We start from the raw sequence: 57,671 nt of genomic DNA on the forward strand, positions 1-57,671 counted from the left end.
ATCCATCGATTCAAGCAGGTGGACTCTTGCAGCTCATGCTGCAGCTTGTCGATGAAAAGGGCATTCCCGTGGTTCTATCGGAAGATGAAATCACCTGCGAAATTGCCGGGAATGCGCGTTTATTGGGTATGGAGGCCGGAAATAATGCGGATATGGGCGACTATACGGACAATAAACAGCGGGTCCATCAAGGCAAAATGATCGTGTATGTACAATCAACGGGCAAAGCGGGTGACCAGATTACCATTCGGCTGACATCACCCTGGCTAAAAACCGCCACGGTATCCTATAGCGTTAAATAACGCACTTATTCATCCGGACGCAGCGTCCGGATTTCCAAAATTTTATGACTGGGGGACTTTGATGTCCCCTTGATTTTTACTTCTATTGCCGGCAATGCGCTAATCCCCTCAGGAAGCTTGATGCGCAAGGTTTTAACAGCAGCAGGACTATCGCTGCGCTTTAGGGTCTCAACCAGGCTGCCATTGATCCAGATTTCGCTGGTCCGCAGGGTTGTATCGGTCATATATTTTAGATAGAGTGTGCTGGCAGCGGTATTTTTTAGCTGGTAACTGAACCAGCCGCTGGTTTCACGCCAGCGCGTATCGTCAACGCTTCCCGCATGGCTATTTTCTTCGCGAAAGAAATGGTCCGATTCAGGCTGCTGTTCCCCGGCAATCACTTTATCCACCGTGATGGCATTGAGGGCAAGGCTTTCGCGCTCATCCCGTTCGATCTTATCCTGCAGCTCTTGAAGCTGGACGGCCGTGGTCTGTGGCCAATAGAGGATATACCTGCTATCGTGAATCCCGTAGAAGGGTTCAAGTTCCATGCTGAGGCTGTCTTTCCCCTGACGAAGTCCCCTTAGCGTAAAATGCAGGGGTTTACCGGGGATAGGGTCGACCAGCGTCGGAATGGCTTCAGGATCGGCTGTTAGCAGCGGGATCTCGCGCAAGGGGACCTGCTTTCCGGACGCGATATGGCCCATCCGGCTATCGTCGGCCTTTAATCCGGTCAGATCATTTGTTCCCGAACGTGCGGCGAGCACAACAGGGCCATAGGATATGCTGTAATAGTTGCTTTGATCAGGCAGCTGTTCAACCTGAATGTCCATCGGCAACTCCATGCGCAGGCGATCGCCGGGCTTCCATACCCGTTTGATAATAACATGTGTCGACGAGGAATCCACGATGGGATAGGCTTTCCCGTTTATTGAAATTTCAGGCCTACCTTTCAGCCACTTAGGCTTACGTAGGTAAAGTGTAAATTCATGTTTTATTTTGGAACGAACAGTAAGCGAAGTAAAGGCTTCTTTTGGAAAGTTATTCTCCTGGATAATCTCGACACCCTTTTGTTTCCAGTGCACGCTGGATGGAACAAAGAGATTGACGTACAGCTCATCATCTGTATGGGCATATATCATTTCGCCATACTTGGCGTGGTTCTCCATGCCCGATCCAACACAGCACCACATGCTCGTCTGTGCTTGCGAATAGACGCGATAATGTCCCGGACGGATCTGCGTAAAGTAAACAAGGCCCCCATGTTCGGGATGCTGGCTGGACAAAATATGATTGTATAATGCCCTTTCGTAAAAATCGATGTATTTGGCCTGTGGATCCGTGCGGTACAGCATCTTGGTGAGCCGCAGCATATTGTAGGTGTTACAGGTCTCTGGGCCTTCGATGCTCTGAACCATCTTTGAGAAGTCGTCTGTTGGGTTAAAATGTTCACTGACACTGTTTCCGCCAATGGCAATGGACCGATGTATTACAACATTATCCCAAAAGTAGCGTGCTGCCCCGGTCCAATCCGCATCTTTGGACAGCTCCCCAATCCGGGCGAAACCAAGAACTTTCGGGATCTGTGTATTGGCATGTAAACCCGTTAATTTATCCTGATGTTGGGTTAGGGGAGCCAGGATAGCCTGATGGGAGAACCTGCGCGCAAGCTCCAGGTATTTGGGATTTTGGGTTATGGCCGCAACGTCCGCAAAAGTTTCATTGAGTCCGCCGTGTTCACTGCGCAGCATATCCTGTATCTGCGTGTCGGAGAGCTGTGAAACCAGCTTGCAGGCCCAATCGCTCATCGCAATAAGCATATTTTTGGCGCTTTGGTTGCCGGTAAGCAAGTAGACATCACGTAGGCCAGCATAGGTCTTATGAATATTATAAAGCGGTACCCACTTGCCATTTAAATTAAACGTGCTAGACTGGATATTTCCGGCTTGAATCTCTTCCCAGATCGCTTTGCCGCCCGGGACGCCACCGATATAACCATTTCCATTTGCATCCTGACAGCGCTTCAGGTTTACAATCATATAATCCAGCCGTTCCTTGATACGCGGATCAGCGGTGGAGGCGTACATATACGCGAGGGCAGAAAGGTAATGACCACCGATATGGCCATCCAAGCCTGTGTTTTCCCAGTTGGTATAGGAAGGTTTGACAACTGCTAATCCAGCTTCCCTTAAAAATGGAGCCAGCAGACGGTCCGGTTCCATCTCCAATACATACTGCAGATCAAGCTGTTGGGCATGATAAAAGGGGCTTGGTAATAATCGGACATCCCGTAGATCGAAATAATTTAGCGTTTTGGCTGCCTGCGCAAATAAAGAGGAACAAAAGAGCAAAGCAAGGAGCGTGTGGAAAAGACGGCTGTTTAATTTCATTTTAAATGTATGCTATATAATCCGCTGAATAATAAAAATATACAACGATTTGGTTATTGGTTCTGATGAGCTAATCTACTGGTATTCCAAAGATATACATTAAGGAATTATTTTTAAGTGTTTTTTTTACATTTATTATTTTCTTATTTTTCAGCCCAGATACAGCGCTTGAATTTGGGGCAAATTTATCGCTGAATATGCCCCGGCCTATTGATGGGATATTAACGGGTCTCCTGCGGATTAAATCTGGCGAAGGATCTGACTTGCATTGAAAAAAAACGGAATTAATCTGTTGTTGATGGGTTTTAGACATTTTTACCCTTCTTTTAATTATTTGTTGCAAGGTCATTTTTGTGAAACCTCTAGCTTTGTTTTATAACCAATTGGCGAATAGCTAGCGCATTCTTAGGAATGATCCGAGAAAGGGGATAATGAATCTTTAGCGATGCATCTTGTATTTTTTTGCCGCAGTCAGCAGGCTAGTAATAACCAATTCGTTTAAATAAATAACCAAGTACGCGCCTCCAGGGGCAAAAGACATTTATCTCAGATAAGATTATGAACAGAAATTATGTGTCTTCTTTCTTTTGTTTTCCTAAAGAAAGGAACAGGAAAGTGAAGTGGTTGTTAATGGCTTCCATGTTAATGTCCATTGGACGACTGTCTGCCCAAGAAAAAGTCGTTCATGGAAAGATCGTAAGTGATCAGGGAAAACCGATTATCGGGGCATCGATCAAAGTAAAGGACAAAACCCTCAGTACCTCCACCAACGAGAAAGGCGAATTTGTACTCAAGCTCAATCCGGGCGAGACCATTATTGTATCCAATGTAGGGTATAATCATGTCGAATACGTAGTCGGTAATTCTTCAGAAATCAGCATCCCGCTTGTAGCCTCCGAAATTGCGGTTGAGGAGGTTGTGGTGGTGGGCTATGGTAAGCAGAAGAAGGTGGATCTGACCTCTTCTATTGCCGTAGTGGATACCAAGGATCTCGTCAAAGTTCCCGGCGGAACAATTGCCACGCTTCAGAGTACTGTACCCGGGGTGCAGGTAACCAATGGCGCCGTCCGCATCCGTGGTGTTGGATCCATCAACGGCACGGATCCGCTCTATGTGGTGGATGGGATGATCGGTGGCGCTATGCCGGACGAAAATAATATTGCCAGCATTCAGGTATTGAAAGATGCTGCATCCAGCGCCATCTATGGTGCCCGCGGAGCCAATGGCGTTATTTTGGTCACCACAAAACGGGGTAAAGCGGGGGATGTAAAGCTCGACTACAATGCTTTCGGCGGCATCAAAAATATTTCCCATAATGTCCCCCTGCTGAACGGACAGCAACTGGCCGAATTGATCAATGAGGAAATGTACAATAAAGATCCTTCGCGCAAAGACTATCTGCCTGCGCTGTCCAAACCCTCGGCGATTGGGCAGGGCTATAATATGATGGATGAACTGCTGCAGACGGGCAATTATCAACGGCATAATCTCTCGGTCTCCGGTGGATCTCAAAATGCCAATTTTAGGCTGAGCGGCATTTATGCTACAGATAAATCCATTATTATTCAGGACAAAAACAAGTATTATGGCGCGCAGTTTATCTCTGATTTTACCAAAGGAAAACTCAAGATCGGCGAAACACTTTCCCTGGGTTATACGCGACGCAACTGGAGCGACAAAAATATCATCGATGCGCAAAAGTGGTCTTCGACATTGCCCTTATATGATGCCAACAGCAGCACTGGTTTTGCCGGGGCGGGCAACGGAACGGATGTGCAGAGTGCCTTGGCGAATGCCTACCTCAACAAAAACGTCAATGACAACTTTTCGGTCAATGGCAATGCCTGGGCTACCTATGAGATCATCAAAGGACTGGTCTATAAATTTAATATGGGGGTAGACCTTAGCCGCATACGCAATGAAGGCTATATCGGTAACTACTCCGTCGGTCAGTATCAGAATCATAATCCGGATGAACTCAATATTTCCAGCAGCCAGAATAACCGCTGGCTATTTGAAAATACGCTGACTTATGAAAATAATTTCGGCAAGCATGCGATTTCGGCTTTGGCGGGGATCACCTCGGAAGAATCCCGGTACAATGCCGTCAATGCGGGTGCCCGCGGTTTGCCCAGTCCGGATGTCTTGATCCTCAATTCGGCTTCCCTGGCAAGTTCCCGCCTGGTGGGGTCGGGTGTAGGCCAGTCGGCTATGTATTCCATGCTAGGGCGTGTCAACTATAATTATGACAACCGTTACCTGTTGACCTTTAACATGCGGCGCGATGGATCGGCCAACTTCAGTAATCAATACCGCTATGGAAATTTTCCTTCGGTATCGGCAGGCTGGCGCATCAGTCAGGAATCCTTTATGAAAGCATTTCCGGCGATCAGCGAATTGAAGCTCCGTGGTAGCTATGGGCTGCTGGGTAATTCGGATATTGCGCAATATCAGTACCAACGGACGGTGAGTTTCGACCATGTGTGGTATTACCTGAACAATGTGATGGTGACGGGTGCCCTGCCACAGACGCCTTCCAACCCGAATGTAAAATGGGAAAGTCAGTATTCAACTGACCTTGGTCTCGATCTGGAGCTCTTTGATCACAAATTGGCTTTGACGGTGGATTACTACAATAAGAAGACGGAGGACATGCTGATCAATGTTCCCATTTCGTTCACTGCGGGCTACGGCAACAACTTCCCCGTGCTGAATGCCGGCAGCATACGAAACCGGGGCTGGGATATCCTGGCATCCTACAAAGATCAGGTCGGTAATTTCGGCTACCATATCGGCGCCAATATTTCCTTCGTGAAAAACCGGGTGCTGAGCCTGGGCAACAACAATGAGATTCTGTGGGGAACGATCTCGCCTGGCGGGGAAAATGTCACAAGGACCGCCGTCGGCCGTTCGATAGGGGAATTTTGGGGCTATACCACCGACGGCTTATATACCAGTCAGGCACAATTGGATGCCGATAAGGCTTTTGCACCAAATGCAGCACTGGGGGATGTGCGCTTCAATGACCGAAATGGGGACAAGGTCTTAAATGATCAGGATAAGGACTTTCTGGGAAGTCCAATACCTGATTTTAGCTACGGTTTCAATGCGGATGTCAACTACAAAAGTGCCATTGGTACCTTTGACCTGTCGATGATCTGGCAGGGAAGCCAAGGAAACGATATCTACAACAATAGCCGTTATTGGGGCGAGGGGATGTACCATTACTACAATAATTTTGCATCAACGCTGGACCGCTACCGCGCGGAAGAACTTGTCTTCAAAAATCCGGTATCCGGTGAAACGACCGTCTACCCGAAAAATACAGACACCAATATCCCACGTGCTGTACTCGGCGATCCGAATCAAAATTTAAGGGCATCCAATAGGTTTGTGGAAGATGGTTCTTATCTGCGGCTCAAAGTCCTCAACATTGGTTACAGTTTTTCTGGGCAGAGGCTCCAACGCTGGAAGATCGACCGTTTGCGGTTTTATGTCGGCGCAAAAAACCTGCTGACCTTTACCAAGTACTCGGGTTATGATCCCGAAGTGGGGTCGGGCGATACCCGCTCCAACCTGAGCCGGGGCATCGATGGACAAACGCCATGGGGACTCAGCTTCCCAAATTCAAGAGAGTATTTTATGGGTATTCAACTTACATTCTAATCCTTTAATCGACATCATGAATAGACACTATATAAAACTAGCAGCTGCTGCCTTGTTGATCCAGTTTTCGGGCTGCAAACCGAATCTGGATCTCTCCAACCCGCAGGAATTGTCGACGGACACGTATTATAAAACAGCAGATCAATTGGAAAATGCGGTCATACCGGCCTATCAGGCCCTGATCGGCCGTACGCAGGGGGGATATGCACGTAGTTTGTATTATGAACTTTTGGCGCCCGGTGATGATTACAATCATACCTTCAAATGGGAACCCATGTATCAGGATACCTATAATACGCCTGCAAGTGACGGGATGGCCGCCCAGACCTGGAGAGATTTTTGGAACGGGGTATTTGCGGCAAATTTAGCCATCGACCGTATTCAGAAGTTTGAGGGTGAAATAGATCAGAATAGAAAGAATAGACTGTTGGGAGAAGCGCACTTTCTGCGGGCGCTAAACTATTTGCACCTGGGCATGCTGTTTGGGGAAACCATTCCACTGATCAGTAAACCTGTTGAAACCAATGAAGATTATTATCCGGGCAACGCAGCGGCGGGTGCCGTCTATACGCTGATCGTGGATGATTTTAAGAAAGCATCGGAATTGTTGCCAACACGGGCAGCACTTTATGCCGACAGCAAAATGATCGGTAGGGCCACCAAAGGTGCTGCACAGGCTTACCTGGCCAAAACTTACTTGTATAAACCCATCCTCGCAAAAGGACAGGCAGCCGATTTCGCCAATGCCGAGATCCAGTTGAAAAGCGTGATTGATAGCAAGGAGTATCAGTTGATGTCCTCTTACAGGGATAATTTTCTGGAAACAAAAGAGAATAATCAGGAGTCAGTTTTTGAGGTGCAACTCTACAATGGGCCGGGCTGGCTGGGGGACGATATATCGAGTTCATGGCGCTGGCAGGAAATTGGCATGTTTGACGGAACGGGTGGTGCCTGGTGGAATCTGGCACCCAATAAAATGGCCCATGATGAATTTGAAGAAGGAGATCCCCGGAAATATATGACCTTATGGTGCGAAAATGGTGCAAAGTTTACGCAACTGGATGGTAAGGTCACCACCTATACGGACTGGATGAAAAACCTGGCGACCAATAAAGATTACTTTGGTACAAGGAAATATTGTCCGGATGTGCAGATCGCGGATTTTGATAATGGCAACAACGATCGTATTTTTCGCTATAGCGATGTGCTGCTGCTCTATGCCGAATGTCTCAACGAACGTGGCGATATCGCCGGAGCAAAGCAATACATCAACCTGGTGCGAAAGCGAGCCAATAATATCGTTCCCGATGAGCAGCCACACCTCTGGTATCAAAAATCCAATGGGACAATTCCCGACGTAGACGGATTGATCGCGCAGGGTTTGGTCAAAAATGGTATCCCTTTAAATACGGTCAAAAATATTATCGTGCATGAGCGATTTGTTGAATTTTTGGGTGAATATCAACGGTATTTTGACCTCTTACGATGGGGGATGGCCAATCCAAGCTGGCTGGAACCCTTGAAAAAAGGCGGTTGGTCTGCCAAAGCGATGTATTATCCTTTTCCACAGTCCGAATTGGACAATAATAAAAATCTGAAAGGCAATGACATGAACAATTGATCCAGGAAATGTATGTTTTTAGTTATACGTAGGTAGTGTTAGGTGGGAGGTGTCCTTTTTAAGGGCACCTTTTTGAAGAACAATCGAATGAACATACAGGGCGAATCAATATTGGATCAGTTTTTATCGATTATGAACTTTCTTTCCTGTTTGAATACTTTACTTTTGGTATTCAAGAAAATAACAAATTATAAACCGAATCTCTTTGTCGGGCAGGTTTGGAGCCTGGCATCTTGATCGAAAAATCATCATACAATGAACAGAAGAACAGCTATTAAGTTTCTCGGGGCAACTATTCCGACCCTTTTTCTTGGTAAATTTAGCGCAGCCTATGCGTATCTTGGGAAAGCTCCTTTTCATCCCGACTGGCGCTCACTTGAAAACTATCAGGTACCTGATTGGTTCAGGGATGCCAAATTTGGTATATGGGCACATTGGGGCCCGCAGTGCCAGCCTGAAAGGGGCGACTGGTATGCACGCGGCATGTATCAAGAGGGATCAGATCAATACCGGTATCATCTCGAAAAATATGGCCATCCCTCCGTTTTTGGTTTCAAGGATGTGATCCATCAATGGAAAGCCGAAAATTGGAATCCGGAAGAGCTGATGGAGCTCTATAAAAATGCCGGTGCCCAATATTTTATGGCCCTGGCCAATCATCACGATAATCTGGATCTTTATCGCAGCAGCCACCATCCATGGAATAGTGTCAACCTTGGCCCTCGGAAAGATATTGTTGGCGGCTGGGAGCGTGCTGCTAAAAAACGGGGGCTCAAATTTGGCGTGAGCGTTCATGCAGCGCATGCCTGGACCTGGTACGAAACGGCGCAACGAAGTGATAAAGCTGGAAAGTTTGCCGGAGTTCCTTACGATGGGAAGTTGACAAAGAAAGATGGCGCCGGAAAATGGTGGGCAGACTACGATCCGCAGCAGCTCTACGCTCAGGATCATGAACCTAGTTTAAATAGCAAAGACGACAACACGGTTCATCGGCAATGGCATTGGGATGTCGCCTCCGGCGTGAGTATCCCGACCAAAGCGTACTGTGAAAATTTTAAAGCGCGTACCCTGGAACTGATTAACAACTACAAGCCTGACATGGTTTACTTTGACGATACGGTACTACCGCTTTATCCAATCAGCAATGTTGGACTGGAGATTGCGGCCGATTTTTATAATAAGAGCATGCAGGCGAATAAGGGCAAAGTCGATGTGGTCATCAACGGTAAAATCCTGAATGAACAGCAACGGAAATGTCTGGTATGGGATATCGAACGTGGACAGAGCAATACGATTGAACCTCAGCCCTGGCAGACCTGCACTTGCATAGGTTCCTGGCATTATGATCGCCGGATTTACGATAATAATCAGTATAAATCGGCCAAAACCGTTATTCATATGTTGATTGATGTGGTTAGTAAAAATGGTAATTTACTCTTGAGCGTGCCCTTACGCGGCGATGGTTCTATCGACGATAAAGCGAAGGAAGTGGTACAGGGCATTGGAAATTGGATGGCGGTACATAAAGAAGCCCTTATCGGGACACGGCCATGGCATATTTTTGGCGAGGGACCAGCGCAAGAGGACGCTCCTTCACTGAGTGTGCAGGGCTTCAATGAAGGAAAAGGTAAAGCTTTTACCAGCGAGGATGTCCGTTTTACGACAAGAGGAAATATCCTGTATGCCTTTATTATGGGAACAACGACCGAAAAGCAAATTACAATTAAGTCCCTGGGCCGTTCGGCTGCCCAAACGCGAAAGGTCAATCAGGTTCAGTTAGTCGGAACTGATGATCGGATTTCCTTTCGACAACTCGACAATGGCCTGCAAGTATCCCTACCTGACAGTTTTGTTCAAAACAATATCGCGACGGTATTAAAAATTACCTGATAACTTTATCTTTTTGAGTTGTTAATTAGATATTGCGCTTCGGATAAAACGTTCAGGATGATATCTCGAGGGATAGCAAGGCAGGTTGTATGACTAAAGCGAGCAATATTAAGTCCTATAAAATTGCCTTCGCTATCGATGATCGGACTTCCGCATTCGTCGGCATGAATGCGGGAATCATGGAGAAATACACGCGGAAAATTATCCCTTCGCGTCGATTTTCCTTTGGGAATGTGGTTTGCAGGATGTGGATTTGGCTGGGCTGCCCATTTGGAAAGAATGACCTGGGCATGTAGCGCCGTCACCCCGCGCCGGAATTGGACCGCTAGTGTATCGCCAGCAGAAAATTGCTGCATGGCAGCATTGATTTTGACGGCACTTGCGACATCCTGACCGTTTAATGCCACTATTTGGTCACCAACACGAAGTCCTGCCCGGCTTGCAGCACCCATGCTGTCCACTTTTGTTAAGGTTGGAAGACCTGCAATCTCCTGCATGTGCGCATCGAAAGTTCCCGGAATCGGTATACGCGGAAAGGTTTGGGGCGACATGCCCAGGATACCGCTTTTAAGCTTATTGCCGGGTAGCAGCGACCACAATTTTATACCGAGTAAAGAATCAGGAATACCTAGTCTGCTGGTCTCCGATGCAGTAATTGCTGGAAATTTATGATCACTTACAAGTGCGATCAGGTCATTTTTTTTATCCCTGAACAGGATCTTCAAGGCATAGGTGCTGTTGTGAAATTTGGCCTTTGGCGCCTCACCAACCTGGCTGCTTTTGGATAAAATTACCTGCTTATTGTTTGCCAGGTTAAATGCGGTACCTAATATATACACGCTATCTCCATGTAATGTACTACGGATGGGGATGGACTGAACGTTTGTTTTGGGAAACGGTGCCGGTTTTTTGAGTACCAATTCCATGAGTTTCTTCGCTAAGGGATCGCTACCGACTGAATCGGTTGGCGTGGGGTAAATATTGATCGCTGCCGGATGAGTCAGCGAACGCCAATAGATGCGATAGCTGTTTACAGGCACCTCAAAATTGATGCCTTCAGCAGCATCGATACGGCTATGTAGACCAATTACGCGGCCTAGGGCATCAAATAAAGGGCCGCCGGAATCTCCGGGCTCCATGATACTGCTGCTCTGAATAAAACCATAGTCGTCCATTTTTTTCAAAATGCGTCCAGCGCGGAGAAAGGGAATGTTAAAGGGCAAGGTTTCGGGATAGGATATTCCAAAGCAGGGCTGCTTTTCAGCGATGGATGACGACCAGCCCATTTCAGCAAAAGGCCAGGGGCCTTCGCCCTGCATCTTCATCATCGCAATATCGGGCAAGTTGCTCTGTTGGTCGACGACCAGTCGTCCGAGCGCTTTGGCAACAGCCTGCTTGCCATCGGGAAAAATTACGCGATAGAAATTGCCCGGCTTGGTGGAATGTGCCACTGTGAGGATTGTTCCATCCGAACGTACGATGACTCCACTAAAAGGAGCACTGTTTTGCTGACCGCTCACACTGTCTATACCGAACATTTTTATGGAAGCCGCTAGCGCCCGGTCAATAATTGACTTTGGTATCTCGCGGTCAGCGGTCTGCATGCGCTGCGCTAAGCAGTAATTGAGGTTTGTGACCAAGCACAAGATTGCCCAAATAATGAGGTATCGGAGGAAAGTGCTTTCAGAATTTTTTTTGGAGCAAGGTGTCATACTTCAAATAGGTTGATTTATCGGATTAGGTTTTGCTTTAAAAAGCAATTGCTCAAAGGTAGGGGATTTGTCATCGAAAAAACAAGGGCAGGAAACAGTTCTGAATAAATTACTGACATGAGCTTGTTTTTAATGCGGTTTGCTGAAAAAATTATGGCTTAAGGAAGTAGATGCTGAAAAATTAATAGGAAAAACGAGGAATAAATTGGTCTTAGGAAGTATCCATTCTTTTTAGTTATCTTTATCCACGAAAAGCTAAACCGATCTACCAATGAACTATACGAGCGAAAAAGAGCTGCTTGAAGACTTCCTCAACGGGGAGGAGCAGGCTTGTGCGCATGTATACAACCGTTATTTTAGTCGTATATGTTTATATGCATCGAGCTTTGTGGACGAAAGCAAAGAAGCTGAAGATATTGCAGAGGAGGGATTTATACGCTTGTGGCAGGGCAGGCGGCGCTTTGAAAGTTTATCACATCTGAGGGCGGCGCTTTATCAGGCTACGCGTCATGTAGGAATCAATTATCAGACCGCCAGGAAGCGAAGATTAAATCGGGTCGATAGTTATGTGGCGCAGCAGGAGCAGGATCAAAAATCCTATCTGCATGAAATTGTCTATACCGAAGCCATGGCCGAACTCTACGAAGCCATTCAGAAGCTGCCACCCAAAGCACGCGAAATTATACAGCTGAGCTACCTCGAAGGCAACAGCAATCAAGAAATTGCGGATTTATTGCAGCTAAATATCCAAACGGTAAAAAATCAAAAATTACGTGCTCTAGGTCTGCTACGCCAACATTTGAAACGAGATTCCTTCAATTATCTACTGTCGTTGATTGTTCTTTTTGGAAAAATTTAATTTTTTTTAATTGTCTTTGGTACTTTTTCTAATCGGTGTGGTATCTATAGATGAAATAGCTCAAAATGGGTCCTAAAGAAGAAGAAAAATTTATCTATATCAGTTCGCTTGTCCTCCAAGAAATGCGGGGTACGCTCAGCGACGAAAACCGCCTATTTTTGGAGCGCTGGCTACAAGAATCCGTGATGAACAAACAGATTTATAGACGCTGCCTGGATGAGGCGCAACAGCGTGAGGCCTATGCCAGCCTGCAGCATTTTGAAAATCAACGTAATTTTGAGTCGATAAAAGCCAAGGTTTCCTTTCATCCTTCAACGAATGGATCTGGGCTGTTGCAGCGTTTATGGCCTTACTTTGCTGCCGCCAGTGTGCTGTTGGCGCTTTCGGTTGTATGGTATTGGAATTCGGATAATAACCAGCCGGTTCAAACCGAGCTGAGGACTGTAAATGACCGCCTTCCGGCTTCCCATCAGGCGATTATAACGCTCTCGGATGGAAGACAGTATGCTTTGAATAATGGAGAAAAACAAGTTGTGATCGATGGCTCTGGCATACGTTATAACGACGGCCATGAAGTGGCGACGATCAATGCATCGGTGTCTGCACGGATAGAAACTCCGCGTGGTGGTACTTACGAAGTCACATTGCCGGATGGTACCTTGGTCAAACTAAATGCAGGGACTATACTTTCTTACCCGACGGAATTCGCGAAAGACAGACGTGAGGTCAGTCTTCAGGGCGAAGCCTATTTTGAAGTTGCAAAACGGAAAGATCAATCTTTTATTGTGCACACCAAAAATCAGCAGGTGCGGGTGCTTGGAACGCACTTTAATATCAATGCCTATCCGACAGCAACACAGACAAAAACAACCTTGCTGGAGGGTAAAGTACAGGTAAAAGAATTGATTAAAGGCCAAAACGTGACCTTACTGCCCGGCGATCAGTCGGTCAACACCGGAAGCCAGCTGTCCAAGCATCCGGTCAACATACAGCAGGAAATGGCTTGGGTATACGGCAAATTCAACTTTGACGGAAAATCACTTCGGCAGGTCATGGATGAACTGTCGCAATGGTATGCGGTTGATGTGGTTTATAAAGGTGATATACCCGATGTTTCCTTCTTTGGCGGAACATTCAGAACCAGCAAATTATCTACCATCCTGAAAATATTAAAAGATCAGGATCTGTCGTATCATTTGACGGACGACGGGAAACTCATTATTGAAAAAAAATAATCCTAAAGAACAGAAAGGAGGGCAATAAAGAACGTAAAATTATACTTGACCAAACGATATGAATTAACAAATTGGGCAGTGGATCCTACCATCTAAACAATGGATCCTGCAATCTAACCTAACTAAACTAACTAGAATTAATGAAATTAAGTTGTTTTTTACAAGCGACCAGACCCCTTTTATGGCTCGTTTTTGCTGTCTTATTCCAGCTAGGCCATAAAGTAAACGCGCAAACCGTAACCTATGCCGGACGTAATGTCCCACTGATGGATGTGCTTAAAGCGGTCAAAATTCAGACGAACTATGAGGTCCTCGGAGCCAAAAAGATGTTGGAGTCGGCAAAGCCAATTTCAATTAAAGCGGACAAAATGCCCCTTAAATTATTTCTTGATAAAATTCTAAGTCCGCAGCAAATCGGCTACACGATTGAATCGAAGACGATTTTTCTGGAAAGGAAATCAAGTTCACGGAAATCCGAGCCCACAAGCCACCCCAAAATAGAAAAATCATCCCAGAAGCAGATCCGCGGACAAGTCCTTGGGAAAGACCGTACGCCGCTTTCCGACGTGAATATTTCACAGCTGGGCAATACCATCGCTGTGGCCGATAAAGAAGGACGTTTTTCTTTTACCAGCACTATGCAACCGCTTACATTAAGTCGGGTTGGCTATAAAAACTATACCCTCGCTTTGGTGGAAAACAAAGAAGAGTACAGTGTAGTGATGGAAGAAGAAGCGAATGCATTGGAGCAGGTCGTTGTCACCGGTTATCAGGTGCTAAAAAAAGATTCCTACACCGGAACAGCAATTACCAAAAGTGGCGACGAGCTAAGGCAGGTAAATCCGCAAAACGTCTTACAAGCAATGCAGGTGTTCGACCCATCGTTTAAATTGCTCGACAACAATCTGGCTGGATCCAATCCCAATGCTCTGCCAAATATCAATGTGCGTGGATCTTCTGCATTACCAACCGGAGGGAATGAAGTGCTGCGAAGGGATAATATCACGACCACAATCAATATGCCGGCCTTTATATTAAATGGTTTTGAAGTAAGTGTACAAAAGGTGCTCGACCTGGACATGACCCGTATTGAAAGTGTCACGATCTTGAAAGATGCTGCTGCAACCGCCATATACGGTTCGAGAGCGGCCAACGGTGTGATGGTCATTACAACAAAAATGCCCAAGGACGGCAAATTACAATTGACTTATACACATGAGAGCAATGTAAATATGCCCGACCTGACCGGATACGATGTTTTGCATGCTGCTGATAAATTGGCCTATGAGAAGCTGGCCGGGCTGTATGACGCCACGATTCAGCGGCAACCACAGGATGCCTTGGATGAACTGTATTATCAAAAGCTGGCCAATGTGCTTGGCGGTGTAGATACCTATTGGCTGTCGCAGCCTGTACGGACTGCGGTGGGACAAAAGCATGGCCTTTATCTGGAAGGCGGTTCGGAAACGTTCCGCTATGGCGTAGACATGCGTTATCAGACCAGACCTGGTGTGATGAAAGGCTCGGGAAGAAATCAATATTCGGGCGGACTAAACTTTAGCTATAACCTCAGAGGTAAATTTAGATTTCAGAACGAGCTTGCCATAACAGTGGTCGACGGGCGTGAATCTCCCTATGGAAATTTTGCGGATTATGTCCGGATGAATCCTTACTACCGCATGACAGATGATCAAGGTAATATAATACAGGAGGCCGATGTATGGACAAGGGTGGCAAATTCGGGAAGTGCACAACGGGAATATGTCTTGAATCCACTTTACAATGCGACGTTGAATAGTTTCAATAAACTGGGATATACCGAATTGCTGAACAATTTCTCCGGTGATTTTGACCTCAGCAATGGACTTCGCCTGCGCGGACAGGTAAGTTTGTTGAAACGCTTGAATACGAATGATAATTTCCGCTCGCCCTTAGCCAATGATTTTTATTTCTATCCTACAGCACAAACAGACGAAAAGGGTAGTTATACCAGCTATACAAACAATGAATTGTATTGGGATGCAAACCTACGGCTCAATTGGATGCGTACGATTGATCTACATAGCTTCAATGTGGTTGGGGGAACAAATATCCGGACAGAAAGCTATGATGAGCGTTCTTTCAAAGCGATTGGCTTTCCGAATGATCGATTTACCAGTGTGGGATTTGCCAAGGGATATGCGGAGAATGCGAGTCCTTCGAGCAGCTTGGGTGCCTCCAGGCTATTTGGTGCCTTTCTCAGTGCCAATTATTCATATGATAACCGTTATCTGATGGATGCAACTGTCCGAATTGATGGCTCTTCCAAATTTGGATCCAACAAGCGTACTGCCCCTTTTTGGTCGACAGGAATCGGCTGGAATATGCATAAGGAAAAATGGTTTGCCAACAATGTAGTCAGCCAGTTGCGACTCCGCGCTACGATAGGACTGACGGGCTCTGTACAGTTCGATCCTTACATGTCGCGGACAACTTATAGTTACGATAAGAGCAATTGGTATTCCTCGGGTCTGGGAAGTACGGTCCGTAACTATGGCAATGAAAACCTGACCTGGCAGAAGACCCAGAGTACCGATGTCGGTCTTGATCTTGGACTTTGGCTTGATCGTTTGACGCTTTCGCCACGCTATTACCATAAGATTACCCGTGATATCCTGGCCGATATCAACCTGGCACCTTCTACAGGATTCAGCTCTTATAAAGAGAATCTGGGCGATCTTGAAAACAAAGGATTTGAACTCAATGCCAATTGGATTGCCCTTAAAAAAGAAAAATGGACCCTGAGTCTATTGGCAAATTTGGTACGGAACAGAAATAAAATCGTACGTATTTCTAATGCGCTGAAGAGCTACAACGAACGCGTCGATGAAGCACAGCAGGGGAGTGATTTAATGGCCGTACCCTTGCTCCGTTATAAAGAAGGCCAGTCGTTGGATGCTATATATGCCGTCCCTTCTTTGGGGATAGATCCAGAAAACGGCAAGGAAGTGTATATCAAAAAAAATGGCACATTATCGTATGACTGGGATGCACGGGATATTGATGTCGTCGGGGTGGCCACACCAAAAATGGAAGGATTTTTTGGAGGGACACTGCGCTACAAGCAGTTTATGATGGTCGCCTATTTCCAGACGCGGATAGGAGGTAAAACCTATAACCAAACCTTGGTAGACCGTGTCGAAAATGCTGACCCGCGCTATAATGTGGACAGTAGAGTCCTGGAGGAAAAGTGGAAAAATCCTGGCGATGTGACCTTTTACAAAAGCATACAGGATCTGGGGCAGACGCGGGTATCCTCGCGTTTTATCATGCCCGACAATTTATTTGCCCTGCAGTCACTCAATCTTTCTTACGATGCTGGAAAAGCACTGTCGAAAAAACTGGCGCTGTCAAGCCTGCGTGTCGGACTTGTCGCAAATGATATTTTTCGTTGGTCTTCGGTGAAAGTAGAACGCGGAATTACGTACCCATTTGCCCGCAGTGTGACTTTTACCCTACAGGCAGGATTATAAAAGATGATAAGTCCCATCCAACGGATGGAAAAAATATGTACAGATGAAGAAGTTAACTATAGTTTTAATACTGTTCACAGCCCTGAGTACGCTTTCTTGCTCCAAGTGGCTGGATATACAACCTGAAAGCGAAATCGACAAGTCGGTCCTCTTTTCTACCGAGGATGGTTTCAAGGAAGCCCTGATCGGCGTATATACACGATGTGCTAAAGATGACCTCTATGGCAAGGAGCTGACCATCGGAACGCCGGAGGTGCTGGCGCAGAACTATGCGCTATCAAGTAATGATCCCTTGCGGTACCAGCAGACCAAGTTGTTTAAATACAATGACGGTAACTTTATTGGTCGAAAGGACAATATCTGGAAAGGTTTATACAATGGTATTGTCAACGCCAATCTGATACTTGGTGAAATAGACCGTAAAAAGCAGTTATTTACGGGAAGCAATTACCAATTGATCAAAGGCGAGTCGCTGGCTTTGAGAGCCTACCTCCATTTTGATGCTTTGCGCCTATTCGGTCCAGCTCCTGCTGTAAATGACAAGATTGAAGCCATTCCCTATGTAACGACCTATTCCAATAAATCTACTAAACTGTCCACGGTCTCACAACTTCTGGATTCGGTGATCCGGGATCTGGAAGAAGCCAAAGAATTGCTCAAGGTTGATCCCATCCGCCTGAAATCCTACGTGGTTGGCTATCCTACTGTCGGAGACACCTTGAAAAATTCAGAGCTGCAGGACAAGAGCCTCTTTTTACAGAACAGAAGGCACCGGCTCAACTATTATGCCGTGTGTGGATTACTGGCACGTACCTATCTCTATAAGGGAGATAAAATAAAAGCACTGCTGAGCGCACGTGAAGTGATCGATGCCAAAAAATTTCCGTGGACCAACGCCACGGATTTCCTTGCCGTAGATGCGGACAAAAAAGATCGGGTTTTCTATAAAGAGCTGTTGTTTGCCTGGTACATCCCGGCCATGAACAGCAGCTATAACAATGACTGGTTTCAGGACAACAACAGCGCCATTTACCTGGATCAGGATGAAGCAAAAACCATTTATGAGGTTGCAGGAGCCGGTGGCGGTGACATGCGCTATACGCAATGGTTTGGAACGGTAAGCGTTGGGAATTCTTTTATATCATCTATTCATAAATATAGAAGGAATACACTGGGCGACAGTTTTGCGGCCAATCTGCATTATCTGGTAGCGCCGGGGATCCGATTGTCCGAAATCTACTATATCGCCGCTGAATGTAGTTACGAGACTTCTCCCGCTCAGGCTGCAGCATGGCTTGATGAGGTACGTGAACATCGGGGCATTGGTCAGAAAGTGGATATATCGACCCATGCCAAACTCCGAAGCGAACTCCTGAAGGAGTACCGTAAAGAAATGTTTGCCGAAGGGCAATTGTTTTTCGCCTATAAGCGGCTGAATCTACCGATTATTGGACAGCAAGGCACCACAATTCCGGCCAGTCAACAAATTTATGTATGGCCGCTGCCTGATGATGAAATAATTTATGGACAACGGTAAATAGTAACCAAAATGAAAAAAACTATTTTATTACTTCTGCTTCTGCCGCTACTGTGTTCTTGCAAAAAGGCGGTTTTAACGACCTACGATAGGGCCGCAAATGTTTATTTTGATTTGAGCGACGCTGATCGGGATAGCATTGTATACACTTTTGCTTATGATATGACCAAGGCAGAGGATACCATTTTTGTTCCCGTCAAAGTGATGGGATACCGTGATCAGCAAGCGCGGCAATACGAGGCTTTCGTGGAAAAGGATTCATCAACGGCACGTACCGATCTGCATTATGATCAGCTTAAACCGGCCTATACCATAGAAAGTAATGCTGGCCGGGCGCTGTTGCCCATTATAGTGCACAATATCAGCGAACTTGAAAATCAATCTGTGTCACTGCTCGTAAAACTTAAGGCAAGTAATGACTTTGGGGTTGAAAACCCAGCACTGATACGGGCGCGTATTATTATTTCGGCCCAATTGGAGCAGCCTGCCTGGTGGACAATGTGGCTTGATAATTATTCGCGGGTAAAACATCAGCTCTTCTTAATTGTGACCGAACAGCGTTCGCTTTCTACGGTTGGACTTGATGCACCCAAGAATCTCTACTTTGTCAATCTCCTTTTTATGATGCTCAATGATCCCTTTAAGTGGGTCAAAGATCACCCGGAAAAGAATTATGTGCTGAGCAGTAAAGATAATGGACAGACCTATCAGTTCTATCACGTGGACAATCCAAACCGAAGCATTCTATTGAGAAAAAATAGCGCTTCGGGTAAGTATTATTTTATAGATGAATCAGGAAAGGAAGTCAGATAAGATGAAAAGAAATGTAAACAGGTTAAGAGCAATATTATTTTTTGCCATTGTGTCTTTAACCTTATTGGTTTTCGGTGGCTGTTATAAAGATAAGGGGAATTATGCGATCGATATGCCTGAGGGACCGCAGATTACAGGATTGGACACTTTGTATGAAGCTTCGGTTGGCGATAGTCTTATTATAGCACCCAAAATTACGGGTATCGATGCGGCTTCATTGAAATGTAACTGGCGCATCGATGTACCAGAGGCAGTTATCCCCGAAGCCAACCACTATGAAGGTCCTGCACTGCGCATCGTTTTTGGACTTCAGGCCAAGAGATACACAGCGCGTCTTACGGTGACCAATACGGCCAATGGAATGAAATATTTCTATAATTTCAAAATCCAGGGAGCAACGGCTTTTTCGCGGGGATCACTCGTGTTATCCGTCCAGAATGGGATCAGTAAGCTGTCCTTTATAAAACCTGACAATAGCGTACAAGCCAATATTTATGAGGCGATCAATCGCGAACCATTACCACCGGATCCGATGTATATCCACTACCTAAAAAACCAGTTCACGGGAAATACCCCATTAGGATACTGGATTATTTCCAAACGGGCAGGTGTGCGTCTCGATGTCAACAACTTAGTTAAAGAAGCGGTAAAACCCGGTACACTGCACGATAACTTTTTTCTGGCTCCAGCGACGATTGCTGTCGGAAATCTGCTCGCCCATCCGCAAGGAGTAATGATGGGCGTCATCAATGGCAAATTTTATGGCGGAACAACGAATACCTGGGATCAATCGAATACCTATGGCATGTTTGGGACTTATGCGGATGGGGACTACGAATTAGCTCCGGAAATTATATTGACAACGGTAGACAACAACTATAGTGTAATTGCTTTCGAAAAAAATAAAAAGCAGTTTATCCGAATCAATATATATGGTAGTCCAATGTATTTTGGCACACAGTATAGTCCCGTCAATACTGAAATTTTTGATCCAACAAAGGTGGGCATGGATCTGATTAAAATGGTACAGATCAATAACACGGATACCTACGCTTATGTGAAGGATGGTGGCGGCCAACTCTATGAACTGAAGTTCAATGCAAATTTTAATGGTCCGTTTATGGTCACGGCAATACACAAAAGACTATTTGCACACCAAGAATGGATCAATGAGCGAACTAAAATGGTGGCCACCCGCAATGGGTACATCTATATGGCCTACAAAAATCAGGTGTTTCGCTATAATCCGCTCAATCAACAGGTGGAACTATTGAAGGCAGCCATCAAATCGGATGTAGGCCTGCTCAAATTGGATGATGATGAGAATACATTGATTGCGGGGGCAGAAGGTGCCCTGTATTATATGGACATCCGGGTAGGGAAAAACGGCGATCTGCTCAAAACAATTGACGGTCTTCCCGGAAATCCTGTGGATATGACCTGGCGTAAGTAAAAAAAGAACAATATAACATCTAATCATATAAACATGAAAAATTTAAAAATAGCTGCCTTAGCGCTGGCATTTTTGCCCTTGACATCTTTTGCGCAGCAAGCGGGCTTTCTGATCAAGGGAACTGCACCAAAAGCTTTCAATGGCAAAAAAGTATATCTCGATTATACAAAAGATGGATTTCCAGCCTCGGATTCATCGGCTATCGTGGATGGCAAGTTTAGTTTCAAAGGAACCGTAGAGGAGCCCGCTTACTCCCGAATGGTGTTTGATCAGGACGGTAAGGGGAAATTGATCGCACAAAATATTGGCGATCGGTTATATTTTTATTTGGGCAATGAAACCTACAACATGACTATCAAAGATTCGCTGCGTACCGCTGCGATAATAGGATCGCCATTGCATAATGCCTACGTCGCTTACTTAAATGAAATTGGCGGTGGTTTTATGGATATCATTGATGCGGGGAATAAGGCCTTTTCGGCCGTAAAGCAGGATGCTCCTGATGCCAACAACCAGTATAAAGCTATCCATGAAAAGTTTGAGGCGCGGTTTGAAGCCCGGCGGGTAAAAGAGCTGGCATTCGCTGCCAAAAATCCCAATTCCATCTTTGCGGTGGATGCGCTTATTGATGCAGCCAATAAACGCAAGCTCAGTGAGATTGAACCTTTGTTTTTGAAGCTGTCCAAGGAGGTGCGTCAAATGACAAATGCGCGGCAGCTGGAAGCACGTTTTCTAGCGGAGAGAAGTGTGAAAATCGGTAATAAGGCACCTAATTTTTCCCAACCGGATACGGAAGGAAAATTGGTCAGGGTATCCGATTTTAAAGGTCAGTATGTGCTGATCGACTTTTGGGCAAGCTGGTGTAGTCCCTGCCGTGCTGAAAATCCCAACTTATTGAAGGCATACAACAAATATAAAAGTAAAGGTCTGGAGGTGCTTGCGGTTTCGCTGGATGATACGAAAGGAAAAAATGCCTGGTTAAAAGCGATTAAGGACGATGGATTGCCATGGATCCATGTCGCAGATCTAAAGGGCTGGAGCAATGAAGCAGCGGTATTGTATGGCGTGCGTGCCGTACCGCAAAATTATCTGGTGGATCCTCAAGGAAACATTGTCGCCATCAATATCAAAGGTGAACTGTTACACCAGGAATTAGCCAAAATTTTTGGAAACTAATGGACAAATGCATGCACTGTTATTGCCTTTAAACCATAAAAGGATATTATTCGAACGAATGGCAATATTGCCGATAATCTGGTAAGGCTAGGGATTGATTCCCTAGCTTTCTTTATTTTTTTGTTTTCTGCAGCAATCTAAGCATGCTTGCTGCATAATTCTTGCCCAGCTGTCGGTATCCCGCAGGACTGAAATGTAGTCCGTCGCCAATACCTGCACAGCCTTTAGAGGAGATGATATGGGCAGTAGGGATCGTTGCCGGCAGGGTCTGGATAATGCTGTTCATGCTAGCGCATTTCCCTCCAGCTTCGGCCGATAGGAGTTCGCCGGCAAGCAGCGGGACATCTTGGGCTTTCAGCTGTAAATCATGTAAGAGGTTTTCATAGACTTTTTTCACTTTATCGGGCCATTGGCGATCGCCGGTGTTGGACTCACCCTGATGAAGCAAAATCCCTTTGATAACACCTTTCTGCTGTGCCATCCGGGCTAGCGCCACCAGTCTCTGATAAGGATTGTTGTCATAGGCAGCAAGCATGGATTTCATCCACTCCGGTGCCCTTGCGACATAGCTCGCGCTGCTGTCCTGATCAAACAATTGAATGTGGCAGCCGCCTACCGAAACATTGATGACACCGACCTCAATATTCTTGGGAAGATTTTCAACAAGCGTTCGGCCAAAATAATCTGCAGGTGTAAGTCCGGTATGGCAGCGTGTAAGCGGTGCCCGGGCGGGAGACCATTGGCCATATTGCCGCCCTAAGTCGGGACAGTCTACTGCCGACAGTAGCTGGAAACGTTCGAGGGCAATGGTATCCTGGGGTTCGAATTGGCCGTGTCCCTCCATATTGGATTGCCCAAAACAAAGGTAAATATGAAAGTTTTTGTCCTGGGCAAACGCTGCTGTACTCGAAAAATTGCATGCCATGATGAGCAATAGCAGGACTTTAAAATGTATTTGTCGCATGGTGAAGGTTTTCATGTTTTTAAAATTAAGCTATTTCGCGGTAAGCAAGCTTACCGCGAAAAGATAACCTTTAATTCATCGCTATAAATTTGAATTTAAACAATTGACAGGATGTACCGTAGTAATCCCAAAGATGCAGATTGGAGTTGCCATCCATGGTACAGTTGGGTACATCCCAACCGCGTGTAGCATCGACCTTTGAGGTAATTTTGTAATAGCCATTGGCTACAGCGGTGACCTTCCAGGCCTGCGCATCATTGCCATAGTTTTGCCAGAGCCGGATCGCAGTTCCGAGCGCGTTGCTGTTACTCGCCAGGTCAATACAGCGATTGCTGGCGCTTGCTTTGGAAACAAAGCGCCAGTACCCATTGCCCGCATCGATGGCTACCCAGCGCTGTGCATTTGCGCTATTTCGGGTCCAGGGTCGGAGTACTGCGCCGTTGGCATCTTCCCCTGATTTTAAATCAAGTACTTTGTTGGCATCAGTCTGAAATTCGATTTCGTAAACCCCATTATTCACTAGGCTAGTGATAGTGCAGTTAGACATGGGATAATTGGAGGTGGCATATTGCTGAAACCACTGTTTTGCAGGAGCTGCGCAGGCCTCCCAATCGTTGTTATAGGCCGTACCGGCATTGGGATCTCCTTTGTGAAGCAGATTGTCCGGAGCGAGCAGGTTCCAGCTTACATTGCCGGACTGATCGACGATATATTTTAGATTGGCGCCAAAACCATTGCCGCCCGCTGTACCCGTGGTTCCGGTACCGAAGGTGCCGTATCCCTGTGGCGCCCAGTCGGTCTCGGTAATGGCGATCGGAGCGATGTCAGCAATAGGTTTGACATTGGTATTCCAGGCATTCTGAAAAGCTTGATAGGTATTGACACCACCCCAGTATCCCGGATAGATATGCACGGCGTAGCCGATGTTGCCACCGGAAATCTGATTGTTGACGTAGCCTTGGTAATGGGACTGCCAACCGGTGCCTGGTATCCAGCAGACATTATTGGCCCCGTTGTTACGGATGATATTGACCAGGGGCTGAAAGAAATTTTTCAATGCAGCAAAATGTTCGTTGCCCGTCATTCCCCAGGTTCCGTTTGTCCCCAGGATCTCAACCGGTTCATTGGCCAGCTCAAACATCACATTGTCTGCATTTTTCAGGGCAGCGTGCTGCGATAGGAAAGTCCAGACGGTCTTGAGATAAGTATGATAGGCATCATTGACCGCGATACGGTGCGGACATACACCCGGAGGGCGCAAGATGACATACATACCCCGGCTGCGGGCATGGTTGATCAAGGGGATAATGACCTGGTCGGTGTAGGTAACCAGGCGGTTGTAGTTGAACCTGGAGATATCGTCTTCGGGAATGGGCGCTCCCGGATCATTGGTCCAGTAAGGATCAATGTGCAGACGGATATAATTGAGGTACCAGCCGTCGGCGGCGCTGCTGAGCTTGTCCATGACCGCCTTGTTATAATTGAGCGCACCCTGTACATTGTAGTTGTCCCAGGTGCAGTAGCCTGAGTTGGCGCCATACTGGCAACCATTGAACCAGGGGCTGGGCGTAATGGCTACCCCATGCAGGACAATGTTATTGTCACAGGGGTCTTTGAGGTACTTTCCGCCTACATGTAGGGTCGGCGTCGGCCTTGGCCAGTTTGTCACCGCTTGGGCGGAAACATTGGCCTTAAGACTTCTTTCGGATTCACTGATCAGTGTTTTTTCTTCCAGCCGCGAACAGCTGGAAAGAAGGGCCAATAAAAAGATCAGCAGTAACCACTTGTTGTTTGTTCTCATAATTTAACTATTTAAAGGGTGATTAATGATCTTATTTTTTTGCGGACAAGGCCTCAGCAACAGCCTGATAGGCGGGCTTTCGGACAAATCCTTCGGTCCATAATCCGATCGGTTCTCCGCGCCGCCAGAATGAACTTTCCTGATCTGGACTATCCAAGGGGCTCCATAGGGTGATACCGTACTGTTTGTCCTTGGGAATGATCTCGCGGTATTTCTCGACGACAAATTTGTACAGGTCAGCCTGTTTCTGATACATTTCAGCGGTGGCATTGCTGGTTTTGATGCCATCTCCCAGGCCAATATCAAGCTCAGATACTTTGATCAGCTTGCCGGTGGCGGCCAATAGATTGAACATACTCACGATGTTATCTTTGCTGGTATTGATATCGATGTGCATCTGGGTGCCGATCCCATCCACTTTAGCGCCTTTGCTTTCGATGTAGCTGACATAGGCGATGAGTCCTTTGCATTTGTTGCCACTGCCTTCTAAGCCATAGTCATTGATGAATAGGAGATCATTGGCGTTGCCATATTTGCGGGCAAACTGGAAGGCTTTCACGGCATAATCCTTACCCAAGTAATCCTGCCAGTAGAATTCATCATCCGCCAGATCGCTTTTGCCGACTCCCGTTTTTAGGGCATATTGGTCCGGCCAGTCGGACATGGGTTCGTTGACCACATCCCAGGCTTTGATATAACCTTTCGTTTTCTCAAGCATACCGGCAATAAATGTTTCCAGCGCTTTACTGAGTATGGCTTCTTTCTCGGCAGCTGTTTTCTCGATCGTGCTACCCCCGGGGCTGCCATAACCTTCGCCATTGGCGGACTGCGCCCTGGTGGAATTGTTTCCCCAGCCAAACCAGCCGTCAATATTGTTTTCAAAATCACTGTTGACAATGAGGCTTGCCGAACTGCCTGTTTTTGTCAGCACAACCTTGTCAATGAAAATGGTGCCATCGTATTGGCCAAAATTGATGATAAAACGGTTACGTGCTGCGGTTGCGGTTACTTTAAGTTCGTACGCTTTGTAGCTTGTCGTTAAAGCCAATGACCCCATATTGTCGCCGGAATAATTGGAGGTGCTTTGCAGATCAATCCCAATATTACCCGCTTTACTGCCCCGGGCCACAATCTTCAATACATATTCTTTCCCTATTTCCGTCGGGCTAATGTCTGTGGCTGTCTGTGCTTCCCAGGCATTGACGACAGCAGGGTTGCTCATTTTTAAGGCATGTCCGGCGAGGGCCGGCCCGTCCGAGCCTGGTATAACCACAGGGGCGATTAACTTATTCAGGTAGGCGGCATGCTGTCCCGAATGCCAGCACAGCGTGTGGCCATAAAGGGCCATGTTGTTTTCCTGTGCAGCCCTGATCAGCTGTTCGACGCGTGATAGATTCAGGCTTCCGTCGGCTTGTACAATGGAACCATGCTTCATTTCATAGCCCATCACCATTTCTTCGAAATTGCGGTTGGCCAGTCGGTAAAGTACCCCTTTGTTAAAGTAATCATTCATATTGAGTGCTACACCAAGCTTAAAACCAGGGTTTGCCTGTTTGTCTAAATAGCTTTTTAGGGGATTGTAGGCATTTATATCTTCTTGCTCCAGCACTTTCTCCGGTTTTTCGACAGCATATTCCAGGGCTTGATATTTGGAACAGGAACTCCAGACGGTACCGAACGAAAGTAGGAAAACGAGCGTTTTATTGATTTTTTTCATCGTTGTTCATGATTGAATTGCTATTACTTTTTGACGGGCGTAAAAGTTTCCATTTTCACCGCCCTGTCCCGCATCACGAGGGTGTCCTTGCTGCTGATGCTCATTTGTGCCATATCGATTGTATAGGCTAGATAAAGTGCATCCCGGTCGGCATTGCCCCAACTGTTTTTTTCGCCCCGTTTGACAAACTTTCCACTTCCAGTAGCGGATATGCCGGCACTGGCCGAACTGATGCTACAGGTATTGTCCTCCTTAAAAGTTAGGTTCAGGTTGACATTGATATTGACATCACCAGCTCCTTTAAAAGATAGGGGCAAGACCGATTTGTTAAGTGCTGCAGTGCTGACATTTTTGACTTCGTCTTTTTCGACATAGGCCTGATGTCGGACAACATCTTTAGTCAGGCTGCTGTTGGCCCCTTTGCCAACAATCTGGTCGGTACCCCGGCGAAGGTAATTGCCATGCCAGGGATTAATATATTTGAGGGCATAAAAGATAAAATCTTTTGGCGCGACATCCCAGTCGGAAGCAATAGCCCTATGGGCAGTCTGTAGGGAAGTTTTACCGGCGAGGATGGAATCGGCGTTGGCAACTTTTGTCATCCTTAGGGGGAGGACGTAATAGGTCTCGAGGGATTTGGGGTCGGCAAAAAATGCGTCGGTCAGCTGCACCTCCACGCCACCTGTGAGGCTACCGCTCGGGATGCTGATCTGGTTGCTGGCAAGCTGATAATAATTGTCCGGCAACGCGGTCACGGCCTGGCCATTGGAGTAGCTGAGTCCATGTGTGAGACTGTTGTCCACAACGAAGTCGATACGAATATCTTTCTTGTTGTTATACACGCCAGCCGTGGTCGCCATGACTTTGACCTTATGCTGGTTGTCGAGGCTATTGTCGAAGATGTCTTCGCCCAGGGTTACCGTTCTGATGGGGGTCTGGTAAGCGAAGTATACCGATTGAAATTCGAAGTCCGGGAATTCCCAGTCGTTATTTTTGCAGGACGCCAGGCTCACTAAAGCCATCGCGTACAGGATATTGATCTTTTTCATCGTTTGCATGTTAAGTTTAATTCCAGCCTGTATTTTGTACAAGATTGCTGTATTTAAGTACCTCACTGTAGGGGATTGGGCCGTAATTCATATAGGCTTCATAGAGTCTATTCTCTACAGGTATTTCGGTATAGGTGTTATTGCTGATGCTCATTCCCTTTGCGGCGACATTGATATCCATTTTCCAGCGGCGGAGATCCCAGAAGCGGAATCCTTCAAAACAAAGCTCCAGTCGGCGTTCGTTCCGGATCAGCTGCCGCATTTGATCTTTATTGTTTTTGACCTGCTCCAGGTAGGGATCGCCATTGTTGCTGCCTACACCCGCACGCCGGCGGATCGCTTTGATGATATCGTAGGCGGAGAACGTAAAGGTCCCCATGCCCGTAGGTCCCCAGGCTTCATTGGCTGCCTCGGCATAGGCCAGATACATCTCCGTCATGCGTATACGGGCATTGAAATGCATTTGCTGGGTAGACGAGGAAGGGTTGAGGTTGACATCCTGACGCAGGAGTTTTTTCAGGTAATAACCCGTCCGTGTGGAAGTTTCGACTTTGTTCAGGCCGTCATTTGTCGGACTATTGGCTGTCGTATTGATCGCCGTATTGCTGACACCTGCTGTGGCACCATTGACAATAATATAGGCCTTCAATCGGGGATCCCGCTTATCGTAAGGATTGGCTTTATTGTAGGCCGAATTGGCATCGCTAATGGGATAGCCATTCTCCATAGGGAAGGCATCGACCAGGTTCTGCGTGGGGTTGAGCCGGCCTCTGCCAAATAAGGTAGGCGGAAAATGGTCTTGCTCCATGCTATTGCTATTTCCTTTGTCGGTGCGCCAAAGGATTTCGGCTGGATTGGATCCGGAGGTTAAGCCATCCACCACCTCCTTATTGTACCAGGTAAACCCTTTGGGGTCGATACCACTGGCACCGCCTTTGGCCTGGATGACCTGTCCCGCATAGGTCGCGGCTTGCTCCCAGGTCGTTTTACTGCCTTCACTATAGGCGGGACTTGCGGCTAATAGCGCTGCCCTGGCGCGGATAGCCTGTGCGATGCGTTTGGTCATCCGTAATTTGAACGTGGAGCCAAATACGCGATTGTAATCGTTGGCATTTACGGATCCGGCATATTTGACCGGAACCTGGCTATCATTGCTGATATTCTCGTAATCCATCGGCAATAATTCCTCTGCTTTTTTGATATCGTCGTACAACTGCTGCATGCAGGCTTCAAATGAAGCCCGAGGTTGATTAAAATCCGAATTGACGGTCTCGGGAGTCACATGGATCGGTACCCCCAGGATTTCTCCTGTGCTTGACTTACCGGCATGCGCCTGTAGGAGATGGAACATAAACAGCGCACGGAGGCCATAGGCTTCGCCCTTCATCCGGTCGTTGAACAGGACGCTGACTTTCGGTTCCATGGCCCATTCAACCTGATCCGTTAAGGACAGAAAATTGTTCAGATACTGTATGGCAGCATAGCTGTTGCGCCATTGGTCAAAAGGGTTGTTGATGCTTGTCCACTGTCCGGTTGCCGTTTTTAGAAAAGTATTGTTCTTATCGTTGCTCACCGCATTGTCGGTCGCGACCTCATCAAAGCTGTAGCTATTGCCCGGAATCCGGTTGTACCCGTTTAAAAGCAGTCCCTGGGCGTATAAAGGTCGGCTATTGGCCGTTTCAATTTCAAGGTTATTCTCCAGAGCCGGCTCAAACATATCTTCGCAGGAGGAAAATAACAGGCTGCTCAGGATAGCTAGGGTTAGTATTTTTTTCATCATTCTCATTTTTACTATTCATGATTAAAATAAAGCCTTTAGGCCGACGTTGAAGAATCGGGTTTGCGGCGCTTGTCCAACATTCAGTTGCATGGTTTCTTTTTCCTTTGCAATCATCAACAGATTGGATCCGTTGGCGTAAATACCTAATTCATGGATAAATTTGGAACTGAGTATTCGTTTGGGGAAATCGTAGGAAAGCTGCACTTTGGACAGGTTGATGCGATCGGTTTTATAGAGCCAAAAGTCAGAGCTTCGAAAGTTGTTATCGCTGTTGAAGGTGGTCAGGCGCGGATAAGTGGCAGTCTCTTTGGTAGACTCTGTCCAGCGGTCACGGACGAGCACCGAATATTTATCCTCCGCATCTACCCAAAAGTAGGAACTGTTTTTCATGGCCTTGGCGCCAAACTGGCCTGTTGCTGCAGCAAATAGGCTGAAGTTGTTCCATTTGACCGTCAGGTTGAGTCCGAGCGTCAGTGGTGATCCGGCCCATCCGCCTTTGCCCAGATAGACTTCGTCGCGCGTATCGATGGTGCCATCCCCATTTTGGTCTTTATATTTCACATCACCGGGTTTTACCTCACCAAATGAAGAAAAGGCCGAATTGTCTATGTCTGACTGGCTGCTATAAAAACCATCATGCTGTAATCCCCAAAGTGCGTCGAGCGGTTTTCCGGCTCTATTTTGATAGCTAAACTGATAGAGCTCGTCCCTTTTTACGGCCTTCGTCGTATAGTACATACCGTTGAACCCCAGGGATACAAAAGTTTGGTTTATCTGCTTGTTCAGATTGATACCAAAGTCGACACCCCGGCGTTCGTCACTGTTGTAATTGATGTAGGGAAGATCCGAGTAAACGGGCCAACCGGTCATAAAATACATCGGATATTGCGTTTCCGCTTGTACCAACCCGCCGCTCATGCGGTTAAAAAAGTAAGATGTATTGAAGGTGATCAGGTTATGGTAAAGTCCGCCTTCAAGGCTGAGGTTAAATTCCTTGCGTTTTGGGAATTTCATGTTTGGATTGTCACCTCTACGTCGGTCAAAAGAGTGTACCAATGCGCCATCTGCCCAGCTATACCAGGCCCCATTGTTGTAGGTATAATAGCCCTGATACAGGAAATAATCGCTGATGTCCAGGTCGGTGTTTAAAATCCCTGCCGAAGCGGACAATCTTAGCTCATTGACAACGGTACTGTTGGCGAGAAAGTTTTCTTTTGACAGGCGCCAGGCAAGGGCCAGTGTCGGGGAGAGGGCCTGTCTGTTTCCCGCTGGCAATTTCGCTGAATGGCTATAGGCGCTACTAAAGTCAACATAATATTTCCCTGAATAGTTGTAGCCTAACTGTAGCCCCAGGTTGGCATTGCTGAGTTTATGGTAGCTACCGGAGGTAGCGATCTGAAAGGCATTGGCCAATAGGATTGCTGACACATGGTGCTTGCTATCATACGTGCGGTTAAAATTCAGGGAGCCATTGAGCCCGATGGTCTGCCGATAACTGCTATTGCTGATATTTTGGATCCCCGATATGCGGTCATCACCGTATTTTGTGAGGCCACTGATCCGATCTTTTCCATCATAGTTGTTCCATGAAGCTTGATATACCGCATAATTGTTGTTGTAGGACTGATTGTAATTGGACTGATAGTCCACGGCGAGGTTGGTTTTGAAAACCAGGCCTTCCAGGATATTTTTTAAGTCAAAATTCAAACCTGTATTAAATTGAAACTGTCGGTTGAGGTAACGGTTTGTGCCTCCGGCATAGACATTTGCGAACGCGTTGGTCTGGTCCAGCTGACTTCCCCCCAGCAGGTATTTGCCATCGATCAGAAAATTACTGTTGTTGACATATACCATCGAGTTGACATCGCCTTCCTCGATCATATCGATCGGGATGAGCGGCGAGAAGCGGTGCGGCCTAATGTTGGCCGCAGCCTCCCAATAGTTTGCATTCACCCCCTTGGAAATATAGAAGCTGGCTGCTGCATCTACATTCAATGAGATGATATCGCTGACTTTGACATCAATATTGCCACGCATATTAAATCGATTGGCACCGCTATTTTTTTTCGCCTGCCCAAAATTGAGCATGGCTCCTTCGGACCAAAAACCAAAGTTGGTATAGTACTGCGCGCGCTGATTGCCCCCCGAAATTTCGGCAGTCGCATCATAGCGGTTATAATGGTCTTTGATATAGTCCGATGCGTAATAATCGACATTGGGGTAACGAAAGGGGTTTGTCCCGGCTGCGTGCTGATAGATCGTTTCGGCACTGTAAAGTGGGCTTAGCCCATCATTTTGGCGGGCTTCATTATACAATGTCATATACTCTGCTGAGCCCAGGTATTTTGGATAACTGATCGCCGCATTGACACCAGCATTGGCCCTGATTTTCACCTGCTGACCGCCAGCTTTCCCGCGCTTGGTGCTGATGCTGATCACACCTTTGGCTGCCCGGCTACCATAGAGTGCAATGGCATTGACTCCTTTTAGCACACTGATCTGCTCGATCTCGGTAGGCATAACATTATTGGCATCGCGCGGAAATCCATCCACTAAGACCAGATAACCGTTCATCCCCCAGATATTCCCGTTATAACCAGGAAGAAAGGCATCTAGATTTTCCAGACTGTGGGTATTGTAGCTCTTGTCGAGCAATTGCGGGATATTGATGGTCTGCACATTGCCCATAAGGTCATTTTTGTGGACTTTGCGGAATGCGACCTGTACAAGTGCCGTACTGTCTATGGCGCTACTGTCCGGAGCTGCGGCTGTCAAAAATGTCCGGAATATATTTTTAGTTTGTCCAACGGTCGGATCAAGGGATGCTTTGGCCATTCCTTCCGTGGTGGCGATGCAGCTTAATCCAAGACATAGTGCTATCGTTAATTTTTTGTACTTCATTTTTTGAATGATTAAATGAAAAACTTGTTACCAGCCTGGGTTCTGATAGAACTCGGGATACATATTGACATCTCTGACCTTTAGGGGTAACCAGTAATGTTTGCTCGTAAATTTGCGTTCCACAAGAATATGCTCCTTGATGTTGACCACGCGATTCTGAGACGGATCTTGATTATTAAATGTTCCTGCTCGATCAAAGGAAACTGCTTTCTTTAGGGTGTAAGGTGCTTCAGTCAATAACAACCAGCGGCGCAGATCATTAAAGCGGTGGCCTTCGAAGGCAAGTTCCACCGCGCGTTCGCGGCGTAGCTCGGGGAGCAGGGCGGCTGCGGAGCTGAGAAATTTGCTGTCGACATGGCCCACGCCGGCCCGGTCGCGTACGATATTGATGGCATCGACGGCTGTTTTGCCGTAATTGTCTGCTTTGCCCATGGCCGAATTGGAAGCCATCAGGGCCGATTCAGCGTACATCAGATAGACATCGGCAAGACGCATGTAAGGGACGTAAATATGAAGATTGGTACCGTAGCTGTAGGCTTGATCATATTTATTGGATGTTAAAGGGATAAATTTGCGTAAGACGTAGCCCGTCTGACTTCCGGTACGGGTATCCCGATAGCTTCCGCCTGTGAATAGATTCGCGTAACGGTTTTTTTCTTCGGATGCCGACATATTTCCCTGAACGACTTTTGCACCGTCAAAAATAATGTCCTTATAAAAGCGTGGGTCGCGATCTTTCCAGGGATATTCGGCATTGTATCCCGACTCAGCATCAGACTGGGTAATGTCCTTGATCGGTAAGCCGCTTTTCATGCCATAGTAATCGACATAATTTGCGGTTGGGATAAATTTAAGGTCGCCATCTCCAACCTCCAGTGGGATGTATTGCTTGCTCGTTCCCCAGTTAGAAACCCATGCATCAATATAAGGGCCTCTAAAAATAGCTTCTGTACTACCTGGCATAGCCCAGTTTTGTCCCGTGGTGTAAAAGTTTAAATGAATATTGGCCAGGGGTACCAGCGCATAATTTGTCTGCCCGCTCTCCACAAGGGACAGCAATTCGCCAAAGACCTGAGCAGCTTTTTTACAATAATCGGCCTGATAGGTTTTACTTCCGGTAGACTGAAAATTCATCAGTGGACTTCCTGCCCAAAGGTAGTTCTTGCCGAGATAGGCCAGTGCCATGATTTTATTGATGCGCAATTGGTTTTTACCGAGTGTACGCTGTCCAGCAATTGTATTGTCCCAATCAATCGGCAGGAGGTCGGCCGCTTCCCTAAAATCGGCAGCGGCAAGGTCCGCACAGGCCTGGTAGCTAAGTCTGGGCAACCGGAGCTTTTCGTCACTTGGAAGTACATAATTGATGTAGGGCATACCGCCAAAATATTCCATCAGGCGGTGGTGAAACCAGCCCCGGAAAAATAACAGTTGCCCCTTGATCAGGTTCTTTTCCTCCTGTGTGGCTTCGGTCAGTTTGTCGATATTTTCTAGGCCAAGACTTATTTTCCGAAGACCAAACCAGGCGGCGCTCCATAGATCGCGAAAGGCACGGTTGCCGAATACATCGTTGTTGTTGGTGGTAAAGTCACCCTGATCCATCCAACCGGCGCCCCAGCCATCAAACTCCCTTTGCCAGCCCCAAAAATTGCCTTGGTCTATTTTGTTTACGAAATGGAAATTGTTCGCTGTGGAGGTTATTTCATCCTCACCCCAGTTCCAGGAGTTGGTCCAGTAGTTGTTGCTGAAATTGACCACGCAGTTGTACAGTTCTTCCGTATAGCCCTGGAAGTTGATAAAGTTTTTAAATGCTTCTTTGGATGATACATTGGACTGTTCCTCTTTATCTAGATATTTATTGCAGGAGAGTAATGATGTGGAGGACCACAGCACACCCGTTATAAAAATTACCTTGAAATATTTTTTCATCTGTCTAATTGCTTTAAAAAGTAATGTTTGCACCTAGATTAAACCGCTTTACCGTAGGATAAGCTCCTTGGGAAGCCCAACCTGTACCGGCGTAATTGGATTCCCGGTCATCCGGCATTTTCGACCAGAAGACCAGGTTGTTGCCATTCAGAAATAGGCGGAGATTTTGAAGCCCCAGGCGCTTGATTACGCCGGATTCGCGATTGAAATTATAGGCAATTTCCGCTGTCTTCAATCGAATGTATGAGCCGTCAAACATATACCGGTTGCCAGGAGCATAACTACTCTGTTGTGATAACCATCGTGGGAGTGGCACATCGGCATTGATATTGTCCTTTGACCAGTAGGATCCCTCATCGTAGGCCAAATTAAGTTGCCCCGAGAAACTATTGAAGACAACCTGACGAGTGACATTGTTGACAGCATACCATTGCGTCATAACACTAAAATTCTTCCAGTCAAAGCCAACCGTACAATTGTAGGTGTTTTGTGGAACGGAGGGAAAGGCATAGGGGATATTGTCCTTGGCATCGATAATACCATCAGCGTTATAATCCAGTATGTGATAATTGCCGGGAAGCTTAGCGAGGTCATTGCTTTCGTGTATGGTGCTGCCATAAAGTTCATCCCAGGTATTGTAATATCCGGAGCTGACATAGGAATAGGTTTGACTCACCTGTTTGTTGTCCGGTTTTTGATATTCGGGCAGCAACTCAGGAGCATCGGCATTGATAACTTTATCCTTGGCATGGGTAAAATTGATATCGGCCCATATCCGCCAATCGGGGTTAAGTTGTTTATTGAATTTCAGTTCGACCTCGTAACCTTTATTTTCTACTTCACCGAGGTTGGCCGTTGGGGCCTCCACGCCGAAATAGGAGGGAATGGACCTTCCGCCACCCGTGATCAGTACGTTCGTCCGATGATCCTTGAAAAAGTCTACCTTTCCGGAAATCTGTCCGTTAAACAGTCCGAAGTCCACGCCGAAGTTTAACTTTTTCACTTTTTCCCAGCGGATATTTGGGTTGCCAAGCACATTTTCTTTATACCAGATGTATGGACTGGTATTTCCATCCGAGTAGGAAAACCGACCGTCGACACCCATTCCTGAAGTACCGCCGTAAGCCCATTGGGTTAAATAGAGAAATTGTCCACCACCACTATCGTCGCCGATATCCCCATAGGAGCCACGCAGCTTTAAAGTGTTCAAAAAGGATAAAGGTTTCATAAACTCTTCTTCCGAAACTAACCAGCCGACACCTCCTGAATTAAAAAAGGCAAATCTGTTTTCGGGAGCGAATTTCTCCGATCCGGTATATGCGCCATTATACTCGAGCATATATTTGTTTTTATAGTTGTAGGTCGTGCGGAATACCCAGTCTTCGCGATAGGAAGGGACGGTGCTCCCTCTTCCGTATTGATTGCGGTTGACTAGTCCCATCGCCGAAATATTGTGCTGTTGAGCAATGGTCGTCGCGTAATTCAATTGCAACTGATAAAATAATCTTCTGTAAGTGAGTCTGTCGTCGACAAATCCTGCGCCCGTCGTCCAGTCAATACCTTCCACAAAATCAAATCTATTGGTGCCATCGAAAGGAATCTGGTAGGTCGGAAGTCCGGTTTTGGGATCTATCCACTTGCTTTGGGTGTTGTTATTCGCGTCGTTGATACCACGGTTGGCTTCAACAAATGTGTTGTCCAGCGACAGCGTTCCACGAACATTCAGTCCTTTTGCTAAAAATTTAAGGTCTTGCTCGAGCGTAAAATCTGTCGTAATGCGGCTTGTAGTCGTATACTCCGTCCCACTGATGGCCAGTACACGGGCAGAGTTTATTCCGGCATTTGGGTTTGGCGCATTAAATCCCCAGGTGCCATCGGAATAACGTGGATAGATAACGTCCGGCGCTACGGTGTAGGCTGCAATCCAATAGGAGTAATTATTGCCACCACCAAATGGACTTTTCCGGACAGCACGTGAACCCGCGAGATTTGTTGAAAATTTGGTTGTTGGCGTCAGCTGGAAATCCAGATTCGAACGTACATTGAGCCGGTTAAAGCCATAGCCGGCTTTATAGCCCCTGGCGTTTTCAAACTGGCGGAACATATCGCCTTCGTATAGATAATCCGCATTGGCAAAGTATTTGACAAAGGGGGTGCCGCCCGCAATATTCACACTGCTATTTTGCGAAAATGCCTGACTTCTAAAGAGTTCTTTTGCCCAATCGGTATTTACATAACGTTCTCTTTCGGTTTGGTCAGCCGGGAAACGGTATTTATTGATGATATCCTGCGGGGTATAATCGGCCCAACTGGCAGGGTTGATGCCCAGTTCATACGCAATGACCTTGTTGCGCAGCAGCAGTGCATCGTAAGAATCCATTTTACCCGGAAGCTGGGAAACGGTCTTAACAATGTTATTGACGGTACCACGTATCAGCATTTGGCCTTCTTTACCCCGCTTGGTGGTGATCAAAATAACGCCGTTGGCCCCTCTGACGCCATAAACGGCGGTTGCCGAAGCGTCTTTGAGTACTGAGACGGTTTCAATGGAACTGATGTCAACCGCTGATAGTGGCCGTTCCACACCATCGACCATGACTAAGGGGTCTGTATTATTCCAGGTGCTACGCCCACGGATCACAATACGGGGATCTTCCTCTCCGGGCATACCTGTACTTGCTGTGGTGATCACCCCCGGTACGTTGCCGGTCAATGCAGCTCCTACACTGGATACACCGCCCGCCCGTTCCAGAATTTTGCCTGAAGTCTGCGCGATAGCGCCAACTACGGTTTCCTTTTTCTGGCGGCCATAACCGACTACCACAGTTTCTTCGATTTCGATGGCCTTGTCGCTCAGCACTATTTCTACGTTGTTCTTATTGTGGATATCGACTTCCAATTGGCCATATCCCAGCTTGGATACCGTCAACAAATGATTGGCTTCCGGTACCTGGATCGTAAAAGCTCCGTTGTCATCGGTAGCTGTGGCCAGTGATGTGCCTTTTACCCTGATGGAAGCGCCGCTCACTTTTTTGTGGTTACTATCGACGACAACGCCCCTGATCGGCCGCTTGGCCTGGGCATAGAGTGTTGCTTGTCCCGCATAAAGCAGGAACAGCAGTAAAGTGAACGGTTTAGCTATACCCCATAGCTTTTTCCAATGCCTTACTTGTGTGAGTGTACATATAATCATCATCGCATGTTGATTGATAAATAGGTTGAAGAATGATTGGTTAATTTTTCTTGAACTGATTAGGTATAATAATACCTGTGTTCGCGCGGTTCATTTGGCAAAAATGAACCGTCATTTAGGGACTGTTCTGTGCTATCATATTTTTGTTTAATAATTGGTTTATTTTCCCGATCTTAATTGCATCGCAACCGGTTGCATCATTGAGACACAATTTCCCCATAAGAGGAGATGCCTTTCAAAGCGTTTATAATTGTAGACCAAAGCTAGCCAATGTAAATTCGCACGGATAGCAAGAATGTTTAAATGAAGGATAAGAATGTCAAAAACGACTGCCAATAGCGTGTAAATCCTTGTGCAGACTAGTTTGGTCGGGATTAATTTGATAATTTAGTTGACAGTTCACCTCAAGTTTTTGTGGTGGGATAATATACCTAAAGATATGATACGGATTTTACTGGCATTAAGCTGGATGTTGCTAACCTTATTTTCCTATGGGCAAAACAAGCCTGTAACATTTCAGCGCTATACTTCAAAAGACGGACTTTCTTCCAATACCATCTATAGTATCTACCGCGATAGCTATGGTTTTCTTTGGCTGGGGACAGAGGATGGGCTGAACCGCTTCGACGGGCGTCATTACAATGTCTATCGCTATGATGCCAATAAAGCGAACAGTTTAATGGCAAACCATATCTCGGCCTTAAGTGAAGACAGGAAGGGCAGAATATGGATTGGTACAAATGGCGGCGGATTAAGTTATTATGATCGGGAGGCCGACCGTATCCGCTCGTATAATCTTACACCCGATGGTAAATGGCTCAGCACGGCAATCAATGCAATTGATCAGGACGCAAATGGTAATATCTGGATCGCGTCCTATGGTGCGCTGTATATTCTGGATGTCAATGATCTACAAAAAAAGATGGATCCGACCTATCGACGTATTGTGGAAACGTTTGCAGGCAAAGTAACGGGCTGTGTCTTTCGTGATCGGCACAACAATATGTGGGTATCATCGGAGAACGGAATTTTTCGTATCGCAGCAGATTTAAAGACCATCAAACGTTTTGAAGTTCTTTCGGAACAGGAAGGTTATGGGAATGGGATTGAAGTTACTTCCATTGTCGAAGATGATCAGGGTAGAATCTGGATCGGGTCTATGCTCGGACTTAAATATTTGAATCCGGGCGATACACAGTTCAATAAATTTGGGGCCGGGGCGGGAAAAGGTTCTTTGAGCAGTCCACGCATTTATACCTTGTGTTACAACCAAAAGCAGGACCTATGGATCGGAACGGACAATGGCCTTGATGTCCTTAATACCAGTGATTTTACCATTCGGACCTTTAAGCCCGACCCAAGTAATGTGCATAGCCTTTCCCATAAATCGATACGTTCTATTTTTAAGGACAATAGTGGAATCTATTGGATAGGTACCTTTCAGGGCGGCTTAAATAAATTCGACACCAATTTAAGTCAATTTAGCTTAAAAAGCCTGGATTTCCTGGAAGGCATGACCGGCGATCCAGCCATTGTGACCTCCTTTGCAGCCTATCAAAATAAGGTCTTTTTAGGCGTGGACGGTGGTGGCGTTTGGAAATACGATCGCACTACGGATCGATTGTCGCCTGTTGCGCTTTCTGCCAACCTGCCTAAAGATCTCACGGTGCTGACCTTGGAAAGAAACCTGGACCAGCTTTGGATCGGCACCTATCAGCAGGGGCTGATCTGTTATGATCTCCCTTCTGGAAACCTCAAAAGATACACTGCTGGCAGTAGAAAAGACAACTTAAATAGTAACGATATTTTTTGTTTGAAAGTTGACTTTCGGGGAAATACCTGGGTCGGTACAAACGGTGGCGGTGTGAACATCATCCAAAAGGGGAGCGGAATTGTCAAAAAATATAAGCGCGAAGAGCAGTCAGACGATGGGATCGAGCTGCCGGGGAATTTTATACGTGCGCTGGCGGAAGATCAGGATCACAACATGTGGATTGGGACCTACGGCTCGGGGCTGCTGATGTACGACCCTTTGAAACAACGGACGACAGGTTATGATAAAGCAAAAAATAAGCTTCCAAGCAATTATATACTAGCTATACATACCGATAAAAAAGGGAATCTGTGGGTGGGGACAAACGGTAATGGCATCGGTTTGCTGCGAAAAGGGAAAACAATCTTTGAGACGCTTTCCGAGAAAGATGGACTATTGAATGGTGCTATTCAAAGTATTGTCGAAGACGATAGGGGGCGGATCTGGTTTTCAACGAACAAAGGTTTGAGTTGTTATTCTCCAGCACAAAATAAGTTTAAGAATTATTCAAATGCAGTCGGATTGCAAGAAGGTGCCTTTATGCTCGGGGCTTCGTTAAAAATGGATGACGGAGAAATTTACTTTGGCGGACAGAAGGGGTTTAACCATTTTTATCCCGCTCATTTAAAAACCAACAGCAATCCGGCCAAGGTCGCACTGACCGACCTAAAGATTGACAACGTGATCATTCAGCCTAGCGAAAAAGGTCCGATACAACAGTCTCTGTTGACTGCCGATCGGATCAACCTGAAGTATAAGCAGAATTTTTCAATCTCTTTTGCGGCACTAAACCTTACCGTGCCGGAAGATAACCAATATGAGTACCGCCTTGTGGGTTTCGACAAAAACTGGATTCGTAACGGAAAGGAAAATAGTGCCTATTATACGAACTTGGATCCCGGGGATTATGTCTTTGAGGTACGTGCAAGCAACAATGATGGTATTTGGAACAAGGAAATTAAATCGATAGCGATACACGTTGCGCCACCTTTTTGGCGTACAATTTATGCGTATTTATTTTATGTACTGGCCTTCGTTGCAGTGCTGCTGTCCATCAGGCACCGTGGTATTCAAAAGTTGAAGCAGAAATTTGCCCTTGAGCAGGAACGTATTCAGGCGCGGCAGCTGATTGAACAGCAAAAAAGGGATGCGGAGACCAAGCATCAAGTGGATGCGATGAAGATCAGGTTTTTAACCAACTTAAGTCATGAATTCCGCACGCCGATCTCTCTGATCATGGGCCCGATAGATGCTTTGGTCGCTAAAAATAAAGATAGCAAACTGGGCGAGCAGCTTAATTTGATCAGCCGTAATGCACGTCGCCTGCTGAACCTGGTCAATCAGTTACTTGATTTTCGAAAAATGGAATACCATGAACTGAAATTGCAGGATGAAGCCGGTGAGCTGGTCTCTTTTGTGCAGGAAGTATATCGCTCATTTCAGGACATGGCCTTGCAAAAAGGAATAGATTATTCTTTTTATCCTTGCCAGGAAAAATTATATTGCCGATTTGACCGTAATAAGGTTGAGCGCGTCTTATTCAATTTAATCTATAATGCCTTCAAATTCACGAAAAAGGGTGGGGATATCGCAGTAACAATATCTTCGGTAAGCATGGTCGACACCAAACTGCATGTGTATCTTGAGGTGCGTGATACGGGCATAGGTATCCCGGAGCAATTGCAGCAGTCGATATTTGAAAGCTTTTTTCAGCATGATACGGAGGGTATGGTAGCAAGCCAGGGTTCCGGTATTGGGCTTTCGATCGCCCAGTCATTTGTTCAGATGTACCATGGCGAGATTTCGGTAAACAGCCAGCCCGACAGTGGGAGCACCTTTAAATTTGACCTATGGCTGGATCAGGCCGAGCCGCTACACGAAGTGCTACAAGAGCAGGAGACGGTTGTATCGGCACAGCCGCTAGAGCTTAGACAAAGTCCGCTGGTGTTGATTATTGAAGATGATGAAGATTTTAGGTACTACCTCCACGAGTCTCTAAAAGAGCATTATCAGATTATCGAGGCCACCAATGGGAAGGACGGTTGGCAAAAGGCACTGTTTCACCATCCGGACCTTGTGGTGAGCGATGTTCAGATGCCCTATATGAACGGTATGGAATTTTCACAGAAGCTTGCTCAGGATAAGCGGACAAAACATATCCCTGTCGTTTTACTGACGGCATCGCAGGTGGATAACGGCCTTGTCTGTGGCCTTGAGTCGGGTGCGGTGGGTTACCTGACCAAACCCTTTGATATGGATGTCCTGGTGGCTAAGGTTAACAGTTTGCTGCAGCTGAACCAGGCGTTTAAGGAAGTCTACAGTAAACAGGTATCTATACTAGCTCCCGAAATGACGATCAAATCCGAAAAGGATAAATTTCTACAGAAAGTGCTCAGTTATGTGCACGATAATATCGATAATCCGCAGTTGTCGGTCGAAGCCTTGAGTGCCCACACCTCGATGAGCAGAGCCTCCCTCTACAACAAACTGCTGGAACTTACCGGAATGTCACCCGTAGATTTTATCCGCTCAGTAAAACTAGAAAAGGCGGCGAGCTTGTTAGAAAAAAGCGATAAGTCCATTTCTGAAATCGCTTACGAAACGGGATTTGCCAATCCAAACTATTTTACAAAAGTCTTCAAAGCTAAATATCAAATGACGCCAAGTGAATACATCCAGTCACAAAAAAGTACAACGGTTGAATAAGCATACAACCGTTGCCTAAAAACATCGTTTTAGTGCATTTTATAAGAAGGGTAATCTGTTTTAAACATTTTTACCCTTCTTTTTTTTATTTGTTGCAATCGTATCTGGCTGAAAGCGATAGTTTTGTCCTATAACCAATCGCTGGAGATCCGGCGAATACAAAAACTAATCAACTCAAAAAAATGAAATTTTTTATCGATACCGCAAGTCTCAGTGAGATTCGTATGGCTCAAAATTTAGGTGTCTTAGATGGCGTAACGACCAATCCTTCGCTCATGGCTAAAGAGGGCATTACAGGAACAGCCCATGTACATGCGCATTACAAAGCGATCTGTGCTATTGTAGAAGGTGATGTAAGTGCTGAAGTCATTTCGACAGAATATAACGCAATGATTGAAGAGGGTTTGCTCCTGGCAGCCTTGGACAATAAGATTGTTGTTAAGGTGCCAATGACCGAAGACGGCATTAAAGCGATCAAATATTTTAGCACAAAACAAATTAAGACCAACTGTACCCTGGTATTTTCCGCGGGCCAAGCGCTCTTGGCCGCGAAAGCAGGAGCTACCTATGTATCGCCTTTTGTGGGCAGGCTCGATGACATCTCCGTCGATGGATTGGCGCTGATCCGTGAAATACGGACCATCTATGACAATTATGCTTTTCAGACCCAAATTCTTGCGGCTTCAGTCCGTCATAGTGCGCATATACTAGGTTGTGCCAAGATCGGTGCGGATGTCATGACCGGACCTTTGCAGGCGATCTTCTCCCTATTAAAACATCCATTGACGGATAGTGGACTTGCCCAATTTTTAGCTGATCATAAACGCGTAGCCGCACAAAGTAACAATTGAGATGGTCATGATGAAACATAGTATACATAATTTAGAGGCTATCGTTAAGCAGGTCCGGAGAGATATTGTTCGCATGGTACATGGCTGTCAGTCGGGACATCCTGGTGGGTCATTGGGCTGTACCGAGCTGTTGGTCTGTTTATATTTCGAATTGATGCAGCGCAACGATCAGTTTGATCTGAATGGTGCGGGGGAGGATCTGTTTTTCCTTTCCAATGGACATATATCTCCGGTATTTTACAGTGTTTTGGCGCGGGCAGGATATTTCCCCATTGATGAGCTTGCCAGCTTTAGAAAACTCAATTCACGACTTCAGGGACATCCCACAACGCATGAAGGACTGCCGGGTGTCCGCGTCGCTTCAGGCTCTCTAGGACAGGGTCTTTCTGTTGCTATCGGTGCTGCCCAAGCAAAAAAACTCAATAAGGATAAACAATTGGTATATGCACTGATGGGAGATGGCGAGTTGCAGGAGGGACAGGTATGGGAAGCGGCGATGTATGCCGCACACAACAAAATGGACAATCTGATCGCTATTGTAGATTACAATGGTGCCCAGATTGACGGCGCCACCAACGATGTCCTTTCGCTGGGCGATCTGCCCCGCAAATGGATGGCTTTTGGCTGGAAGGTCATTGAGATCATGCGTGGAAATGATATTGGATCTGTGATTTCAGGACTTCGAAAAGCGCAGGCTTCAACCGGAGCTGGCCAGCCAATCATGCTGTTGCTCCATACCGAAATGGGTAATGGCGTCGATTTTATGATGGGCTCGCATAAATGGCACGGTATAGCGCCCAACGATGAGCAGCTGCGTGCCGCCTTAAGTCAGAATGCAGAAACATTAGGCGATTATATCGTCTCCTAGAAAGTAAATTTTGAAATAGAATTAAGATGAAGAAATATACATATACAGAATCAAAAGACACGCGTTCTGGATTTGGTGCCGGTTTGCTGGAAGCGGGAAAGGAGGACGAAAATGTGGTCGCTCTCTGCGCAGATCTCGTTGGTTCCCTCAAAATGAACGATTTTATCAAGGCCTTTCCGGAACGCTTCTTCCAGATCGGTATTGCCGAAGCAAATATGATGGGGATTGCGGCAGGACTTACCATCGGTGGAAAAATACCCTTCACAGGGACATTTGCCAATTTTTCGACAGGACGGGTATACGACCAGATCCGGCAATCTATTGCTTACTCCGATAAAAACGTAAAAATCGCAGCTTCACACGCTGGCCTGACCTTGGGCGAAGACGGAGCGACCCATCAGATATTGGAAGATATCGGATTGATGAAAATGCTTCCGGGAATGACGGTGATCAACCCTTGCGATTATAATCAGACGAAGGCTGCGACGCTTGCTGCTGCCAGACACCAAGGTCCGGTTTACCTGCGGTTTGGACGACCTGTTGTTCCCGTTTTCACACCCGAAGATCAAGAATTTGTGATCGGTGAAGCCGTCATGCTGAATCCGGGCACCGCAGTGACCATTTTGGCAACAGGACACCTTGTCTGGGAAGCCATCCTTGCGGGAGAAGAATTGGAAACCTTGGGTATCGATGCCGAAATCATTAATATCCATACCATCAAACCTTTGGATGAGCGCGCAATACTGACTTCTATTGCTAAAACAGGCTGTGTCGTTACCGCTGAAGAACATAACCGTATCGGTGGACTTGGCGACAGTGTCGCACAATTGTTGGCCAAACAAATGCCCAGTCCGCAGGAATATGTGGCGGTAGACGATAGCTTTGGTGAATCGGGACCGCCAAGCGCATTGATGGATAAATATGGCTTAAACGCCGAGGCTATTGTGGCTGCGACATTGCGGGTGCTCAAGAGGAAAGTGGCAACTTAATTTGTCATGGACTATTGTTGCTGTTATTGAATCTGCAAGTGTTTATAAATTGAAATTAGGCTGTTGTTTCTATCGCTTGCCTAACCTAAAATTGATGTACTGTTAAACCAATTATACGATGAAAAAGATAATCTGCACCCTATTGTGTGCTTTTTCCGCCAGCTTAATGGCTCAAGCGCAGCAGGCTGCACCACAAGGCTTTGATGTGGAACGAAAATTGCCATCGACTGGAAAAATCGACTCCCTTGTTTACCCATCAAAGACGGTAGGGGTTACGAGAAAAGCCTTAATCTATACCCCGCCGGGATATGATACCGCAAACAAATATCCGGTACTGTACCTCTTGCATGGGATAGGCGGCGATGAACGGGAATGGTTCCGACATGGAAACCCGCAGGTTATTTTTGATAATCTCTATGCCGAAGGAAAAATGGAACCCATGCTGGTGATTATGCCCAATGGCCGTGCGATGCAGGATGATCGCGCCAGCGGGAATGTCATGGCACCTGATCGGATAGCGGCATTTTCGACTTTTGAAAAAGACCTGCTCAACGACCTGATTCCTTTTATTGAAAAACAGTTTCCCGTTCTGAAAGACCGCGAACAGCGTGCGATTTTTGGGCTGTCGATGGGCGGAGGGCAGGCACTGAATTTCGGACTGGGCCATATCGACACCTTTGCCTGGGTGGGTGGCTTTTCTTCTGCACCTAACACCAAGATGCCGCAGGAATTGCTACCTGTCCCAAAAGAAGCTAAAGACAGGCTAAAACTGCTGTGGATCTCCTGTGGTGAGCAGGACGGTTTGCTCAACATCAGTAAACGTACGCATGAATATCTTTCGGAACAGGGGGTACCTCATATCTATTATCTGGAGCCTGGAGGGCATGATTTCAATGTGTGGAAAAATGACCTCTATAATGTTTCGCAATTGCTATTTAAAAAATGAAAAGCCTAGGAAAACTTATCCTGTTTCTGATCGTAATTTCCTACAAAGCTGTATCGGCACAGGAGGCACAAAATCCGATTATTTTCGCCGATGTACCTGATATGTCGATGATACGGGTCGGCGATACGTACTATATGAGCAGCACGACCATGCACATGAGTCCGGGGGTTCCGATTATGAAATCCCAGGACCTCGTCAACTGGACCCTGGTTAACTATGCCTATGATCATTTGGCAGACAGTGATGCGCTGAACCTGTCGCATCATAAAAATGCCTATGGACATGGCTCCTGGGCCAGTAGCCTGCGCTTTCATGAGGGCAGCTATTATCTGAGCACCTTTTCTTCCAATACGGGGAAAACACATATCTATACCACAAAAGATATAGAAAATGGGCCTTGGCGCGCACATGAATTTCGCCCGATGTTGCATGATCATAGCTTGTTCTTTGATCATGGAAAAATATATATGATCTGGGGTAGCGGGCGTCTGCACATTGCTGAATTGGAGGCAGACCTTTCGGGGATTAGGGCCGGAACCGAACGTACTTTGATCGAAGATGCTACCTTGCCAAGTTTGCCCAAGGGCGCCAAGATGGGATTACCGGCCGAAGGGTCGCAGCTATTCAAGGTCAACGGCATGTATTATCTTTTTAATATTTCCTGGCCTGCAGGCGGAATGCGCACCGTAATTGTACATCGCGCGCGCCAATTGGAAGGTCCGTATGAGGGGAAAGTTGTTTTACAAGATCAAGGCGTGGCGCAAGGCGGTTTGATTGATATGCCCAATGGGCAATGGTATGCTTACCTTTTTCAAGATCATGGTGCTGTCGGTCGGATCCCTTTTTTGGTACCGGTCGGCTGGAAGGATGCATGGCCAGTACTGGGAGAAGCGGGCAAAGTCCCAGGCAAGCTGAAACTACCCGAGAACAAAGGCCTCATGCCGGGTATTGTAAGCTCCGACGAGTTTAGCCGAACGAAAGACCAATCTGCATTGTCCTTGGTATGGCAATGGAACCATCAGCCTGACTCAAACTTATGGTCGGTAACGGAACGTAGCGGTTTTTTGCGCTTAAAAACGGGTGAACTTACCAGCGACTTTCTGCAGGCCAAAAACACGCTGACACAACGTACGATAGGCCCCACCTGTAGCGGTTCGATCGCTATTGATGTGTCGCAGATGAAAGATGGCGATTTCGCCGGTTTGTCCCTACTGCAAAAAAACTATGGCCTGCTGGGAGTCCAGATGGAAGGAAAGGACAAATCATTGGTTATGGTCAATGCGCATACCGGGATTCCGGAGGAGGTGGCGAAAATCGCCCTAAAAGAACAGCGTATATTTCTAAAAGCCAGCTGCGATTTTAGGAACAGAAAGGATATCGCCCAATTTTATTACAGCACCGACGGAAGCCAGTGGAAAGCCATCGGCAACGAACTGAAGATGAGCTATACGATACCACATTTTATGGGATATCGCTTTGGACTTTTTAATTACGCAAGTAAGGCGGCTGGCGGCTACGTAGATTTTGATTATTTCCACTTTACAACAAACTAAGACAATATGAGACGACAATTTTTAACCTGCTTACTTTTTGGATTTCTGATTATGGTCTTGGTGACGATCAATACATTAAAGGCGCAGAATCCGATTATACAAACAGCCTACACGGCCGATCCTGCACCATTGGTATACAATAACCGCGTCTATCTCTATACCACACAGGATGAGGAAGAATCGACCTGGTTTAATATGAACAACTGGCGGGCATATTCAACCAACGATATGGTCAATTGGACCGATCATGGTTCAATCCTTTCGTATACTGATTTTGAATGGGCAAAAGGCGACGCCTGGGCGGCGCAATGTGTTGAAAAAAACGGCAAATTTTATCTGTATGTACCTGTCATTTCCAAGCTGAACAATCGTGGAGCGATCGGCGTGGCCGTCGGTGATAGCCCATTAGGGCCATTTCATGATCCTTTGGGAAAACCGCTTGTTCAGAGTGAATGGGGCGATATTGATCCGACTGTATTTATTGATGATGATGGGCAGGCGCATATGTATTGGGGCAATCCCCAACTGAAATATGTCAAGCTGAATGAAGATATGATCTCCTATACCGGCAATATCGTTGAGGTTCCGATGACGGCCGCAGCATTCGGAAAAAGGGAGGGCGACCCGAAACGACCTACGGGCTATGAAGAAGGGCCTTGGTTGTATAAAAGAAACAGTTTGTATTATCTTTTTTGGCCGGGAGGTCCTTTACCTGAATATATCGCTTATTCGACAAGCAAAAAAGCTGAGGGTCCCTGGACCTACGGGGGTGTTATCATGCCTGCCGAAGGTAAGGCTTTCACCAACCATCCCGGAGTGATCGACTTTAAGGGAAAAAGTTACTTCTTTTACCATAATGGGGCTTTGAGAGGCGGCGGTGGGTTCACACGCTCGGTCGCCGTGCAGGAATTAAAGTTTAATCCCGATGGCAGTGTGCAAGCGATGAAAATGAACTCGGGCGGGGTCCAAGCGCTTACAACATTAAATCCTTATGAACTCACGCAGGCGGAAACGATTTCTTGGTCCGAATATGTTAAATCGTATCAAAATAATCAGGTGGGTGTTTTTATCAAAGCACTCAAAAATGGCGCCTACACGAGCCTGAAAAACGTTGATTTTGGTAAAAATGAGGCAACAACATTCTTTGCGAGACTCGGTACAACACATCATAGTGACGTTAACATGGAGGTAAGGTTAAATGCCGTTGATGGTCCACTTTTAGCAACAATACCAGTACCAATGACAGGGGGTGACGACAGATGGACCACGGTGGATACGCCGCTTTCCAATAAAGTCACCGGCGTCCATGATCTGTACTTTGTCTTTAAAGGTAAAGCGCCATCGAATATCTTATTTTTTGATTGTTGGAAGTTCGGAAAATAAACGAGAAGGATATGATGAATAGCGCGCGAGCTTTCTTTTTTGTGCCATATTTTTTGCGCCATGTCATGCTGGCCATTGGCTTGGTCTTGCTGCTCCAGCCCTGTTGGGCCGAGCTGCGCCTACCTGCACTTGTGAGCGACTGTATGGTCTTACAACGAGATACCGAACTTAAGATTTGGGGCTGGGCTGCTCAGGGCGAAAAAATAACGCTTCGTTTTCGGGGGAGCTATTATTATACCGAAACTGGAAGGGATGGTAAGTGGAGCGTAACTATTCCACCACAGCAGTATGGCGGCCCATATCTCATGGAGATCAATGAACTCGTGATCCGGGATATTCTGATTGGCGATGTATGGCTCTGTTCGGGACAGTCCAACATGGAAACACCGATCCAGCGACTTGTTGAGCGATTTCCGGAGATCAATGTTTCCAATAATCATATGATACGTTATTTTAAGGTACCGACGCAAAATAGTGCGCTGGAGCCAAAAGAAGCAATACTTTCGGGCGCGAGGTGGCACTCGGGCATCGCTTCGGATGTCATGAACTGGACAGCCTTAGCATATTTTTATGCGCAGGAATCTTACCAGCATAATGGCATTCCCGTAGGAATGCTCGTTTCCAGCCTAGGTGGCTCGGGGATAGAAAGCTGGATTGATCAGCAGCACTTAAAGCAGTTCCCCGACCTGTTGATTGATCGGGCAGCGGCAGATAGTCTCCAAATACTTGAAAAAGACAAGGGCCTGAACCTATGGACTGCTGAAGACTTTGACGACGCGTCCTGGCCAGTTGTGCAAGTGCCTGATTATTGGCGTAATCCAAAAGAATCCAAACCGGGTATTGTTTATTATCGGAAGCATTTTATGCTTCCAGCGGGCAAAGACGGCCGGCATGCGAAATTGTATTTGGGCACCTTGACTGACAGTGACTCCGTTTATATCAACGGCCATTTCATTGGTACGACAGCTTATCGTTATCCGCCACGGGTTTATGATGTGCCCGCAAGTATACTTCATACCGGACAAAACAGCCTGAGCATCAGACTGCGGAGCAATGGCACCGACGGGGGCTTTACACCCGATAAGCCATATCAATTGAAAATAGATGATGTCGCGATAGATCTGGCCGGTGAGTGGCGTTGGCAAGTCGGAATTGATCAACATGAGGTAGACAAGTACAAAAGTCGGCTGCAGCAGCTTGCTAAAGCTGGTTCGGGTCTATATCATGGGATGATCTATCCCTTGGCAAACTATCGTATTAAGGGGGTGATCTGGTATCAGGGCGAAGCAAATACAAGTAAGCCCGAGTACTATGAAAGCTATCTAAGCGCACTGATAAAAAACTGGCGTACCCTGTATCAACAAGCACAGCTTCCTTTTTTGCTGGTGCAGCTCCCCAACTTTATGTCTAAGGATACGGTTCCAACCGGCTCAAATTGGGCGCTTCTAAGAGAAGCTCAGTTTCAGGTCAGTCATAAAATACCGGGAACGGCATTAGCAGTGACTTACGATCTAGGGGAATGGAATGACATTCATCCGTTAAATAAAAAGGATATCGCGAAGCGACTATTCTTAGCGGCTCGTAGGCTAGTCTATGGCGAAGATATAGCCGCATCCGGACCCCGATACCAAGGGATGCAGATAGCAGGAGATAAGATCCTGGTTTCCTTTGATCAAATCGGAAAAGGATTGGCAATCCGCCATGGAAAAACATTACAGCATTTCGCTATAGCAGGTGCGGACCGAAAATTTGTATGGGCGAATGCGTTTATTCAACACAATAAAGTCGTGCTGAGCCATCCAACAGTCAAACATCCACAAGCTGCTCGCTATGCCTGGAGCAATAATCCAGAAGATGCAAACCTGATCAGTAAAGAGGGATTATTAGCGATTCCATTTCGTACCGATAATTGGTAAAAATGCGACCTGAACGAAGCGAAATAAAACGTGGGGAAATAAATTGAATGAGGTGACAAAAAGTTTAATTAAGCAATTTAAATAACTAATTTATAGAATTTTATGAAGCAACTGAATATTGTCCTAAAAAAACGGACAATGGTATTATTATTATCCGTCACAGGGATTCTATCGACAAAGATCTTGATGGGACAGCAACAAAATAAGGTAATGGATTACAGTAAAGGATACGTGCACCAATCGATCGGAAATCCCTATCTTCCGCTTTGGGAGCATCTTCCTGATGGTGAGCCCCGTGTTTTTGAAGATCCAGATCACCCTGGAAAATATCGTGCTTATATTATCGGTTCCCATGATTTACGCTTTACTAGTTATTGTGGCCCGGATATTCGTATGTGGTCTGCACCCATTGATAATTTAACAAGCTGGCGGGATGAAGGCGCTATTTTTACCTATCCAATGGACGCCAAATGGGATGTTATGTATGCCCCTGACCTTGTGGAGGTCAGAAGGAAAGATGGAAAGAAAGAATATTATTTATTTCCGCACAGCAGAGGGGAGCACAGGGAAGCCATGGTTGTCAAAGGAGACCGGCCAAACGGCCCCTTTAAACCAATAAATCTGACGGAAGATGGCAAACGTACTTTGCCGGGAAGCATCCTGGGCTTTGATCCGGCTGTCTATATTGAATACGTCACTGATCCGAAAGACCCCGATTTCGAAATCGGATTCCGGGCATATGGGTTCTGGGGATTTCAACGGTCAATGGCGGCACAATTGGATCAAAAAACCATGTATTCCCTAAGACCCGGAACTGAAATTATCAATTATCTTCTGCCGGCGAGCGCACGATATGGTGAGCTGCGCGACCCAAAAGGAACCACATATCCGAATATTTTTAAAGGTGAGGATCTGGGAACTTTTAATTTTTTTGAAGCCTCTTCCATTCGAAAAGTCGGCAACAAATACGTTACGGTATATAGTGGTTATTCGGGACCCGAATATGGTGTAGCTAGCTCCAATTCAACCCTACGCTATGCGGTAGCAGATTCACCCTTAGGGCCATGGAAGGGTGGTGGCGTATTGGTAGACTCCCGTGCTCCGGTATTGAACAAAGATGGTTCGGGTATTGAAACCAGCAATGCCGGGCATAATACACATGGCAGTATTGAGCTGATCAATGGACAATGGTATGTATTTTATCACAGACCACCACGAGGATTTGGCTTTGCAAGACAGGCCGTGGTCGAACCGATCAAGGTGGAATGGGACGAAAAATCTGTGAAGGAGGGTGGGATGGTTTCCATCCGTGCCTTTGATCCCTATCAGGAAAACCTGACAGTCAAAGATAAACAAGGGAAGGAGTATAGAGGTGCAGAAGTCACTTCCGAAGGATTCCATTTTTACGGTTTAGCTCCTTACCAGTACTATTCTGCTGGCTACGCCTGTTACCTTTCTGATATCAGTTTACAACAGGATTCCTGGGATGTTTGGGATAATCATATGCCCATAACCAATATGAAAAATGGACATATCGTCGGTTTCAAATATTTCGGATTTGGAGGACTCCATCAGGATAAATTTGGATTGAAAGCCTTTCAAGGAACTAAAAAAGGCAACCAAACAGCCTTCAACCTGTTTATAACACCAAAAACAAAAGCCGCATTTAAGGTCAATGTATGGTTAGATGGTCCTTGGGATAATGAGGTCTGGAAGGGCAAAAGGATTGCCCAAATAAGTATTCCAGCAAATTCCAAATCGGAGGTCACACAGTTTACGGTCGATGTATCCGATGCCGTTGATCAGCTGGACCGCAAGCACGCCTTATATTTGGTTGCAGAAGGTGGAGATGATAATGCACTTTTTGATTTTATTGGACTAGGCTTTAGTTCGAAAGATCAAAAAATGGTACGTCCGATAGCACCGACGGTCGATATTACTGTAGAAGGTAAAAAACTAGCCCTGCCTTCCATTCCCGTAAGATCTACAGATGAGAACGGCATCATTGGATACAATATATATGAAATTGCGGCTCCTATTCAGGTAAAAGGTAAAAAGATCCCTGCTGTAAAAGCATACTCAGCTAACCCCGAGGTGAAGATTACAGTGACGCAAGCAAGTTCGCTGTCAGATCATGCCAAAATCGATTGTGTTTACCGGGGACAGACAAAAAGCTACCTCATAAAATATGTGGCCGATTAATGAACGCAAGGTATCCTTCGAGGGTGAATTTGCTGCAGTGTTTTCTATTATTTCATGTTTAGGAGTCTTTTTTAAACATTTTTATTAGCATATAAAACATTTGTATCAGTCGCCCTCTAAAAGGTACTTGTAGTTTTACCTCAGTAATTCAACATTCGATTAACCAATTATATATGGACCAAATGACAACAGCTGTAAAGTCTGCGAAAGGCTTTTATAAGCTTTCAATGAAACAAAGGGTAGGCTTCGGTGCAGGAGATCTGGCACAGAATCTTATTTACCAGACCGTTTCGATGTACCTATTGCTTTTTTATACCAATGTCTATGGAATATCTGCGGCATCAGCGGGTATCATGTTTCTCGTCGTACGTATTGTTGACGTTGTTTGGGATCCTATCGTAGGCGCATTTGTCGACAAAAGCAATCCCCGTTTGGGTAAATATAGATCTTACTTAGTTCTGGGGGGAATTCCGCTTACGGGTTTTGCCATATTGTGCTTCTGGAATGGATTTTCAGGCTCACTGACCTATGCTTACCTCACTTATGTTGGGCTGTCGATGTTGTATACATTGATTAATGTTCCCTATGGTGCTTTAAATGCTTCTTTAACGAGAGATACGGATGAAGTGACGAAACTGACGTCCATCCGCATGTTTATGGCCAATATTGGCGGGCTCGCGGTTGGCTATGGAGTACCTATTGTCGTGAAATATTTTTCTCCGGATGGAAAGATCAACTCGAAGGACTCTGCCGAAGCCTGGTTTACGACAATGCTTATCTATGCGTTGGTTGGTTTGGTGCTGCTATTTTTTTGTTTTTCACAAACAAAAGAGCGGGTCATTATGGATGAAAAAGATACCGAAAACGTTCGGGTGTCTGATCTATGGCAAGAATTTAAGCATAACCGCCCCTTGCGTATTCTGGCGTATTTTTTCATTACTGCTTTTGCCATGATGGCGGTCGGAAATTCGGCAGGCTCTTATTATATGATCTATAATGTCAATGCGCCGGATATGCTTCCTTACTTTATGGCCTTGGGATCTTTACCCGCATTTATTTTTATGCCCCTTGTGCCGGCAATCAAACGTGCAATCGGAAAGAAGCAAATGTTCTATGTATTCCTGGGGATTGCGATTGTGGGCATGCTGATGTTATATATTATTTCATCAAATGAAACCCTTAAGGGAAATATCGGCTTGGTGCTGATCGCGCAATTTATCAAATCTACAGGGGTTATCGTCGCAACAGGATATATGTGGGCACTGGTACCGGAGGTCATATCCTATGGGGAATACAAAACCGGTAAAAGGATATCTGGAATTGTCAATGCGCTCACAGGTATTTTTTACAAGGCCGGTATGGCCTTGGGGGGTATTATTCCGGGACTGGTGCTCGCTTATGTTGCATTTGACAAAGATAATGCAACAGCACAGTCCGCCACAGCCCAAATAGGGATCCTATGGTTGGTGGCTGTCATTCCAGCGCTGCTTCTGTTACTTGCCATGTATATCATCTCTAAATACGAATTGGATGACAGGACGATAGATAAAATCAACCAGGATATCGAATCCCGACATAATAATTAAACTCAACTAGACCATGAATATACTAAAGACTATTGTATTGGCTGCAACAACCCTTATGGGCGTAAATGTTTTCCCTGCGGCTACATCCTGTATAAATCAGGAGCCTGACTCATTGTCCTTAAAGAAAGCTTTTGAAGATAAGTTTTTTATCGGGACGGCCCTCAACCTCGATCAGATTTGGGAAAGGGATGCTAGGGCCGTTGCAGTCATCAAACAACAATTCAACTCCATTGTGGCTGAGAACTGCATGAAAAGTATGTTTTTGCAACCCCGGGAGGGAGAATTTTTCTTTAAAGATGCTGATCGCTTTATAGCTTTTGGCCAACAAAATAAGATGCAGATCATCGGTCATACATTAATCTGGCATTCACAGACTCCAGCTTGGTTTTTTGTTGATAAAAATGGAAAAGATGTTTCCAGGGATGTATTGATTGAGCGCATGCGCAAGCATATACATACTGTCGTGTCTCGATATAAAGGGAAGGTGTCCGGTTGGGACGTTGTCAACGAAGCTATATTGGATAATGGGGAATGGCGTAAAAGTAAATTTTACGAAATTATTGGTCCCGACTTTATCAAATTGGCTTTTCAGTTTGCCCATGAAGCCGATCCCAATGCCGAATTGTATTATAATGACTATTCAACAGCCATTCCCGAAAAGCGAAAAGGGATTATGGCCATGGTGCAACAGGTGAAAGCCGCTGGCGGACAGATCAGTGGAATCGGTATGCAGGAACATAATGCGCTGGACAATCCATCGTTGGCAGAAGTTGAAAAGACCATTCTTGGGTTTGCAGGTCTAGGTGTGAAAGTGATGGTGACAGAGATGGACATTTCCGTACTTCCACATGTGCGACCCAATATGGGCGCTGAAATTGGCGAACGCTACGCTTACCGTAAGGAGACGAACCCCTATGAAAAAGGCTTGCCTGCGGACAAGATGGCGGAGCTTGGAAAACGATATGTTGACTTTTTTAGGCTGTATCTGAAACATCAGGATAAAATATCCCGAGTGACTCTCTGGGGGGTTGGTGACGCCGATTCATGGAAAAATGGCTGGCCCATTCCTGGTCGTACGGATTATCCGCTCTTGTTTGACCGTCATTATCAAGCCAAGCCTTTTTTAAAAGATATTATAGCGTTGACTCAAAAAAAAAAGTAATCGTAAAAAAAATGAAAAAGAGTAGATATTTATATCCAGCAGACTACATGGCGGATCCATCCGCACATGTCTTTGAAAATAAGATATACATTTATCCCTCTCATGATCGGGAGAGTGGAATAGCCGAAAATGACAATGGCGATCATTTCGATATGCAAGACTATCATGTATTTTCCCTGGAAGATGTACAAGCTGAAGTGATTGACCATGGGAAAGTATTGGCTGTAACAGATATTCCCTGGTCCGGTAGGCAGCTTTGGGATTCGGATGTGACCGAGAAAGATGGCAGATACTATATGTATTTTTCCATGAAGGATAAAAACGATATCTTTCGGCTCGGAGTAGCTATAGCGGATAGACCCTATGGGCCATTTATACCGCAGTCCAATCCGATAAAAGGGAGTTACAGCATAGATCCCTGTGCCTTTAAGGATCAGGATGGATCCTATTACCTGTATTTTGGTGGTATCTGGGGTGGGCAGCTGCAATTTTATCGAAACAATAAAATTGTTGTGCCGAACGAATTGCCGCAGGATAATGACGCCGCATTGAGTCCCAAGGTTGTGAAATTAGCTGCAGATATGCTGGAGTTTTCAGAACCACCACGGGATCTTGTCATCCTGGATAAAAACGGACAACCATTAAAACAAGGGGATTCCGAAAAACGATTTTTTGAGGCATCCTGGATGCATAAATACAAAAACAAATATTATTTTTCTTATTCAACAGGCGACAGTCACTTAATCTGCTATGCCATAGGGGACAACCCTTATGGTCCATTCACTTATCAAGGAGTCATCTTATCACCGGTTGTCGGCTGGACCACGCATCATAGTATTTTGGAATTCCGGGGCAAATGGTATCTTTTTTATCATGATTCTGTTCCATCGGGGGGAAAAACCTGGTTAAGGAGCATGAAAGTGATCGAGCTTGAATATGATGAAAACGGATTTATTAAAACCATAGATGGCATGTCGTCTTAACGAACGATTTTATACATTCTCTAACATTTTTTGATTATGCGTGTGCAGTTGCTTTTATTGATGACGTTGTTGTGTGTCCCTTTTCTTGCCAGATCGGAAGATGGGAGTCGGTTGTGGTTACGATTTTCCAAACTGCCGAAGGCGGTACATAGCGTAGATGTCCTAGGTATAAAGTCAGCGGATCCAACTGTAACTTTGGCAAAGCAAGAGCTGTTGGACTATTGGAAGGGAGCTGCGATCACCCTGCAAATCGATGTGAAGCAAAAGCAGTTAAAAGATGGCTATCAAATCAATCAGAACGAGAAAAAAATCCAGGTTGTCGCCAGTCGTCCAATCGGCTTATTATACGCTGCATATCATTTGTTGCGCCTACAAGAAACAGGTGGGCAGTTATCCTCTTCCAAAATCATTGAGACACCGTCCTATGATATTCGTGTACTGAATCACTGGGACAATTTGGATGGTACCATAGAACGCGGTTATGCCGGCCATTCGCTATGGAACTGGGCGGAACTGCCGAAAAAGCTATCACCTAGGTACGAGCAATATGCGCGGGCTAATGCTTCAATCGGTATAAATGCTGCCGTATTGAACAATGTAAATGCTTCTGCACAGGTATTGGATGCGGGGTATCTTGTCAAAGTGAAAGCGCTAGCAGATGTTTTTCGCAAATATGGGATCAAAGTATATCTATCGGTGAATTTTTCTTCTCCCAAAATTTTGGGTGGTTTACCAGATTCAGATCCCCTCCATAGAGACGTCCAACGCTGGTGGAAAGCCAAGGCTAAGGAAATTTATACCTTGATACCCGATTTTGGTGGTTTTTTAGTCAAAGCGAATTCAGAAGGTCAGCCCGGGCCACAGGATTACGGGCGGACACATGCGGATGGGGCAAATATGCTTGCCGATGCACTAAAACCCTATGGAGGAATGGTGTTTTGGCGGGCATTTGTTTATCATCCCACCAAAGATGACCGAGCTAAACAAGCCTATCAGGAGTTTGTGCCACTTGACGGGAAATTTAGGGATAATGTTATTGTCCAGATAAAAAATGGACCAATAGATTTCCAACCCCGCGAACCGTTCAATCCATTGTTCGGAGCTATGCCGCATACAGCAAAGATGCTCGAATTTCAGTTGACACAGGAGTATTTAGGCTTCTCCAACCATTTAGTGTACTTGGCACCCTTATTTAAGGAAGTATTGGATAGCGATACTTTTGCTCATGGAGATGGAT

The 57,671-nt window shown here is 46.1% G+C and carries 34 protein-coding genes (2 of these 34 cut by a window edge); 24 read left to right on the plus strand and 10 right to left on the minus strand.

Features of this window, described 5'->3' with window-relative positions:
• Positions 1-302, plus strand: the final stretch of a protein-coding gene (locus ACK8HY_RS21870; protein ID WP_416134817.1) for a sugar-binding domain-containing protein. 2,200 nt of this gene lie to the left of the window's left edge; 302 of the gene's 2,502 nt are visible here — the last part of the coding sequence; the start codon falls outside the window, past its left edge; its stop codon occupies positions 300-302.
• 5 nt (positions 303-307) lie between these two features.
• On the opposite strand, the gene ACK8HY_RS21875 is transcribed toward ACK8HY_RS21870, so the two are convergent.
• Positions 308-2,671: a glycoside hydrolase family 127 protein gene (locus ACK8HY_RS21875; protein WP_077433651.1), complete on the minus strand. Its 2,364-nt coding sequence runs from the start codon at positions 2,669-2,671 to the stop codon at positions 308-310.
• Positions 2,672-3,229: 558 nt separating this feature from the next.
• On the opposite strand from ACK8HY_RS21875, the gene ACK8HY_RS21880 reads away from it, so the two are divergent.
• The 3 genes from ACK8HY_RS21880 (at position 3,230) to ACK8HY_RS21890 (ending at position 9,848) form a co-directional block, all read left to right on the plus strand.
• A complete protein-coding gene (locus tag ACK8HY_RS21880) occupies positions 3,230-6,337 on the plus strand; it encodes a SusC/RagA family TonB-linked outer membrane protein (RefSeq protein ID WP_416134818.1) in 3,108 nt (1,035 codons plus the stop codon).
• A gap of 16 nt (positions 6,338-6,353) precedes the next feature.
• Positions 6,354-7,958: a RagB/SusD family nutrient uptake outer membrane protein gene (locus tag ACK8HY_RS21885; RefSeq protein ID WP_416134819.1), complete on the plus strand. Its 1,605-nt coding sequence runs from the start codon at positions 6,354-6,356 to the stop codon at positions 7,956-7,958.
• 255 nt (positions 7,959-8,213) lie between these two features.
• Positions 8,214-9,848, plus strand: a complete 1,635-nt coding sequence (locus ACK8HY_RS21890; RefSeq protein ID WP_416134820.1) for an alpha-L-fucosidase — start codon at positions 8,214-8,216, stop codon at positions 9,846-9,848.
• Positions 9,849-9,853: 5 nt separating this feature from the next.
• Here the strand turns inward: ACK8HY_RS21890 and ACK8HY_RS21895 are convergent, their stop codons facing one another.
• Positions 9,854-11,452 carry a trypsin-like peptidase domain-containing protein gene (locus tag ACK8HY_RS21895; protein ID WP_416134821.1) on the minus strand — a complete coding sequence of 533 codons (1,599 nt, stop codon included), beginning with the start codon at positions 11,450-11,452 and terminating at the stop codon, positions 9,854-9,856.
• Positions 11,453-11,831: 379 nt separating this feature from the next.
• Here ACK8HY_RS21895 and ACK8HY_RS21900 point away from each other — a divergent pair, with 379 nt between their 5' ends.
• The 7 genes from ACK8HY_RS21900 to ACK8HY_RS21930 all read left to right on the plus strand — a co-directional run bounded on the left by ACK8HY_RS21900 (position 11,832) and on the right by ACK8HY_RS21930 (position 22,145).
• Positions 11,832-12,419 (plus strand): RNA polymerase sigma factor, encoded by a 588-nt coding sequence (locus ACK8HY_RS21900; protein ID WP_077433639.1) that lies wholly within the window; start codon positions 11,832-11,834, stop codon positions 12,417-12,419.
• Positions 12,420-12,484: 65 nt separating this feature from the next.
• Positions 12,485-13,654, plus strand: a complete 1,170-nt coding sequence (locus ACK8HY_RS21905) for a FecR family protein (RefSeq protein ID WP_416134822.1) — start codon at positions 12,485-12,487, stop codon at positions 13,652-13,654.
• A 140-nt stretch (positions 13,655-13,794) separates the two neighbouring features.
• Positions 13,795-17,166, plus strand: coding sequence for a SusC/RagA family TonB-linked outer membrane protein (locus ACK8HY_RS21910; protein WP_416134823.1), 3,372 nt, complete (start codon positions 13,795-13,797; stop codon positions 17,164-17,166).
• 43 nt (positions 17,167-17,209) lie between these two features.
• Positions 17,210-18,703 (plus strand): RagB/SusD family nutrient uptake outer membrane protein, encoded by a 1,494-nt coding sequence (locus ACK8HY_RS21915; protein WP_077433633.1) that lies wholly within the window; start codon positions 17,210-17,212, stop codon positions 18,701-18,703.
• 12 nt (positions 18,704-18,715) lie between these two features.
• Positions 18,716-19,516, plus strand: a complete 801-nt coding sequence (locus ACK8HY_RS21920; RefSeq protein ID WP_416134824.1) for a DUF4843 domain-containing protein — start codon at positions 18,716-18,718, stop codon at positions 19,514-19,516.
• Position 19,517: 1 nt separating this feature from the next.
• Positions 19,518-20,969, plus strand: coding sequence for a PKD-like family lipoprotein (locus ACK8HY_RS21925; RefSeq protein WP_416134825.1), 1,452 nt, complete (start codon positions 19,518-19,520; stop codon positions 20,967-20,969).
• Positions 20,970-21,002: 33 nt separating this feature from the next.
• A complete protein-coding gene (locus ACK8HY_RS21930; protein WP_416134826.1) occupies positions 21,003-22,145 on the plus strand; it encodes a redoxin domain-containing protein in 1,143 nt (380 codons plus the stop codon).
• Between the two features lie 112 nt (positions 22,146-22,257).
• On the opposite strand, the gene ACK8HY_RS21935 is transcribed toward ACK8HY_RS21930, so the two are convergent.
• Genes ACK8HY_RS21935 through ACK8HY_RS21970 form a run of 8 tightly spaced genes read right to left on the minus strand, consistent with a single transcriptional unit; the run spans position 22,258 to position 37,479 of the window.
• The gene (locus ACK8HY_RS21935) at positions 22,258-23,124 is read right to left on the minus strand and encodes a sialate O-acetylesterase (RefSeq protein ID WP_416134827.1); all 867 of its coding nucleotides are present in this window, start codon (positions 23,122-23,124) and stop codon (positions 22,258-22,260) included.
• 55 nt (positions 23,125-23,179) lie between these two features.
• Entirely contained in the window at positions 23,180-24,910 is a 1,731-nt protein-coding gene (locus ACK8HY_RS21940) for an RICIN domain-containing protein (protein ID WP_416134828.1), read from the minus strand.
• Positions 24,911-24,941: 31 nt separating this feature from the next.
• On the minus strand, positions 24,942-26,627 hold the full coding sequence (locus ACK8HY_RS21945; protein ID WP_416134829.1) for an endo-1,4-beta-xylanase: 1,686 nt from the start codon (positions 26,625-26,627) through the stop codon (positions 24,942-24,944).
• A gap of 23 nt (positions 26,628-26,650) precedes the next feature.
• The gene (locus tag ACK8HY_RS21950) at positions 26,651-27,676 is read right to left on the minus strand and encodes a DUF5627 domain-containing protein (RefSeq protein ID WP_416134830.1); all 1,026 of its coding nucleotides are present in this window, start codon (positions 27,674-27,676) and stop codon (positions 26,651-26,653) included.
• A gap of 16 nt (positions 27,677-27,692) precedes the next feature.
• A complete protein-coding gene (locus tag ACK8HY_RS21955) occupies positions 27,693-29,453 on the minus strand; it encodes a RagB/SusD family nutrient uptake outer membrane protein (RefSeq protein ID WP_416134831.1) in 1,761 nt (586 codons plus the stop codon).
• A gap of 24 nt (positions 29,454-29,477) precedes the next feature.
• Entirely contained in the window at positions 29,478-32,357 is a 2,880-nt protein-coding gene (locus ACK8HY_RS21960) for a SusC/RagA family TonB-linked outer membrane protein (RefSeq protein WP_416134832.1), read from the minus strand.
• Positions 32,358-32,384: 27 nt separating this feature from the next.
• Positions 32,385-34,283, minus strand: a complete 1,899-nt coding sequence (locus ACK8HY_RS21965) for a RagB/SusD family nutrient uptake outer membrane protein (protein ID WP_416134833.1) — start codon at positions 34,281-34,283, stop codon at positions 32,385-32,387.
• A 13-nt stretch (positions 34,284-34,296) separates the two neighbouring features.
• Complete coding sequence (locus ACK8HY_RS21970; RefSeq protein ID WP_416134834.1) at positions 34,297-37,479, minus strand: SusC/RagA family TonB-linked outer membrane protein; 3,183 nt, start codon at positions 37,477-37,479, stop codon at positions 34,297-34,299.
• A gap of 436 nt (positions 37,480-37,915) precedes the next feature.
• Between ACK8HY_RS21970 and ACK8HY_RS21975 the strand changes: the two genes are divergently transcribed.
• The 13 genes from ACK8HY_RS21975 to ACK8HY_RS22035 all read left to right on the plus strand — a co-directional run.
• Positions 37,916-41,995, plus strand: coding sequence for a two-component regulator propeller domain-containing protein (locus ACK8HY_RS21975; RefSeq protein ID WP_416134835.1), 4,080 nt, complete (start codon positions 37,916-37,918; stop codon positions 41,993-41,995).
• A 182-nt stretch (positions 41,996-42,177) separates the two neighbouring features.
• The gene (gene fsa, locus ACK8HY_RS21980) at positions 42,178-42,846 is read left to right on the plus strand and encodes a fructose-6-phosphate aldolase (protein ID WP_077433609.1); all 669 of its coding nucleotides are present in this window, start codon (positions 42,178-42,180) and stop codon (positions 42,844-42,846) included.
• Positions 42,847-42,856: 10 nt separating this feature from the next.
• Entirely contained in the window at positions 42,857-43,714 is an 858-nt protein-coding gene (locus tag ACK8HY_RS21985) for a transketolase (RefSeq protein ID WP_416134957.1), read from the plus strand.
• A gap of 26 nt (positions 43,715-43,740) precedes the next feature.
• A complete protein-coding gene (locus tag ACK8HY_RS21990) occupies positions 43,741-44,703 on the plus strand; it encodes a transketolase family protein (protein WP_416134836.1) in 963 nt (320 codons plus the stop codon).
• A 118-nt stretch (positions 44,704-44,821) separates the two neighbouring features.
• The gene (locus ACK8HY_RS21995) at positions 44,822-45,649 is read left to right on the plus strand and encodes an alpha/beta hydrolase (protein ID WP_416134837.1); all 828 of its coding nucleotides are present in this window, start codon (positions 44,822-44,824) and stop codon (positions 45,647-45,649) included.
• Complete coding sequence (locus ACK8HY_RS22000; protein ID WP_416134838.1) at positions 45,646-47,202, plus strand: glycoside hydrolase 43 family protein; 1,557 nt, start codon at positions 45,646-45,648, stop codon at positions 47,200-47,202. The genes ACK8HY_RS21995 and ACK8HY_RS22000 overlap by 4 nt, the downstream gene beginning before the upstream one ends.
• Positions 47,203-47,208: 6 nt before the next feature.
• Positions 47,209-48,585, plus strand: coding sequence for a glycoside hydrolase family 43 protein (locus ACK8HY_RS22005; protein ID WP_416134839.1), 1,377 nt, complete (start codon positions 47,209-47,211; stop codon positions 48,583-48,585).
• An 11-nt stretch (positions 48,586-48,596) separates the two neighbouring features.
• Complete coding sequence (locus ACK8HY_RS22010) at positions 48,597-50,501, plus strand: sialate O-acetylesterase (protein WP_416134840.1); 1,905 nt, start codon at positions 48,597-48,599, stop codon at positions 50,499-50,501.
• Between the two features lie 138 nt (positions 50,502-50,639).
• Complete coding sequence (locus ACK8HY_RS22015) at positions 50,640-52,703, plus strand: hypothetical protein (RefSeq protein ID WP_416134841.1); 2,064 nt, start codon at positions 50,640-50,642, stop codon at positions 52,701-52,703.
• 227 nt (positions 52,704-52,930) lie between these two features.
• Positions 52,931-54,289, plus strand: coding sequence for a glycoside-pentoside-hexuronide (GPH):cation symporter (locus ACK8HY_RS22020; protein ID WP_416134842.1), 1,359 nt, complete (start codon positions 52,931-52,933; stop codon positions 54,287-54,289).
• 13 nt (positions 54,290-54,302) lie between these two features.
• A complete protein-coding gene (locus ACK8HY_RS22025) occupies positions 54,303-55,451 on the plus strand; it encodes an endo-1,4-beta-xylanase (RefSeq protein WP_416134843.1) in 1,149 nt (382 codons plus the stop codon).
• An 11-nt stretch (positions 55,452-55,462) separates the two neighbouring features.
• Positions 55,463-56,434, plus strand: a complete 972-nt coding sequence (locus ACK8HY_RS22030; RefSeq protein WP_416134844.1) for a glycoside hydrolase family 43 protein — start codon at positions 55,463-55,465, stop codon at positions 56,432-56,434.
• A gap of 36 nt (positions 56,435-56,470) precedes the next feature.
• Positions 56,471-57,671, plus strand: the 5' portion of a protein-coding gene (locus ACK8HY_RS22035) for an alpha-glucuronidase (protein WP_343560795.1). 839 nt of this gene lie beyond the right edge of the window; the window shows 1,201 of its 2,040 coding nt (coding positions 1-1,201); it begins with the start codon at positions 56,471-56,473; its stop codon lies off the right edge, out of view.

The organism is Sphingobacterium sp. NGMCC 1.201703, from assembly GCF_047784615.1.
Classification (GTDB): Bacteria; Bacteroidota; Bacteroidia; order Sphingobacteriales; family Sphingobacteriaceae; genus Sphingobacterium.

Bases quoted from the DNA above. Each gene is read 5' to 3' on its own strand.
- ACK8HY_RS21875 (WP_077433651.1), bottom strand. From the start codon at position 2,671: ATGAAATTAAACAGCCGTCTTTTCCACACGCTCCTTGCTTTGCTCTTT.
- ACK8HY_RS21880 (WP_416134818.1), top strand. From the start codon at position 3,230: ATGAACAGAAATTATGTGTCTTCTTTCTTTTGTTTTCCTAAAGAAAGG.
- ACK8HY_RS21885 (WP_416134819.1), top strand. From the start codon at position 6,354: ATGAATAGACACTATATAAAACTAGCAGCTGCTGCCTTGTTGATCCAG.
- ACK8HY_RS21890 (WP_416134820.1), top strand. From the start codon at position 8,214: ATGAACAGAAGAACAGCTATTAAGTTTCTCGGGGCAACTATTCCGACC.
- ACK8HY_RS21895 (WP_416134821.1), bottom strand. From the start codon at position 11,452: ATGCAGACCGCTGACCGCGAGATACCAAAGTCAATTATTGACCGGGCG.
- ACK8HY_RS21900 (WP_077433639.1), top strand. From the start codon at position 11,832: ATGAACTATACGAGCGAAAAAGAGCTGCTTGAAGACTTCCTCAACGGG.
- ACK8HY_RS21905 (WP_416134822.1), top strand. From the start codon at position 12,485: ATGGGTCCTAAAGAAGAAGAAAAATTTATCTATATCAGTTCGCTTGTC.
- ACK8HY_RS21910 (WP_416134823.1), top strand. From the start codon at position 13,795: ATGAAATTAAGTTGTTTTTTACAAGCGACCAGACCCCTTTTATGGCTC.
- ACK8HY_RS21915 (WP_077433633.1), top strand. From the start codon at position 17,210: ATGAAGAAGTTAACTATAGTTTTAATACTGTTCACAGCCCTGAGTACG.
- ACK8HY_RS21920 (WP_416134824.1), top strand. From the start codon at position 18,716: ATGAAAAAAACTATTTTATTACTTCTGCTTCTGCCGCTACTGTGTTCT.
- ACK8HY_RS21925 (WP_416134825.1), top strand. From the start codon at position 19,518: ATGAAAAGAAATGTAAACAGGTTAAGAGCAATATTATTTTTTGCCATT.
- ACK8HY_RS21930 (WP_416134826.1), top strand. From the start codon at position 21,003: ATGAAAAATTTAAAAATAGCTGCCTTAGCGCTGGCATTTTTGCCCTTG.
- ACK8HY_RS21935 (WP_416134827.1), bottom strand. From the start codon at position 23,124: ATGAAAACCTTCACCATGCGACAAATACATTTTAAAGTCCTGCTATTG.
- ACK8HY_RS21940 (WP_416134828.1), bottom strand. From the start codon at position 24,910: ATGAGAACAAACAACAAGTGGTTACTGCTGATCTTTTTATTGGCCCTT.
- ACK8HY_RS21945 (WP_416134829.1), bottom strand. From the start codon at position 26,627: ATGAAAAAAATCAATAAAACGCTCGTTTTCCTACTTTCGTTCGGTACC.
- ACK8HY_RS21950 (WP_416134830.1), bottom strand. From the start codon at position 27,676: ATGAAAAAGATCAATATCCTGTACGCGATGGCTTTAGTGAGCCTGGCG.
- ACK8HY_RS21955 (WP_416134831.1), bottom strand. From the start codon at position 29,453: ATGAAAAAAATACTAACCCTAGCTATCCTGAGCAGCCTGTTATTTTCC.
- ACK8HY_RS21960 (WP_416134832.1), bottom strand. From the start codon at position 32,357: ATGAAGTACAAAAAATTAACGATAGCACTATGTCTTGGATTAAGCTGC.
- ACK8HY_RS21965 (WP_416134833.1), bottom strand. From the start codon at position 34,283: ATGAAAAAATATTTCAAGGTAATTTTTATAACGGGTGTGCTGTGGTCC.
- ACK8HY_RS21970 (WP_416134834.1), bottom strand. From the start codon at position 37,479: ATGATGATTATATGTACACTCACACAAGTAAGGCATTGGAAAAAGCTA.
- ACK8HY_RS21975 (WP_416134835.1), top strand. From the start codon at position 37,916: ATGATACGGATTTTACTGGCATTAAGCTGGATGTTGCTAACCTTATTT.
- fsa (WP_077433609.1), top strand. From the start codon at position 42,178: ATGAAATTTTTTATCGATACCGCAAGTCTCAGTGAGATTCGTATGGCT.
- ACK8HY_RS21985 (WP_416134957.1), top strand. From the start codon at position 42,857: ATGAAACATAGTATACATAATTTAGAGGCTATCGTTAAGCAGGTCCGG.
- ACK8HY_RS21990 (WP_416134836.1), top strand. From the start codon at position 43,741: ATGAAGAAATATACATATACAGAATCAAAAGACACGCGTTCTGGATTT.
- ACK8HY_RS21995 (WP_416134837.1), top strand. From the start codon at position 44,822: ATGAAAAAGATAATCTGCACCCTATTGTGTGCTTTTTCCGCCAGCTTA.
- ACK8HY_RS22000 (WP_416134838.1), top strand. From the start codon at position 45,646: ATGAAAAGCCTAGGAAAACTTATCCTGTTTCTGATCGTAATTTCCTAC.
- ACK8HY_RS22005 (WP_416134839.1), top strand. From the start codon at position 47,209: ATGAGACGACAATTTTTAACCTGCTTACTTTTTGGATTTCTGATTATG.
- ACK8HY_RS22010 (WP_416134840.1), top strand. From the start codon at position 48,597: ATGATGAATAGCGCGCGAGCTTTCTTTTTTGTGCCATATTTTTTGCGC.
- ACK8HY_RS22015 (WP_416134841.1), top strand. From the start codon at position 50,640: ATGGTATTATTATTATCCGTCACAGGGATTCTATCGACAAAGATCTTG.
- ACK8HY_RS22020 (WP_416134842.1), top strand. From the start codon at position 52,931: ATGAAACAAAGGGTAGGCTTCGGTGCAGGAGATCTGGCACAGAATCTT.
- ACK8HY_RS22025 (WP_416134843.1), top strand. From the start codon at position 54,303: ATGAATATACTAAAGACTATTGTATTGGCTGCAACAACCCTTATGGGC.
- ACK8HY_RS22030 (WP_416134844.1), top strand. From the start codon at position 55,463: ATGAAAAAGAGTAGATATTTATATCCAGCAGACTACATGGCGGATCCA.